At 68.3% G+C, this 57,549-nt stretch carries 44 protein-coding genes, 1 tRNA gene and 1 pseudogene (2 of these 46 cut by a window edge); 18 read left to right on the top strand and 28 right to left on the bottom strand.

The window, feature by feature from the left end; genetic code table 11:
• Positions 1-90 carry the 3' portion of a M20/M25/M40 family metallo-hydrolase gene (locus tag ABDW31_RS10595; protein WP_343698681.1) on the top strand. 840 nt of this gene lie to the left of the window's left edge, so the window shows 90 of its 930 coding nt (coding positions 841-930); the start codon falls outside the window, past its left edge; the stop codon is at positions 88-90.
• A gap of 131 nt (positions 91-221) precedes the next feature.
• Positions 222-2,042: an ATP-binding protein gene (locus ABDW31_RS10590; RefSeq protein ID WP_343698817.1), complete on the top strand. Its 1,821-nt coding sequence runs from the start codon at positions 222-224 to the stop codon at positions 2,040-2,042.
• Positions 2,043-2,106: 64 nt separating this feature from the next.
• On the opposite strand, the gene ABDW31_RS10585 is transcribed toward ABDW31_RS10590, so the two are convergent.
• The 3 genes and pseudogenes from ABDW31_RS10585 to ABDW31_RS10575 form a co-directional block, all read right to left on the bottom strand.
• Positions 2,107-2,463 (bottom strand): hypothetical protein, encoded by a 357-nt coding sequence (locus ABDW31_RS10585; protein ID WP_343698680.1) that lies wholly within the window; start codon positions 2,461-2,463, stop codon positions 2,107-2,109.
• 9 nt (positions 2,464-2,472) lie between these two features.
• Positions 2,473-4,680, bottom strand: coding sequence for a phosphoribosylformylglycinamidine synthase subunit PurL (gene purL / locus ABDW31_RS10580; RefSeq protein ID WP_343698679.1), 2,208 nt, complete (start codon positions 4,678-4,680; stop codon positions 2,473-2,475).
• A 125-nt stretch (positions 4,681-4,805) separates the two neighbouring features.
• Positions 4,806-5,006: pseudogene (locus ABDW31_RS10575) on the bottom strand (hypothetical protein); the annotation flags it as partial.
• A 282-nt stretch (positions 5,007-5,288) separates the two neighbouring features.
• On the opposite strand from ABDW31_RS10575, the gene ABDW31_RS10570 reads away from it, so the two are divergent.
• Entirely contained in the window at positions 5,289-5,462 is a 174-nt protein-coding gene (locus tag ABDW31_RS10570) for a hypothetical protein (protein WP_184721353.1), read from the top strand.
• A gap of 62 nt (positions 5,463-5,524) precedes the next feature.
• Here ABDW31_RS10570 and ABDW31_RS10565 read toward each other — a convergent pair whose 3' ends face one another.
• From ABDW31_RS10565 to ABDW31_RS10545, 5 genes are all read right to left on the bottom strand, one after another.
• The gene (locus ABDW31_RS10565; protein WP_343698678.1) at positions 5,525-7,456 is read right to left on the bottom strand and encodes a CocE/NonD family hydrolase; all 1,932 of its coding nucleotides are present in this window, start codon (positions 7,454-7,456) and stop codon (positions 5,525-5,527) included.
• Between the two features lie 104 nt (positions 7,457-7,560).
• Positions 7,561-8,223 (bottom strand): phosphoribosylformylglycinamidine synthase subunit PurQ, encoded by a 663-nt coding sequence (gene purQ / locus ABDW31_RS10560; protein WP_343698677.1) that lies wholly within the window; start codon positions 8,221-8,223, stop codon positions 7,561-7,563.
• A gap of 53 nt (positions 8,224-8,276) precedes the next feature.
• Positions 8,277-8,762, bottom strand: coding sequence for a DUF3291 domain-containing protein (locus tag ABDW31_RS10555; RefSeq protein WP_343698676.1), 486 nt, complete (start codon positions 8,760-8,762; stop codon positions 8,277-8,279).
• 55 nt (positions 8,763-8,817) lie between these two features.
• Entirely contained in the window at positions 8,818-8,994 is a 177-nt protein-coding gene (locus ABDW31_RS10550; protein WP_343698675.1) for a rubredoxin, read from the bottom strand.
• A 7-nt stretch (positions 8,995-9,001) separates the two neighbouring features.
• Entirely contained in the window at positions 9,002-10,276 is a 1,275-nt protein-coding gene (locus ABDW31_RS10545) for a cytochrome P450 (RefSeq protein WP_343698674.1), read from the bottom strand.
• 81 nt (positions 10,277-10,357) lie between these two features.
• Here ABDW31_RS10545 and ABDW31_RS10540 point away from each other — a divergent pair, with 81 nt between their 5' ends.
• On the top strand, positions 10,358-10,993 hold the full coding sequence (locus ABDW31_RS10540) for a helix-turn-helix domain-containing protein (protein ID WP_343698673.1): 636 nt from the start codon (positions 10,358-10,360) through the stop codon (positions 10,991-10,993).
• Positions 10,994-11,047: 54 nt separating this feature from the next.
• Here the strand turns inward: ABDW31_RS10540 and purS are convergent, their stop codons facing one another.
• The gene (purS, locus tag ABDW31_RS10535) at positions 11,048-11,287 is read right to left on the bottom strand and encodes a phosphoribosylformylglycinamidine synthase subunit PurS (protein ID WP_172263101.1); all 240 of its coding nucleotides are present in this window, start codon (positions 11,285-11,287) and stop codon (positions 11,048-11,050) included.
• Positions 11,288-11,341: 54 nt separating this feature from the next.
• On the bottom strand, positions 11,342-12,100 hold the full coding sequence (purC, locus tag ABDW31_RS10530; RefSeq protein WP_184721339.1) for a phosphoribosylaminoimidazolesuccinocarboxamide synthase: 759 nt from the start codon (positions 12,098-12,100) through the stop codon (positions 11,342-11,344).
• 282 nt (positions 12,101-12,382) lie between these two features.
• On the opposite strand from purC, the gene ABDW31_RS10525 reads away from it, so the two are divergent.
• The gene (locus ABDW31_RS10525; protein WP_184721337.1) at positions 12,383-12,700 is read left to right on the top strand and encodes a DUF1476 domain-containing protein; all 318 of its coding nucleotides are present in this window, start codon (positions 12,383-12,385) and stop codon (positions 12,698-12,700) included.
• Positions 12,701-12,766: 66 nt separating this feature from the next.
• On the opposite strand, the gene ABDW31_RS10520 is transcribed toward ABDW31_RS10525, so the two are convergent.
• The 5 genes from ABDW31_RS10520 to ABDW31_RS10500 all read right to left on the bottom strand — a co-directional run bounded on the left by ABDW31_RS10520 (position 12,767) and on the right by ABDW31_RS10500 (position 18,486).
• A complete protein-coding gene (locus tag ABDW31_RS10520; protein ID WP_343698672.1) occupies positions 12,767-13,255 on the bottom strand; it encodes a DNA-deoxyinosine glycosylase in 489 nt (162 codons plus the stop codon).
• Positions 13,256-13,260: 5 nt separating this feature from the next.
• The gene (purB, locus tag ABDW31_RS10515; RefSeq protein ID WP_343698671.1) at positions 13,261-14,571 is read right to left on the bottom strand and encodes an adenylosuccinate lyase; all 1,311 of its coding nucleotides are present in this window, start codon (positions 14,569-14,571) and stop codon (positions 13,261-13,263) included.
• A 52-nt stretch (positions 14,572-14,623) separates the two neighbouring features.
• Entirely contained in the window at positions 14,624-15,370 is a 747-nt protein-coding gene (locus ABDW31_RS10510; RefSeq protein ID WP_343698670.1) for a DUF6683 family protein, read from the bottom strand.
• 53 nt (positions 15,371-15,423) lie between these two features.
• Positions 15,424-16,938 (bottom strand): MFS transporter, encoded by a 1,515-nt coding sequence (locus ABDW31_RS10505; RefSeq protein ID WP_343698669.1) that lies wholly within the window; start codon positions 16,936-16,938, stop codon positions 15,424-15,426.
• A 213-nt stretch (positions 16,939-17,151) separates the two neighbouring features.
• On the bottom strand, positions 17,152-18,486 hold the full coding sequence (locus ABDW31_RS10500; protein WP_343698668.1) for an MFS transporter: 1,335 nt from the start codon (positions 18,484-18,486) through the stop codon (positions 17,152-17,154).
• A 155-nt stretch (positions 18,487-18,641) separates the two neighbouring features.
• Between ABDW31_RS10500 and ABDW31_RS10495 the strand changes: the two genes are divergently transcribed.
• Positions 18,642-19,265, top strand: coding sequence for a glutathione S-transferase family protein (locus ABDW31_RS10495; protein WP_343698667.1), 624 nt, complete (start codon positions 18,642-18,644; stop codon positions 19,263-19,265).
• Here ABDW31_RS10495 and ABDW31_RS10490 read toward each other — a convergent pair.
• Positions 19,262-19,723, bottom strand: a complete 462-nt coding sequence (locus tag ABDW31_RS10490; protein WP_343698666.1) for a hypothetical protein — start codon at positions 19,721-19,723, stop codon at positions 19,262-19,264. The two genes, ABDW31_RS10495 and ABDW31_RS10490, sit on opposite strands and share 4 nt — an antisense overlap.
• A 28-nt stretch (positions 19,724-19,751) precedes the next feature.
• Positions 19,752-20,231 carry a hypothetical protein gene (locus ABDW31_RS10485; protein WP_343698665.1) on the bottom strand — a complete coding sequence of 160 codons (480 nt, stop codon included), beginning with the start codon at positions 20,229-20,231 and terminating at the stop codon, positions 19,752-19,754.
• A 301-nt stretch (positions 20,232-20,532) separates the two neighbouring features.
• Here ABDW31_RS10485 and ABDW31_RS10480 point away from each other — a divergent pair, with 301 nt between their 5' ends.
• Positions 20,533-21,843: an FAD-dependent oxidoreductase gene (locus tag ABDW31_RS10480; RefSeq protein ID WP_343698664.1), complete on the top strand. Its 1,311-nt coding sequence runs from the start codon at positions 20,533-20,535 to the stop codon at positions 21,841-21,843.
• Position 21,844: 1 nt separating this feature from the next.
• Here ABDW31_RS10480 and ABDW31_RS10475 read toward each other — a convergent pair whose 3' ends face one another.
• Positions 21,845-22,012 carry a hypothetical protein gene (locus tag ABDW31_RS10475; protein ID WP_343698663.1) on the bottom strand — a complete coding sequence of 56 codons (168 nt, stop codon included), beginning with the start codon at positions 22,010-22,012 and terminating at the stop codon, positions 21,845-21,847.
• 232 nt (positions 22,013-22,244) lie between these two features.
• Between ABDW31_RS10475 and ABDW31_RS10470 the strand changes: the two genes are divergently transcribed.
• The 6 genes from ABDW31_RS10470 to ABDW31_RS10445 all read left to right on the top strand — a co-directional run bounded on the left by ABDW31_RS10470 (position 22,245) and on the right by ABDW31_RS10445 (position 39,848).
• Positions 22,245-23,612, top strand: coding sequence for a sugar MFS transporter (locus tag ABDW31_RS10470; RefSeq protein WP_343698662.1), 1,368 nt, complete (start codon positions 22,245-22,247; stop codon positions 23,610-23,612).
• 183 nt (positions 23,613-23,795) lie between these two features.
• The gene (locus tag ABDW31_RS10465; protein WP_343698661.1) at positions 23,796-25,133 is read left to right on the top strand and encodes a dicarboxylate/amino acid:cation symporter; all 1,338 of its coding nucleotides are present in this window, start codon (positions 23,796-23,798) and stop codon (positions 25,131-25,133) included.
• Between the two features lie 69 nt (positions 25,134-25,202).
• Positions 25,203-27,524, top strand: a complete 2,322-nt coding sequence (gene bglX, locus ABDW31_RS10460) for a beta-glucosidase BglX (RefSeq protein ID WP_343698660.1) — start codon at positions 25,203-25,205, stop codon at positions 27,522-27,524.
• A gap of 366 nt (positions 27,525-27,890) precedes the next feature.
• The gene (locus ABDW31_RS10455) at positions 27,891-35,294 is read left to right on the top strand and encodes an ice nucleation protein (protein ID WP_343698659.1); all 7,404 of its coding nucleotides are present in this window, start codon (positions 27,891-27,893) and stop codon (positions 35,292-35,294) included.
• 148 nt (positions 35,295-35,442) lie between these two features.
• On the top strand, positions 35,443-37,458 hold the full coding sequence (locus tag ABDW31_RS10450; protein ID WP_343698658.1) for an N-acetylglucosamine transferase: 2,016 nt from the start codon (positions 35,443-35,445) through the stop codon (positions 37,456-37,458).
• A 50-nt stretch (positions 37,459-37,508) separates the two neighbouring features.
• Entirely contained in the window at positions 37,509-39,848 is a 2,340-nt protein-coding gene (locus ABDW31_RS10445; RefSeq protein ID WP_343698816.1) for an FkbM family methyltransferase, read from the top strand.
• On the opposite strand, the gene ABDW31_RS10440 is transcribed toward ABDW31_RS10445, so the two are convergent.
• The 8 genes from ABDW31_RS10440 to ABDW31_RS10405 all read right to left on the bottom strand — a co-directional run bounded on the left by ABDW31_RS10440 (position 39,845) and on the right by ABDW31_RS10405 (position 52,360).
• Positions 39,845-40,585, bottom strand: a complete 741-nt coding sequence (locus ABDW31_RS10440) for a hypothetical protein (protein ID WP_343698657.1) — start codon at positions 40,583-40,585, stop codon at positions 39,845-39,847. The two genes, ABDW31_RS10445 and ABDW31_RS10440, sit on opposite strands and share 4 nt — an antisense overlap.
• Positions 40,585-41,748 carry an acyl-CoA dehydrogenase family protein gene (locus ABDW31_RS10435; RefSeq protein ID WP_343698815.1) on the bottom strand — a complete coding sequence of 388 codons (1,164 nt, stop codon included), beginning with the start codon at positions 41,746-41,748 and terminating at the stop codon, positions 40,585-40,587. Before ABDW31_RS10435 ends, ABDW31_RS10440 begins: the two co-directional genes overlap by 1 nt.
• The gene (gene pcaF, locus ABDW31_RS10430; RefSeq protein ID WP_343698656.1) at positions 41,745-42,944 is read right to left on the bottom strand and encodes a 3-oxoadipyl-CoA thiolase; all 1,200 of its coding nucleotides are present in this window, start codon (positions 42,942-42,944) and stop codon (positions 41,745-41,747) included. Before pcaF ends, ABDW31_RS10435 begins: the two co-directional genes overlap by 4 nt.
• A gap of 66 nt (positions 42,945-43,010) precedes the next feature.
• Positions 43,011-44,432, bottom strand: coding sequence for an efflux transporter outer membrane subunit (locus tag ABDW31_RS10425; RefSeq protein ID WP_343698655.1), 1,422 nt, complete (start codon positions 44,430-44,432; stop codon positions 43,011-43,013).
• On the bottom strand, positions 44,432-47,635 hold the full coding sequence (locus tag ABDW31_RS10420; RefSeq protein ID WP_343698654.1) for an efflux RND transporter permease subunit: 3,204 nt from the start codon (positions 47,633-47,635) through the stop codon (positions 44,432-44,434). The genes ABDW31_RS10425 and ABDW31_RS10420 overlap by 1 nt, the downstream gene beginning before the upstream one ends.
• Positions 47,632-50,757, bottom strand: a complete 3,126-nt coding sequence (locus tag ABDW31_RS10415) for a multidrug efflux RND transporter permease subunit (protein WP_343698653.1) — start codon at positions 50,755-50,757, stop codon at positions 47,632-47,634. Before ABDW31_RS10415 ends, ABDW31_RS10420 begins: the two co-directional genes overlap by 4 nt.
• 12 nt (positions 50,758-50,769) lie before the next feature.
• A complete protein-coding gene (locus ABDW31_RS10410) occupies positions 50,770-52,023 on the bottom strand; it encodes an efflux RND transporter periplasmic adaptor subunit (RefSeq protein WP_343698652.1) in 1,254 nt (417 codons plus the stop codon).
• 261 nt (positions 52,024-52,284) lie between these two features.
• Positions 52,285-52,360 (bottom strand) — tRNA-Lys (locus ABDW31_RS10405).
• Positions 52,361-52,444: 84 nt separating this feature from the next.
• On the opposite strand from ABDW31_RS10405, the gene ABDW31_RS10400 reads away from it, so the two are divergent.
• Both ABDW31_RS10400 and ABDW31_RS10395 read left to right on the top strand, forming a co-directional pair.
• Entirely contained in the window at positions 52,445-52,783 is a 339-nt protein-coding gene (locus ABDW31_RS10400; protein ID WP_184721291.1) for an Hpt domain-containing protein, read from the top strand.
• Between the two features lie 71 nt (positions 52,784-52,854).
• Complete coding sequence (locus ABDW31_RS10395; RefSeq protein ID WP_343698651.1) at positions 52,855-53,682, top strand: TIGR00266 family protein; 828 nt, start codon at positions 52,855-52,857, stop codon at positions 53,680-53,682.
• A 121-nt stretch (positions 53,683-53,803) separates the two neighbouring features.
• Here ABDW31_RS10395 and ABDW31_RS10390 read toward each other — a convergent pair whose 3' ends face one another.
• Complete coding sequence (locus ABDW31_RS10390) at positions 53,804-54,133, bottom strand: chorismate mutase (RefSeq protein ID WP_184721287.1); 330 nt, start codon at positions 54,131-54,133, stop codon at positions 53,804-53,806.
• Between the two features lie 50 nt (positions 54,134-54,183).
• A complete protein-coding gene (gene gcvA, locus ABDW31_RS10385; protein ID WP_184721285.1) occupies positions 54,184-55,140 on the bottom strand; it encodes a transcriptional regulator GcvA in 957 nt (318 codons plus the stop codon).
• A 186-nt stretch (positions 55,141-55,326) separates the two neighbouring features.
• Between gcvA and cobA the strand changes: the two genes are divergently transcribed.
• The 3 genes in view from cobA to ABDW31_RS10370 are tightly spaced (at most 6 nt apart) and all read left to right on the top strand, a layout consistent with a single transcriptional unit that may run on beyond the window.
• Complete coding sequence (gene cobA / locus ABDW31_RS10380; protein WP_343698650.1) at positions 55,327-56,229, top strand: uroporphyrinogen-III C-methyltransferase; 903 nt, start codon at positions 55,327-55,329, stop codon at positions 56,227-56,229.
• Positions 56,226-56,591 (top strand): DUF2849 domain-containing protein, encoded by a 366-nt coding sequence (locus ABDW31_RS10375; protein WP_184721281.1) that lies wholly within the window; start codon positions 56,226-56,228, stop codon positions 56,589-56,591. Before cobA ends, ABDW31_RS10375 begins: the two co-directional genes overlap by 4 nt.
• A gap of 6 nt (positions 56,592-56,597) precedes the next feature.
• Positions 56,598-57,549 carry the 5' portion of a nitrite/sulfite reductase gene (locus ABDW31_RS10370; protein ID WP_343698649.1) on the top strand. Its footprint extends 707 nt past the window's final position, so only the first 952 of its 1,659 coding nucleotides appear in the window; it begins with the start codon at positions 56,598-56,600; its stop codon lies off the right edge, out of view.

Below are 57,549 nucleotides of genomic sequence, written 5' to 3'. Positions count from 1 at the left end.
CCGCAGGACTTCTTCAAGCGCTCGGTCGCCACCGTGGTGCAGGCCAGCCTGGCCCTGGAACGCGATTTGGGTACAGCGACGGGGCGATAAGCTTCACGGCCTAAACCCGTGGTTTTGTTACAATTCATACCGCGACGAAATGTCGCCTAGTCGTCGCGGTACGGTTATCACTCCTTAAGCGTGGCCAGGCAACGTGACTCGGCCCACGCGAGGAGTTCGAGATCATTTCCGCCCGACTGCGAGACCGGCTTCCCAGGGCCGCGCCGGCCGTGGTGCTCATCGTGGCGGCGGCCGTGGCGATGGACTTCACCGTCAACGTGCTGATCCTGCGCGCGCCGGCGAACTTCACCCCGTACATGACGATGCTGATCTCGACGATCATCGCGGTGCCGCTGGCGCTGTGGGTCGTGGGTCAGACCCTGAGCCTGGAGCGCATGCGCGACCAGCTCTCGGCCAGCGTCGCGGACAAGGACGCCCGCCAGGCCGAGGCCGAGGCGGCGCTCGAACGGCTCGGCGAGACCAAGCGCCTGTACCGGCTATTGGCCGACAACCTGACCGACCACGTGGCCCTGTGGTCGCCCACGGGCGAGCGCCTCTACAGCTCGCCCAGCATCGAGCGCATCACCGGCTTCACGGTGGAAGAATTCATGGCCCTGCCGCCGACGGCGATCGTCAGCGAGGCCGATTTCGACCGGGTGGCCGCGCTGATCCGGACGCTCCAGCCGGGCGGCCCGCCGGCGGTGGCCACCTATGAGAGCTTCCGCAAGGACGGCGCCTCGATCTGGATCGAGAGCACCTATTCGCGCCTGGGCGACGGCTCCAACATCCTGATCGTGGCGTCGCGCGACATCACCGAGCGCAAGCAGCTGGAGCTGAAGCTGGTCAAGGCGCTGGAGCTGGCCGAGGGCGCTTCGGCCGCCAAGTCCGACTTCCTGGCCAACATGACCCACGAGCTGCGTACGCCGCTGACGGCGATCATCGGCTTTGCCGAGGTGCTGCGCCGCTCGCGCGACCTGTCCAAGACCGCCGACCGCCAGGTGGGCCATATTCTGGACGCCAGCCACACCCTGCTCAGCGTCGTCAACGACGTGCTGGACTTCTCGCGCCTAGAGGCGGGCGGGCTGGAGCTGGATCCGGCCCCGTTCGATCCGTCGGCCATGGCCTCGTCCTGCGCCGCCCTGGTTGAGGAGCGGGCGGTGGCCAAGGGCCTGGCCGTGCGGGTCAAGGCGCCCAAGAGCCTCAAGCCCATGAACCTGGACGGGCCGCGCCTGTCGCAGGTGCTGCTGAACTTCCTGTCCAACGCCGTGAAGTTCACCGCCCACGGCTCGATCACGGTGGCCTTGAGCCAGACCGTCGACGGCGACACGGCGGTGCTGCGCGGCGAGGTGGTCGACACCGGCATCGGCATCGCGCCCGAGCACCGCGACAACATCTTCGACCGCTTCTCGCAGGCCGACGCGGCCGTCTCGCGACGCTTCGGGGGCACGGGCCTGGGTCTGGCCATCTCGCGCCGGATCATCGAGCGCATGGACGGCAAAATCGGCGTCGACAGCGCCAAGGGGCGGGGCTCGACCTTCTGGTTCGAGGTGCGCGGTCCGCTGGCCGAACTGCACCCGCCGGAAGAGACACATGCGGTCGAGGGGCTAGACGCCGACGCCGGCGTGCGCCTGCTGCTGGTCGAGGACAACGCCGTCAATCGCGAGCTGATCCGCACCATGCTGGAGCCGTTCGGCGTCGAGCTGGAGACCGCCAACGACGGCGTCGCCGGCGTCGAGGCCATGCGCCAAGGCCACTACGATCTGGTGCTGATGGACGTGCAGATGCCGGTGATGGACGGTCTGACCGCCACCCGCGAGATCCGCGCCATGGAAGGCGCCCGCGGCGCCTCGACGCCGATCGTGGCCATGACCGCCAACGTCCTGCCCGAGCAGATCGCCAACTGCCTGGCCGCCGGTATGGACGACCATCTGGGCAAGCCGATCAGCCCGACCAAGCTGCTGGAGACGGTGGCGCGGTGGTCGGGACGGACGCACGCGGCCTAGGCCGAGCTCGCCCCCTCCGGCCCTCTGGGCCACCTCCCCCGCATCGCGGGGGAGGAGACTAGGGTCAGTCGACGCAGAGCGTGCCGGTCGACTTGCCGTTCTCGATGCGGGCGAAGCAGCCGAACTGGCGGTTCGTCTTCTGGCACTTGCCCGAGGTCGCGCTCTGGCTTTCCGCATTGCCCTCAGCGATGCAGGCGCCTTCGCACTGGCTCTTGTCGGTGCAGGCCTTGCCGGCGTCGGCATAGGGGATGACGCAGGTCGGGATCTGGGCGCGACCGACCGGCTGCATCGACCCGCCCTTGGCCGCGCAGGCGCTGGCCTGGGCTGCCGCCGACGGGGGATTGCCCGCCTCCGGCGCGCCCGTGGGCGCGCAGGCGGACAGGATCAGGGCGGCGGCGGTAGCCAGGAAAGCGAGGCGCATGGTCGTCCTTTAGGCCTTGGGGGCGTTCATGTAGCCCGGCAGCCAGGCCTCGTGGGCCGTGCGCAGGGTTTCCAGGTCGACGCTAAACAGATCTTGCGACGCAAAATTGTCCCCGCCCGCGACGCCGGCCAGGTTGGCGTGGACGCCGGCGGCCTTGGCCGCTTCCAGCACCGCGTCGGGATCCGGCGTGGCGATCAGGTAGCGGGCCTGGTCTTCGCCCAGCAGGTAGGGGTGAGCGTGGGCGGCGCTGGTGGCGTTCAGGGTGACGCCGACCTTGCTGGCCAGGGCGATGTCGGCCGCGGCGACCAGCAGGCCGCCGTCCGACAGGTCGTGGACGCCCGCGACCAGGCCCGAGGCGATCAGGCCGCGCACGAAGTCGCCGTTCTTGCGCTCCAGGGCCAGGTCGACCGGCGGCGGGGCGCCGTCTTCGCGACCCAGGATCTCGCGCAGATAGATCGAGGCGCCCAGTTCGCCATGGGTCTCGCCGATCAGCACCAGCGTGTCGCCCTCGGCCACGTTGCCAAAGCCCGTGCGCAGGTCGAAGTCTTCCAGCAGGCCCACGGCGCCGACAGTCGGGGTCGGCGGAATGGCGACGCCGTTTGTCTCGTTGTAGAGGCTGACATTGCCGCTCACGACCGGGAAGTCCAGCACGCGACAGGCCTCGGCCATGCCGTCGGTGGCGCGCACGATCTGGCCCATGGTCTCGGGCTTTTCGGGGCTGCCGAAGTTCAGGTTGTCGGTGATGGCGATCGGCAGGGCGCCGGCGGCCGTCAGGTTGCGCCAGGCTTCCGCGACAGCCTGCTTGCCGCCCTCATAGGGATCTGCCTGGACGTAACGCGGGGTGCAGTCGCTGGTGACCGCGATGGCCTTGCCAGTGCCGTGGATGCGCACGATGCCGGCGTCGCAGCCGGTGGCGCTGTCTTCAAGGGTGTCGGCCATCACGTGGCGGTCGTACTGCTCCCACAGCCAGCGCTTGGAGGCCATGTCGGGGCAGCCGACGATCTTCAGGACGGCTTCGTTCCAGTCGATCGGGGCGGGGATGGCGGCCGGGTCGAGGCGCGCGTCCAGCTTGGGTTGGACCCACGGACGGTCATACAGCGGGGCGTCGTCGAACAGCGGGGCCAGCGGCACGTCGCAGACGGTCTCGCCGTGATGCTTCAGCACCAGGCGGCCAGTGTCAGTAGTGTAGCCGATGACGGCGGCGTCCAGGCCCCATTTCTCAAAGATGGCGTGGCCGTCCTGTTCGCGGCCTGGCTTGAGGACCGCCAGCATGCGCTCCTGGCTTTCCGACAGCATCATCTCATAGGCCGACATGCCGGTCTCGCGCTGCGGGACCGCGTCCATGTTCAGCTCGATGCCGACGCCGCCTTTGCCGGCCATCTCGACCGACGACGAGGTCAGGCCCGCAGCCCCCATGTCCTGGATGGCGGCGACCGCGCCGGTGGCCATCAGCTCCAGCGTGGCCTCGATCAGCAGCTTTTCGGCGAAGGGGTCGCCGACCTGCACGGTGGGGCGCTTCTCCTCGGAGTCCTCGGTGAACTCGGTCGAGGACATCGTCGCGCCGTGGATGCCGTCGCGGCCGGTCTTGGAGCCGAAATAGACGACCGCCAGGCCCGGGCCGGGGGCGGCCGAGTAGAAGATGCTATCGGCCTTGGCCAGGCCCACGCACATGGCGTTGACCAGGATGTTGCCGTTGTAGCCCTTGTGGAAATTGGTCTCGCCGGCGACCGTGGGCACGCCCACGCAGTTGCCGTAGCCGGCGATGCCGGCGACCACGCCGTCCACCAGGCGCTTGGTCTTGGGGTGCTCGGGATCGCCGAAGCGCAGGGCGTTCAGGAGAGCGATCGGCCGCGCGCCCATCGTGAAGACGTCGCGCATGATGCCGCCCACGCCCGTCGCCGCGCCCTGATAGGGCTCGATGTAGGACGGGTGGTTGTGGCTCTCCATCTTGAAGATGATCGCGTCGCCGTCGCCGATGTCGATGACGCCGGCGTTCTCGCCCGGACCGCAGATGACGCGCGGCCCGTCGATCGGGAACTTCTTCAGCTGGTTCTTCGAGGACTTGTACGAGCAGTGCTCGGACCACATCACCGAGAACACGCCCAGCTCCACGAGGTTGGGCTCGCGGCCCAGCCGCTGCAGGACGACGTCATATTCGGCGGGTTTCAGGCCGAACTCGGCGGCCAATTCGGCCATGGGCTTTTGGGGCGTGCTCATGGGCGCGCCTTCTACCTTGGTCGTCCAGATTCCGCTACTGGCCTGAGAGGGTTTAAGGTCGCCTATGGCCCGGGCGGCGCCGTCGGCGCGCCGGCGGCCTCGTTCCACTTGGCGCGGCCCATCTCGATCCACTGGTCGATCACCGCGCCGCCCTTCTCGACCGAGCCCATGCGCAGCGAAACGCCGGCCACGACGCCGCCGAACAGGGCCAGCAGCACGATCAGGGTGTTGAGCAGCGGGTTCACGCCCGAGCGCTTGCGGCGTCTGGCCCAGACGGGTACGCCGCTGACATAGGTGTCTGGAAACCGAACTTCGGGGTCGGCCATGTTGGTCTTAGCTCTGCGTGTCTCGCGAAGGCTCCACCGACGCCTTCTGGTTCGTTCCCTTGAGCGAACAATGGTCGATCGAGCTTGGCTGTTCCACAACGCTCGCCCGCGGCGGCGCCCCTTAACCATGGTTCTCTAGCGACAGGCGAAGCGTCGCTGGAAAATCCTGCAAATTCCGAAGCTTGGCGGGAATTAAGGCGACTCCGCCGTAGGAACGGCGCGAGTCCGAGGTCGTTCTATAGGCGTGCTTGATGAGAGCGCTGTGAACCAAGGAGAAGCCCGATGGCTGACAACAACCGTAATCCACAGCAACAGCAGAACGACCAGCAACGGCGAGCGCCCGACCAGCAGCAACAGCAAGGGCAGCCCAGGCCGAACGAGCGGGAAGAGCAGGGCCGCAACCCGGGCGGGCAGGCCAACCAGCAGGATGAAAACGTCAGGCGCGGCGACCGCTGACCTGACGACACCTCTCCGTAGAGGGAAGGGCCGGCGCTGACCCGCCGGCCCTTTCTTTATGCCTACTTCCCGTCCACCACCGGCAGCTCGATGAAGCTGGCCGTATCCCCCGCGTGGAACACCCGCTGCGTCGCCTTCACATAGTCCTCGGGCTTGGCGAAGAAGATGTTCGGCACGAAGGTCTGCGGGTTGCGGTCGTAGAGCGGGAACCAGCTGGACTGTACCTGGACCATGATCCGGTGGCCCGGCTGGAAGGTGTGGTTCGCGGTTGGCAGGATGAACTGGTACTTCAGCGGCTTGTTGGGCGTCAGGGCCTTGGGCGTGCTGAAGCTTTCGCGATAGCGGCCGCGGAAGATGGTCATGCCGACCGGCAGCTGGTAGCCGCCCAGTTCGGGCTGGCTGGTGACTTCGTCGGGGTAGACGTCGATCAGCTTGACCACCCAGTCGCTGTCGCTGCCGCTGGTCGAGGCGGTCAGGTTGACCTTGGGCACGCCGGCGATCTTCAGCGGCGCCGTCAGCGGCTCGGTGACATAGGTCAGGACGTCGGGACGGCTATCGACGCCGCGCTGGTCGCTGACCAGCCACTCGATCCAGCGCGTGCGATCGGAGAACTGCAGCGGGCGCGGGATATAGGGCACGGGCTTGGCCGGATCAGAGACGTATTCGTCATAGGCAGCGGCCCCCTTGGCCGCGGCCGGCGAGGTGAAGTCCAGGCCGCCCTTGGCTTCCAGATAGAGGTTCTGGGTCTTGCCCTGCGGCCAGTTGGCGTAGCGATTCCACTTGTTCTGGCCGGCGTCGTAGATCAGCACCGGCGGGGTGTCGGCCTTGGGCGCGCCGTCCTTCAGGTGCTGGTCGAAGAAGGGCTTCAGCGTGTCGCGGCGGAACTGCAGGGCCGTATCGCCGTCCCACTTGAACGGACCTAGGTTATAGCCGTCATAGTTCACCTGGCTGTGCCGCCACGGGCCCAGCACCAGGTAGTTCATGTCGTTGTTCGTGTCCTTGGATTCCAGCGCCGGATACGAGTGCACCGCGCCCCAAATGTCCTCCTGGTCCCACAGGCCCTGGATCCACATGGTCGGCACCTTGAGCGGCGTCTTCTCCATGGTCTTGTCCAGCGCCTGCTCGCTCCAGAAGCTGTCATAGGCCGGGTGGGCGAACATCTTCTGGACCCAGGGCAGCTTGTCCAGGCCGTGGTTCCTGGCGTAGTCGCCAGCCGAGCCTTCGCGCAGGAAGCCGGCATAGTCGTCATAACCCTGACGCTGCACGCCTTCGCCAGAGCCCCGGACCGATGTCTGAGCGGCGTAGTAGTCGAACATCTTCTGGCGGAAAGCGCCGTACTGGAACCAGTCGTCGCCCATCCAGCCGTCAATCATCGGGCTCATTGGGGCGGCGGCCTTCAGCGCCGGATGCGGATTGACCAGGGCCATCACTACGGTGAAGCCCTCGTACGAGCTGCCCAACATGCCGACCTTGCCGTTGGTCTCGGGCACGTTCTTCACCAGCCAGTCGATGGTGTCGTAGGCGTCGGTCGAGTGGTCGACCTCGGACGAATTCAATGGCCCCTTCAGCGGCCGGGTCATCACGTATTCGCCTTCCGAGCCGTACTTGCCGCGGATGTCCTGGAAGACGCGGATGTAGCCCTTGTCCTCGACGAACACCTCGTCGCCCTGGGGCAGAATGCCCAGCATCTTGGGACTGTCGGCGCGGGCCGCGCGCTTGGCGGCGTTGTAGGGCGTGCGGGTCAGCAGGATCGGCAGGTTCTTGCCGCCCTTGGGCGTCACGATGACGGTGTAGAGCTTGGTCCCGTCGCGCATGGGCACCATGACCACGCGCTTTTCGTAGTCGTGATTGACCTTGGTCGCGACGTACTGGCCGTCGATGTCCGGCGTCATGGCCGTGATCGGGGCCGCGGCTTGGGCGTGCGCAACGCCGGCGAAAACGACCGTTGCCGCAGCGGCCAGCAATCCGGCGCGCAGCGTAGAAACGAGACTCATGGGTGGCCCTCCTGCAATGGCGGGCATCTTAGAAGCCGTTTTCAGTGAGTGCTACAGTGTAACGCTAAAGTTCCGGTTCGCGGTCAACGGCAGACGGAAAGGCGTCAGGCGCTCTCGAAGATGCTGCGGAACAGCACCGCGCCGTCTTCCGAGCCGAGATCGGCGTCGAAGGCGCGGTCGGGGTGGGGCATCAGGCCCAGGACGTTGCCGCCGGCGTTGACGATGCCGGCGATGGCGCGGGCCGAGCCATTGGGGTTTTCCTTGTAGCGGAACACCACCTGGCCTTCGCCCTCCAGACGGTCCAGCGTCTGTTCGTCGGCGAAGTAGTTGCCTTCGCCGTTGCCCACGGTCATGACCGCGTCGCGCTGCTCGCCATAGCCGGCGGTGAAGCGGGTCTGGCCGTTGACGATGTCCAGCTCGACCGGCTTGCATACATACTTCAGGCCGGCGTTGCGCAGCAGGGCGCCAGGCAGCAGGCCCACTTCGGTCAGGACCTGGAAGCCGTTGCAGATGCCGACGACGGCGACGCCCTTTTCGGCGGCCGAGACGACTTCCTTCATCACCGGGCTCTGGGCGGCCATGGCGCCGCAGCGCAGGTAGTCGCCGTACGAGAAGCCGCCGGGCAGGACGATCAGGTCCAGGTCATCGGGCAGGGCCGTTTCCTGGTGCCAGACCATCTCGACGCGGGCGCCCGCGGAGCGCTCGATGGCGACCTTGCAATCACGATCGCAGTTGGAACCGGGGAAGACAACGACGGCGGCTTTCATGGCGCGGGCCTGTAGCACCGTTCGAAGCGAATGTCAGTCACGTCTGAAGGTTATTACGCACACTCATCCAGCTCGGGCGCGACCGGCTCGCCGGTCGGGGCGGGGAAGGGGGTCCTGAAGGTAAAGGCCGCCGGCGTCGGGCCGTGGGACTTCAGGAGGGCCAGCTTCTCCAGCGCCTCCTCGACGGTGGGTTCGTGGCCGCCTGGGACCCACCATAGCGCCATGTAGAGGTCCATGTGCTCGAACCACTCGCGGCGGCGGCGCATGATGCCGACGTGGTCGCTGCGATAGACGAAGGCCCCCAGCGACGGATTGTCGGTCCAGACCGACATGTTGGGGATGAACAGCGGATCGGTCCCGATCGCCAGGTCCGTGGCGTTGTTGCCGCCGCCCGTCAGCCGCCAGACGAAGCCTGGCGAGGCTTCGGCCACGGCGTTGATGCGGTCCAGGTTGTCGGTGAAGTCCTGGATCGACGGATGGTCGATCGGCGCCTTCAGGCGGCCGACATTGACCTGGGCCAGGTGAAACGGCGGACTCATAGCGCTCTCCTACGTCCGGAGAACATTGTGTGGCGAAGTCCGTAGCGGAAGGGGTTCAGAGTTCGACCATGTCGAAATCCGACTTCGGCGTGCCGCACAGCGGGCAGATCCAGCTGGCGGGGATGTCGGCCCAGCGCGTGCCGGGCGCCAGGCCTTCGCCGGGGTCGCCCTCGGCCTCATCGTAGAGATAGCCGCAGGTGCGGCACTGCCAGACCTTGTAGGGCGCGCTCATCGCCGCCTCAGTGCATCTTGAAACGGATCGGCACCGACTTGGGGCCGCAGACGAAATTGGCGGTCATCCGTGTGGGCGAGCCGTCCAGCTCGACGCTGTCCAGCCGCGCCAGCAACTCCTCCCACAGCACCCGCATCTCCATCCGCGCCAGGTGCTGGCCCAGGCAGACGTGGGCGCCGTAGCCGAAGGCCACGTGCTTGTTGGGCGTGCGGTCGACCTTGAACGCGAACGGATCGTCGAACACCGCCTCGTCGCGGTTGCCTGACGGATAGGACAGGAACAGCCAGTCGCCCTTGGCGATCTTGCGGCCGGCCAGTTCGGTGTCGGCGGTGGCGGTGCGCATGAAGTGCTTCACCGGTGTGACCCAGCGGATCGATTCCTCGATCAGCCCGGGGATCAGCGACGGATCGGCCTTCACCTTGGCGAACTGCTCGGGGTTCTCGGCCAGGGCCCACAGCGCGCCGGCGGTGGTCGAGGAGGTGGTGTCGTGGCCGGCCGTGGCGGCGATGATGTAGTAGCTCATCGCCTCCAGGTGACCCATCGGCTCGCCGTTGATCTTGCCGTTGGCGATGATGCTGGCCAGGTCCTCGCGCGGCGCCGCGCGGCGGTCCTCGGTGATGGCGTTGAAGTACAGCATGAAGTCCATGACCACGGACTGGATGCTGTCGACGCCTTCCTTGACGTCGGTGATCGACTTGCCGGTGCGGTTCAGGTCGGGGTCGGCGTTGCCGAACAGCTCCTGGGTCAGCTTCAGCATCCGCGGCTCGTCGGCCTCGGGCACGCCCAGCACCTCCATGATCACGTGCAGCGGATAGAGGAACGCCACGTCGCGGGCGAAGTCGCAGCGGTCGCCGTGCTGGGCCATGCGGTCGATGAAGCCGCGGGCGATCTCGCGGATGCGCGCCTCCAGCGCCCGCAGGTTCTGCGGCATCAGGGACGGCTGGGTCACCCGGCGGTAGGCGAAGTGGTCGGGGTTGTCCATCTGCACCAGCGAGCGGACCAGGTGCGGCGAGCCGCCCATCATCTCGCGCACCTTCTGGTCGGCCTCGATGGTGGTCAGGACGGTGGCGCGGTCGCCGTTGTGGAAGAGCTCGTTCTGGCGCTCGACCTCCAGGATGTCGGCATGGCGGGTGACGACCCAGAACGGATCGAAGCCCTCGGGCTGGGCCACGTCCAGCGGCGCCTCGCGACGCAGCCAGGTGAAGGCCCGGTCGACGCGGTCGCCGTCGGCATAGGCGGCGGGGTCGACGATATCGCGCGCGATCTCGGCCGGAATCGGCATGTCCTGGGCTCCCTGACAGAGCGACATTGGGGTCGCTTCTCTTATTTGCTTGTTGTTCAACAAATAACTAGGTTCTGCAAGATGACGTCCGCCCTTAAGGCCTCGCCCGCGCGCCGCACCCAGTCCGATCGGCGCCAGCAGTCCGAGAGCGAACTGCTGCGGGCGGCCGCAGAACTGATCGCAGAGCAGGGGACGGCGGCGGCGACCTTCGAGGCGATCGGGGCGCGGGCCGGCTACAGCCGCGGCCTGGCGACCCAGCGGTTCGGCTCCAAGCAGGGGCTGATCGAGGCGCTGATCGCCCGCCTGCAGGTGAGGATCGAGGGCCTGCTGGACGCGCGGCCGCTGGACGAACTGGACGGGCTGGAGGCGATCCTGGCCTTCGTCGACGTCTTCCTGCGCAACCTCTCGCAAGACCAGGAGATGCGGGCCTATTTCGTGCTGATGGCCGGGGCGGTGGCCGAGGTCTCGGAATTGCGCGGCCCGTTCGCCCAGGCGCACAAGACCGTCGAACTGCGGCTGGAGGCCCTGGTGCTGCGCGGCCAGGCCGAGGGCGTGGTGCGGGCGGGCCTGAACGCCGATGCGGCCGCGTTGATGGTCGGCTCGCTGCTCCTGGGCCTGTCGACCCAGCTGTTGATCGATCCCGGCATGGACCTGGAGCCGATCCGCGAGACCAGCCTGACGACCCTGCGGGCCAGCTTTGGGGCATCCCCTAAATGAAAAACCCCCAAGCGTGGCTTGGGGGCTTTCATCAGCTTGGTCTTGGAGGGGGGCTTACGCCACCTCGATGCGGTAGCTTTCGATGACCGTGTTGGCCAGCAGCTTCTCACACATCGACTTGACCTCGGCCTTGGCGGCTTCAGCGTCCGTGCCGTCGAGGTCGAACTCGATGACGCGGCCCACGCGGGCGTCCTTGACCGACGGCCAGCCCAGGCCGTGCAGGGCGTTTTCGACGGCCTTGCCCTGGACGTCGAGAACGCCGGGCTTCAGGAACACGTGGACGGTGGCTTTCACTGACAGACTCTCCCCTCGCGACACGGCCGGTCGCGGTGATCGTGAACCGAAGGCTTAGTGCACGCCGCCTTGGATGACGGTCGGCATTTCCTTCATGATCCCCAGGCGGCGGGCCACCTCGGTATAGCTTTCGATGACATTGCCCAGGTCGCGCCGGAAGCGGTCCTTGTCCAGCTTCTCGTTGGTGACGCTGTCCCACAGGCGGCAGCTGTCGGGGCTGATCTCGTCGGCCAGGATGATCCGCGAGAAGTCGCCCTCATAGACGCGGCCGAACTCGATCTTGAAGTCCACCAGCGTGATGCCGACGCCGCTGAACAGGCCCGACAGATAGTCGTTCACCCGCAGGGCCATGGCCATCATGTCGTCGATCTCCTGGGTCGCGGCCCAGTTGAACGCGGTGATGTGCTCCTCGGAGACCATCGGGTCACCGAGCTTGTCGTCCTTGTAGTAGAACTCGATGATCGAGCGGGGCAGGGGCTGACCTTCTGTCAGGCCCAGGCGCGTGGCGATCGAGCCGGCGGCGATGTTGCGCACCACGACCTCGAGCGGGACGATCTCGACTTCCTTGATCAGCTGCTCGCGCAGGTTCAGGCGGCGGATGAAGTGGTTCTGGACGCCGATCCCGTTCAGGCGAGTCATGATGTACTCGCTGATGCGGTTGTTGATGACGCCCTTGCCTTCCAGAACCGCCTTCTTCTGTGCGTTGAAGGCCGTCGCGTCGTCCTTGAAGTACTGGATCAGCGTACCGGGCTCGGGGCCCTCGTACAGGATCTTGGCCTTGCCTTCGTAGACTTTCTTGCGGCGGGTGGTCATGGCTCTCGACGAGGCCCTTCTGGAAGCGCGCGTGCGGCCAAGGCCCGGAAAATCTCCGGAGAAACGAAAAGCGCGCGCGGCGGATAGCTGCGCGCGGCGTTCGACTCAAGGCCGCTCACTGAAAATGTCCGATGGAACCTACCTGAAGGGGCGTTATGGCGCAAACCTGGGTGGGTCTTTTTGGTCTATCGCGCCACCGAAACGTCGCCTGCGGCTTCAGGGCCGATTGCGGTGGAGACCGGCAAAGGATATGCAGCCGCCTCAGACGACTTTGGGGCCTTCATGACCACCTTCGACGACCGCGAACAGGCTTTCGAACGCAAGTTCGCGCTGGACAACGAACTGGAGTTCAAGGCGACCGCGCGCCGCAACCGCCTGCTGGGCGAATGGGCCGCTGGCCTGATGGGCCTGGCGACGGTCGAGGAATACGCGCGCGCCGTGGTGAAGTCCGACTTCGAACAGCCGGGCGACGAAGACGTGTTCCGCAAGGTCTCGGAAGACCTGAAGGGCTCGGGCGTGGCGGTGTCGGACAGCGAAGTCCGCATGAAGATGGCCGAACTGCTGGCTCAGGCCCGCGAGCAGCTCAAGGCCGGCGAATAAGCTTCGCCACAAGCCGAAACGAACAAGGCCGCTCCCTCGGGGGCGGCCTTTTTGTTTGACTGGACGTCAGCTGCGAAGGGAATCGCGCAGGGCGCTCCAGGCCTCCGCCTTCTGCGCGAAGGTGCGCGCAGCGTGGGCGGGGCTGGAGGAGGGCAGGGCCAGGGTGGCGATGCGGTCGCCGATCCGCCGGCCGCCCAGCTTGGCCGCCGTGCCGCCGTTGAACGCCACGAGGCGCAAGGCGGGCAGGGTGTCGATCAAGGCCAGGAGATCGTTGGCGGCGGGATCGCGGATGGCCGCGTCCAGGCTGCCGGGGCGCTCGGCCTCGGCGATGACGTCCCACAGGCCGACGTGGCAGGCCTTCAGGGTCGCCAGGCGTTCGTCATAGGTCAGCGGGACCAGGGGCGCGTCGATCACGCCCTCCATCAGCCGCCAAAAGGCGTTTCTCGGATTGCCGTAGTACTGTGCGAGCGCCAGCGAGGCCTCGCCCGGCAGGCTGCCCAGGATCAGGACGCGGGTGTCCGCATCGACGACCGCCGGGAAGCCTGCCTTGCGCAAGGCGCTTAGGCTTGCTCGCCGAAGACGCGCTTGAAGATCACGTCGACGTTCTTGGTGTGGTAGCCGAGGTCGAACAGGCTCTCCAGTTCGGCGTCCGACAGGGCCTTGGAGACGGTCTCGTCGGCCTTCAGGAAGTCGAGGAAGCGGCCTTCGCCGCGCCAGACCTTCATGGCGTTGCCCTGGACGGCGGCGTAGGCGTCTTCACGCGACACGCCTTCCTGGGTCAGGGCCAGCATGACGCGCTGCGAGAAGACAAGGCCCCCCAGCTTGTCCAGGTTCTTGGCCATGTTGTCGGGATAGATGTTGAAGCGCTCGATGACGCCGGCCAGGCGGCGCAGGGCGAAGTCGAGGTGGATGGTGGCGTCGGGGCCGATGCCGCGCTCGACCGACGAGTGGCTGATGTCGCGCTCGTGCCAGAGGGCGACGTTCTCCATCGCCGGGACCACGGCCGAGCGGACCAGGCGGGCCAGGCCCGTCAGGTTCTCGGTCAGGATCGGGTTGCGCTTATGCGGCATGGCCGAGGAACCCTTCTGGCCGACCTCGAAGGGTTCCTCGGCTTCCAGGACCTCGGTGCGCTGCAGGTGGCGGATCTCGGTTGCCAGGCGCTCGACCGACGAGGCGACGACGCCCAGGGCCGCGAAATAGGCGGCGTGACGGTCGCGCGGGATGACCTGGGTCGAAACCGGCTCGACGGCCAGGCCCATCTTGTCGGCCACGTGCTGTTCGACGCGCGGGTCGACATTGGCGAAGGTGCCGACGGCGCCCGAGATCGCGCAGGTGGCGACTTCGAACTTGGCCATCGCCAGGCGTTCCTTGGCGCGCTGGAACTCGGCGTAGTAGCCGGCCAGCTTCAGGCCGAAGGTGATCGGTTCGGCGTGGATGCCGTGGCTGCGGCCAACGCAGACGGTCATCTTGTGCTCGAGGGCGCGGCGCTTCAGGGCGGCCAGCACCAGGTCGACGTCTTCCAGCAGCAGGTCGGTGGCGCGCGACAGCTGCACGGCGAAGCAGGTGTCCAGCACGTCCGAGCTGGTCATGCCCTGGTGCAGGAAGCGGGCTTCCGGACCGACGATCTCCGACACGTGGGTCAGGAAGGCGATGACGTCATGCTTGGTGACGCGCTCGATCTCGTCGATGCGATCGCTGTCCCAGACCGCGTCGCGGCCCTTTTCCCAGATCGTCTCGGCGGCGAGCTTCGGGATGGTCCCGATCTCGGCCATGGCGTCGGCGGCGTGGGCCTCGATCTCGAACCAGATCTTGTACTTGGTCTGGCTGGACCAGATGGCGGCGGCTTCGGGGCGGGCGTAGCGGCTGATCATGGGCGGCGTTTCGGCCGCTCGGCCCCGGGAGTCAAGGGAAGAGGTCTATTACTTAGAGCGGAACGAACCCGGCCGCGGTGAGGTCGACCTTACGCATGTCCAGGCCTGCCTGGGTCATCTGGCGGTGAGCGGCGTCGGCCAGAACGCGCTGATGGGCGGCGTTCTTCTGCTGCTGGGCTTGCTCAACGGCCATGTCCATCAGGATGACCTGGTAGAGCAGGCCTTCGGCATAGCGCTGGCGAGCGGCGGGGGTGTTCAGGCCCATGCCGGCGAAGTTCACCGCCCGGGCGACATGAGCACGGGCGCCGCGGGCCTGGTCTGGGCTCATCTGGTTCTGGACGTTGTTGGCCGCGCCCCACATGCCCATGAAGTAGATCGCGGTGGCGTCCACGACATTGCCGGTGTCCAGGCCAAACCGGCGGAAGATCGGCGTGGCGACGGTCAGCGGATCACGGCGAACCAGCTCCTGCGACAGCACGCGGCCGGCGTTGGCGTCCTTGCCCGAGACCCGCTTCACCAAATCAGCGTGGACCCCGCGGGTCACAGCCGGGTCGCGGCGGAAGGTCAGCTGGTTGGCCGGCAGGGACGGCGGCGGGGCGGCGGGACGCGCGGCGGGGCGCCGGCCAGCGGCCCTGTCACGACGTTCCTGGGCGGCTTCGTTCGTACGGTTCAGCAGGTTGTGGTGCAGGGTGTTCATGGCGTCGGCCGCTGCGAACCCCTGCCACGCATAGTCCTGCGCCAGGGCGGGCGAGGCCATCAGAAGCGTCAGGCAGATGAGGGAAGTCGAGAGGCGGGGCATGACGTCTCCAGGCTGGACCGCCGGTCCAACGGCTCAGCCTGGAGTTTAGTTGCCTAGGTTCCGGCGCGTTCCTGCATGTGCTTGACCATGCCGATGCTGGCCAGGGCGTAGTGGACGCCGGCCCAGGCGTAGAAGCACAGCGAGATGATGATGCCCTGCTGGCTGGACAGGGCCAGGGTCGAGCGGCACTGCGTCGCCAGTTCGGCCGGCGAGCCGGCGGGGGCCACGCCGCCGGGACAGGCCGCCGCGAAGCTCTGCGCGCCCGCTTGACCGAAGGAGGCGAACAGGCTGTGGACCACGCCGCCGGCGTCCGGGACGTTGAAGTGGTACTGCGCCAGATGGTCGATCAGCCAGCCGGTGAAGACCGGTCCGCCGCCCAGGGCGATCAGGTTCAGGAAGAAGAACAGCAGGGCCGTGGCGGTGGCCCGCCGGTGCGGCTCCACCGAGTTCTGGACCACGCCGAAGGTCGGGGCCAGGTAAACGTAGTGGAAGACGCCCGGGATCAGGAGAATTGTAGCCGTCGCCTTCCAGTCGGTCTGCAGGTAGGCCAGGATGTAGATCGGCGTGCAGACGATCAGACCGATGGCCGGGGTCCAGGCGTACCACTTGACGCTGCGCTTGGCGGCCCAGTCGCTCAGGAAGCCGCCGACCAGGGTGCCGACGCCGGCCGAGAAGCCGCCGATCAGGCCGACGATCAGACCGACCTCGGCCAGGTTCAGCCCGAAGGCGCGCACGAAGTACGACGGCACGAAGGCGCCCGAGCCGTACGAGCCGAACGAGGCGATGGTCACGCCCAGCACCATGTGCAGCACCGGCCACTTGCCGAACAGCACCTTGGAGACGGCCCAAAGCTCCTTGAACTCGTTGGTCAGGGAGAAGGCGGGCTTGGCCGGTTCGACCACGACGTCCTCGGCCTCCAGCGGCGCCTCGACGATCTCGGAATGGCCGCGCGGCGGCTCCTTGATCACCAGCTTGACGATCAGGGCCAGGAGGATGCCGGGCAGGCCGACGATGACGAAGGCCACGCGCCAGCTGAACTCGGTGGCCAGCCAACCGCCGGCCACGGCGCCGAACATGGTGCCCAGCGGGATGCCGAACGAGTAGATCGACAGGGCCGAGGCGCGCTTCTTGGGCTCGTAATAGTCGCTGATCAGCGAGTGGCTGGGCGGCGAGCAGCCGGCCTCGCCGACGCCGACGCCGAAGCGGAACAGGGCCAGTTGGGCGAAGCTGCTGGCGGCGCCGCACAGGGCGGTGAAGCCCGACCAGATGACCAGCGACACCGAAATGATCGTCACCCGATTGCAGCGCTCGGCCAGGCGGGCGATCGGGATGCCCAGCAGGGTGTAGAGGAGGGCGAAGTAGAGGCCGCCCAGGAGGCCCAGCTGGGTGTCGGTCAGCTTGAGGTCGACCTTGATGGCCTGACCGATGGTGGCGATGATCGTGCGGTCGATGAAGTTGAAGGTGTAGGTGGCCAGCAGCAGCCCCAGCACCGCGGCCTTGTAGCCATTTGTATAAACGGGGGGCGTATAGACGGGCGAACGCCCGCCGGACGCACGCGCGTCGGCCATCCTGACTCTCCCTTCAAACATTTGTTCTAATTCTTGAAGGGACTGTAGACGCAGCGGAAGCCAAAGCGCCAGAGGCTATTTCGGCAGTTCCTCCCCCGCGATGCGGGGGAGGCGGCCCAGAGGGCCGGAGGGGGCTAACTCGGCCTAAGTCCAGCTCGCCCCCCTCAGTCGCCTTCGCGACAGCTCCCCCGCATCGCGGGGGGGCATCTAGTCTTACGCCACCATGTCGTCGGCGATGGTCTTGCGGGCCCGCCAGAACAGCCAGAACGACACCACGCCGAAGGCCGCCGAGATCATCAGCGCCCAGCGCACGCCCTCGGCCGAGCCCAGGCCCATCGGACCGGCCAGGGCGTCGCTGAGCAGGCCCACGCCGACGGGGCCCAGGCCCAGGCCGATCAGGTTGATGATGAACAGCAGCACCGCCGAGGCCGTGGCGCGCATGGTCGGATCGACGATGCTCTGGGCGGTGGCGTAGACCGGGCCGTACCACAGGGTGCCCAGCAGCACGGGCACGGTCAGCAGGGCCATGGCCGGCACCGCCTCGGGCAGGTTGATGGCGGCGATGTAGAATGGGATGGCCAGCAGCGAGGCGATGGCCGGCACCACGACATAGGCGCGGATGTCCTTGGAGCCGTAGCGGTCCGCGATGACCCCGCCCAGCCAGGCGCCGATGACGCCGGCCGTGCCGCCCATCAGGCCCAGGGCCAGGCCCAGGAAGCCGGCCGACTTCAGCCCGAACATCGCCGCCAGCTCCGCCAGTTCGGCGGTGTGGTTGCGGAAGAAGAACGAGGCGGTGAAGGGCGCGTGGCCATAGCCGATGAAGGCCTTGATCGCGGCGGCGAAGGCCACCAGCCAGAAGGTCTTCTTGGCCATCAGCACGGCCAGGGCGGCGGCGAAGCTGATCTGCGGCGCAGCGCGGGCGGCCAGGTCGGCGGCCAGTTTCTTGCGCGGCTCGACCAGGGTGAAGGCGGCGATCAGGGCGAAGATCACGCCCGGCGCGCCGGCGACCATAAAGGCCACCCGCCAGCCGTAGGCGTCAGCCACCAGGCCGCCCATGGCCATGCCCAGCAGCGAGCCCAGCGGGGTGCCGATCGAGTAGAAGGCGATTGCGCTGGCCCGCTTCTCCTTGGGTACGTAGTCGGTGATCAGCGAGTGGGCCGGCGGGGTGCAGCCGGCCTCGCCGACGCCCACGCCGATACGGGCCAGGATCAGGTGCCAGAAGTTTTGGGCGAAGCCGCAGGCGACGGTGAACACGCTCCAGGCCGCCACCGACACGCCGATGATCATCGGCCGGTTCTTGCGCTCGGCCATCCGCGCGATCGGAATGCCCAGCACGGTGTAGAAGATGGCGAAGGCCAGGCCGGTCATCATGCCCAGCTGCCAGTCGGCCAGGCCCAGCTCCTGCTTGATCGGCTCGGCCAGGATGTTGACCACCTGCCGATCCAGGAAGTTCAGCGTGTAGATGATCAGCAGCACCCAGAGGGCGTATCGTCGGTAGGCGGTGGAGACCGGGGCGATCAGGGGGGAGGGGACCGCTGTGGCGGCCAATGGGGCGGGCGGCTCCGCGGCTGATACTGGAGGCGCAGTCGCGGCGTCTTTCGCCATGGTCTCACTCCCTCGAACAGTTGTTCTAATTGTTGAGGCCACCCTAGGCTTACGCTAGGGCCGATGACAAACCCGAAACTGGAAAAAGGCGCGAGGGCATGGAAATCGTGATCGGCACCAAGCGGTGGTCCACCTGGTCCCTGCGCCCCTGGCTGGCGCTGAAGCGCGCGGGGATTCCGTTCACGGAGATCCTGGTGACGCTGCGCCAGGGCGAGGCAACGAGCGCCGAAATCGGCAAGATCTCGCCCAGCAAGCTGGCCCCGGCCCTGAAGGACGGCGACCTGGTGGTCTGGGACTCGCTGGCGATCTGCGAATACCTGGCCGAGAAGTATCCTGAGGCCAAGTTGTGGCCGGCGGATCCGGCCTTGCGGGCCCTGGCGCGCTCGGCGGCGGCCGAGATGCATTCGGGCTTTCAGGCGCTGCGGGGCGAATGCCCGATGGCGCTGGACGAGGCCCCGCGCAAGCTGGAGCTCTCGGAGGGTACCCAGAAGGACGTGCGCAAGATCGTCGAGCGCTGGGAACAACTGCTGGCGCGCTCGGGCGGTCCGTTCCTGCTGGGCGAATGGTCGATTACCGACGCGTTCTTCACGCCGGTGGCGTCGCGCTTCCGGACCTATGGCGTCGACCTGTCGGGCGACGCCAAGGCCTATGCCGAGCGTCTTTTGACGACGCCGGAATTCCTGGAATGGGAGCGCGACGCAATCGCCGAAGCGAAGGCCTAGAGCCCCGTCGGCACGCCGTTCTCTGCCGGCGGCGGCTTGCAGCGGCCGGCGCGGGCCTGGACCACGTAGAGCAGGGCGCGGCCCGAGGCGAAGGCGCTGTGCTCGGCCAGTGGATTGGTCGGCTGGCCGGTGCGCAGGCTCAGGGCCTGGTCACCGCTGGCGCCGGGCGCCTGGCCCAGCGAGGCCTGGTTCCAGCGGCTGAGCGCCGGGGCGCAGGCGGCCACGACCGCTTCGGCCACGACCTCGGCGCTGTCCTTGGAGCCGGCCAGGCTGTAGGCCCAGCGGCGCGTACATTCGTCGACCGGCGTGGCCGGATCGGCGGCGGCCGTCACGCTAGGCGCGGCGGTCTTGAAGTCGGTACAGATTTTGGCGTTGGCCATGGTGGCGTCATGCTCTCCGCACGCGGCCAGCCCGAGGGCGGTCAGCGCGAGGACAGCGATCACGGGCGTGCGGATCATCGTGGGGCGTTTCCTCTTGGAGTTTTGATTAGCGGGCGCAGACCTGGACAGGGCTTTGGGTCAGGCGACCGCGCTCGTCGTAATAGGACCGGGTCTCAGTGCGACAGGCGGCGGCCGTGTTGGTCGACACCGTCTGGAAGCTGCCGTTGCGGACCTCGCCGCGCGCGACCGGATTGCCCATGTGGTCGTAATAGACCGTCTGGACCGGGGCGGGCTGGGCCGCGCGGGCGGCGCGCGGACCGGCGTCGTAGTAAGTGGTGGTGACGCGCTTGCGGCAGCCGCTCTTGCCGATCTGACGGCCGATCAGGGCGCCGCCGACGCCGCCGACGATCAGGCCGCCGCCGCCATCCGAGATGGCGTTGCCGACCAGAGCGCCGCCCAGGCCGCCCAGGATGGTGCCGGTGGCCTTGCGGCTGGAGCACGACGCCGCGTTCGCCTCGACGGGCGCCAGTGCGGCGGGAAGAGCCAGGGCCCCGACGACCAGGCTGATGACGACGACACGAGCCATGTTTGCGATTCCTCGCCAGTGAAGGTCCCTCGACCTCCAAACGTCGCGCTTGTCAGAAGGATGCGTTGGAAGTGTCGTCTAGGCGACGCGCGTGGCGCCCCGGACACGGCGGGCAGGGCGATGAGGACGGGCCAGAGGCGTCCCTAACGCCATGGCCGCAATGGTTCAGGGGACCCCAAGCGGCGCTGGTGCGGCCAAACGTCCCGGACGGCGGATTAACCGGGATTCACCACGCCCGTGGATCGCCGCGTTAACCATCTCGGCTCCATCGTGCAGGGGTAACGAACCTGCGGAGGGGCGGATGGCCCAGCATGTGGAAACCCTGGTGATTGGCGGCGGCCCGGCGGGCCTCGCGAGCGCCTATGTGCTGGCCAAGGCCGGGCGCACGGTGACCGTGCTGGAGATGCGCGCCGACCGCGTCGGTGGGCTGACGCAGGACAGCTTTAACTTCGCCTCGAAGAGCGCCGAGGTCGCCGCCTTCTGGAACGAGATCCTGCCGGACGGCTTCGAAGAGCGGTTCGCCGCCTCGCGCCTCTATGACGGCCGCAAGTTCTACGCCTATCCGCTGAAGGCGCTGGAGACCCTGGCCAAGCTGGGCGCCTGGACCGCCGCTAAGGGCGTCGCCTCGCTGGGCTGGGCCCGCCTGAACCCGATCGCTGCGCCGGCCACGATGCGCGAGCACGGCCGCAACCGGTTTGGCGAGGCGCTGTTCGCGCGCTTCTTCCAGACCCATGCCGAGAAGGTGTGGGGGATGCCGTGCGACGCCATGCCGGCCGACGGCGTCGACCGTCCGACCGCCGAAAACGAAATCCAGCGCTGCGCCCGCGACGGCGTGAAGCCCTGGGACGCCTGCGCCCAGACGATCGTCGCCCTGGGCGGCGAGGTCCGCCTGGGTCGCAAGGTCGACGGCCTGCACTATGACAAGCTGGCCCGCATCTGGACCGTCTCGGTCGCCTGCGCGAACGGCCGCAAGGAAATCTACACGGCCGACAATGTCGTCTCGTCGGCGCCGCTGCGCGAGCTGATGCAGGCGATCTGCCCGACCCCGATCAGCCTGTTCCACGCCTGGGAGCTGATGTACCGCGACCTGGTCACCGTGACCCTGTCCGGCGCTCAGACCTCGGACGACGGCGTGATCCACATCCACGACCCGGCGGTGAAGGCCGCCCGCGTCCAGACCCGCGGCGCTTCGACCAGCCTGGACTACTACTGCTTCGAAGGCGACGGCGTGTGGGTGGCGTCCGACGAGGCGCTGATCGCCCAGGCCCGGCGTGACCTAGCGGCCATGGGTCTGTCGGTCGAGGCGGGCGACGTCGACGTCAAGCGCCAGCGCAAGGCCGCGCCGATCCACGACGAGGACAGCGCCGAGCACCTGAAGATGATCCGCCTGGACCTGAGGATGAGCTTCCCAGGCCTGCACCCGGTCGGCCGCAACGGCCTGCACCGAGCGGGCCAGCAGGCCCATGCGACGATGACGGGCATCCTGGCGGCCGAAAACATCCTGGCCGGCGAGATCGTGCACGACGTGTGGGCCGTGGAAGCCGACGCGACCTATGCCGGTCCGCGCGCGCTGATGCGCGAGGCCAATGTGATCGCGCTGAAGGCGGCCTGATCTAGGCGGTGATGCCGCGGACCGGGGCCTGAGCCGGCTCGATCGCTTCCTCGCGCGTGGTCGCCTTGCTGGCCAGCCAGCAGACGAAGTGCACGAAGGCGTCCGCCAGGCCGACGATGGCCGCGATCACGAAGACGCTGGAGATCAGAAGGATCGCGACGACGGACATGCTGGTCTCCCGTTTGCTGATCAAGCGGCGGAAAACGCGTTCGGTTCCCCAATCAGGCGATGACGTGACTAAAAAGTCTGAGTAATAGATAGAGTAAGTCAGTATAGCGCTTGACAACGTTGTCACGCTTCCGGTGAATGATGGGGTCCGCGCCAAGACGGACTCGAAAACATCGTCACTTAGGGAGTGGTGCAGTGATTGGTTTGAACTTCGAACGCCAGGGCGTCGCCGGATGACCGACCCCGCGATCACCAAGCCCTCCGCAAACGGATCCGCCAAGGGCAGTGGCCTCAAGCTGGCCGTCGTCTATGTGACGTGCCTGTTCTTCATCTGGGCCCTGGTCACCAACCTGCTGGACCCGCTGCTGAAGACCATGAAGACGGTCTTCACTCTCAGCCCCGTTGAAGCCAACCTGACTGGTTTCGCCTTCTTCATCGCCTATGGCGTCATGTCGATGCCGTCGGCCGGCTTCCTGTCCAAGGCCGGCTACGCCAAGTCGGTGATGGTCGGGCTGGGCGGCATCGTGCTGGGCTGCTTCATCGCCATCGCCGCGGCCAAGCTGCACACCTTCGCCCTGGTGCTGACGGCGCTGTTTGTCATGGCCTCGGGCATCACGTTGCTGCAGGTCGCCGCCAATCCGCTGATCGCCTCGATGGGCAAGCCCGAGGACAGCTCGTTCCGGTTGAACCTGTCGCAGGCCTTCAACTCGCTGGGCGCGGCGTGCGGCCTGTGGTTCGGCGCCAACTTCCTGCTGAAGGGCGAGATCTTCGAGAAGGGGATCACGATCACCCAGCCGATGCGCGAGCAGGCCCTGGGCTTCGTCTCGAACGTCTATTTCGCCATCGGCGTCGGCCTGGCCTTGTTCATCCTGGCCATCTTCTTCGTGCGCCACCGCATCACCGAGGCCGCGCCGAAGACCGGCCAGTTCGTCAATCCGCTGAGCGCCCTGTCGTCCAAGTGGGCTAATCTCGGCGCGATCGGCATCTTCCTCTATGTGGGCGCGGAGGTGGCGGTGTCGCTGAACCTGCTGCTGTTCATCGAGCAGGCCCACGTGCTGAACATCGCCGCCGAGCAGGCCGGCAAGATGACCACCTTCTTCATGCTGTTCGCCATGATCGGCCGCTTTGCGGGCTCGGCCCTGCTGAAGTCGATCAAGGACTACGTTCTGCTGACCATCGTGGCCGTCGGCGCCATCGCCCTGTGCCTGGTGGTGATCCTGACCAAGGACATGACGCCCAGCGCCCACAGCGGCACGCTGAACCTGATCCTGGCCACCGCGCCGGTGACGACGGGCCTGATCCCGGCCTTCGCGGCGCTGCTGATCGGCCTGTTCAACTCGATCATGTTCCCGACCATCTTCACCCTGACCCTGCAGCGCTCTTCGGCCCCGGCCTCGGCGACCTCGGGTCTGCTGTGCATGGCCATCGCCGGCGGCGCCTTCCTGCCGCTGGTGTTCGGCAAGATCGAGGAAATGACCGGCTCCAAGGCCCTGGCCTTCGCCGCGCCTCTGGCCTGCTATGTCTACGTCCTGTGGTTCGCGCTGGTCGCCAAGAAGGCCCCGACCCACGTCATCGAAGAGGGCGTGGCCGCCGGCCACTGACCGCTCGAAAGTCTCACCTGAAGCGCCCTCGGGAAGCTGGTCTTCCCGGGGTTCTTTTTTGCCGAAGCTGCCGCGTCTTTAGGCAGAATAGTTTTCCTGAAGGGGCCTTCCAAAAAACCTCGGTCGTAAATCCCACTGCGCGGCACGACATTAATGGCGCAGGTACTGAAAAGGGGATCGTGCATGGCCGCGCAGAAGAGCAGCCGTTTCATCAGCGGGTTCGGGATCCAGGTCCTGGCCGCCATGATCGTGGGCCTGGCCCTGGGCCTGGTCGCCCGCAACCTCGGCCCGGCCGAGGGACAGGCGGGTTATGCCCTGGCCGAAACCCTGCACCAGATCGGCGTGATCTTCATCCAGCTGCTGCGCGTCCTGGTGCCGCCGCTGGTGTTCACGGCCATCGTCGCCAGCATCGCCAACATCGCCCAGCTGCAGAACGCCGCCCGTCTAGTCTGGCGCACCCTGTTTTGGTTCGCCTTCACCGCCCTGGTGGCGGTGGTCATCGGCATCGCCCTGGGCCTGATCCTGCAGCCGGGCCTGCACACCACGGTCGAGGCCGCCGCCGCTGTGGCCCCGAAGACCCGCGGGTCTTGGCTGGACTTCCTGACCAGCCTGGTGCCGCTGAACATCCTGGGCATCGCGGCCTCGACCAAGGTGGTCGACGGCGCCGCCACCACCTCGCTGTCGTTCAATGTGCTGCAGATCGTGGTGATCTCGCTGGTCACCGGCGTCGCGGCCCTGAAGGTCGGTGAAGCCGGCGAGGCCTTCCTGAAGTTCAACGCCTCGGCCCTGGCGATCGTGCGCAAGGTGCTGTGGTGGGTGATCCGCCTGACCCCGATCGGCACCATCGGCCTGTTTGGCAACGCCGTGGCCCAGTACGGCTGGACCACGCTTGGCCAGCTGGGCGCGTTCACTGGCGCGATCTACATCGGCCTGGCCCTGGTGCTGCTGGTCGTCTACCCGACGATCCTGGCTCTGAACGGCCTGAACCCCGTCCGCTTCTTCCAGGGGGCCTGGCCCGCGATCCAGCTGGCCTTTGTCTCGCGTTCGTCGATCGGCACCCTGCCGGTGACCGAGGCCGTGACCGAGGGCAGCCTGGGCGTGCCGCGCGCCTATGCCGCCTTCGCTGTCCCGCTGGGCGCGACCACCAAGATGGACGGCTGCGCGGCCGTCTATCCGGCCATCGCGGCGATCTTCGTGGCCCAGTTCTTCGGCGTGCACCTGGCCTGGTCGGACTATTTCCTGATCGTCTTCGTGTCGGTGATCGGCTCGGCGGCGACGGCGGGCCTGACCGGGGCGGTGGTCATGCTGACCCTGACCCTGTCGACCCTGGGCCTGCCGCTGGAAGGCGTCGGCCTGCTGCTGGCCATCGACCCGATCCTGGATATGGGCCGCACGGCTGTGAACGTCGCAGGCCAGGCCCTGGTCCCGACCATTGTGGCCAAGCGCGAGGGCATCCTGGACCTGGACGTCTACAACGCCGGCCGGGTCCCGGTTGAAGCTGCGCTGCACGCCGCGGAATAGGCGAGTGCGGTTGCTTCCGGGCGCTTTAGCGGCGAGTTTGCGCGCCTCGTAAGCGTCCGGGGGATTTCCATGGGTCTGAAGACGTCGAACGGCGCTCCGTCCGGAGCGAGCCGTCGGGCCTTCCTGTCTGGCGCTTCAGCCCTGGTGGGCTTGACCGTGACGACCCCGCGCGCCTTCGCCGCCAATTACGCTCCGGGCCGCGCTTCCGATCGCGTCGAGGCTCTGCTGGCGCAGATGACCCTGGAAGAGAAGGCCGGCCAGCTGTCGTGCTTCGCCGACATGGTCCGGCCGCCGATCGCCGACATGAACCCGGTGGTCAATGTCCGCAACGCCGCCACCGTGATCGCCGAGGTCAAGGCCGGCCGGGTCGGCATCTTGTTCAACGGCGTCGGGGCCCAGGCCGCCTACGAGACCCAGAAGGCCGCGGTCGAGGGCTCGCGCCTGAAGATCCCGCTGCTGTTCGCCGCCGACGTGGTCCACGGCTTCCGCACCGTGTTCCCGATCCCGCTGGGCGAATCCGCCAGCTTCGATCCGCACCTGGCCGAGCGCACCGCCCGCGCCGCCGCCAGCGAGGCCACGGCCTCTGGCCTGCACTGGACCTTCGCGCCGATGGTCGACGTCGCCCGCGACCAGCGCTGGGGGCGCGTCGCCGAAGGGGCAGGGGAGGACACCTTCCTGGGCGAGGTCATGGCCGCGGCGCGCGTGCGCGGTTTCCAGGGCAAGGACCTGACGGCCGACGACAGCATGCTGGCCACGCCCAAGCACTTCGCCGCCTACGGCGCGGTGGCGGCGGGCATGGAGTACAATTCGGTCGAGTTGTCCGAGGCGACCCTGCGCGAGGTCCACTTGCCACCGTTCCAGGCCTCGTTCGACGCCGGGGCGCTGACGGTGATGACCGCCTTCAACGACATCAACGGCGTGCCGGCCACGGCCAACAAGCCGCTGCTGACCGGCATCCTGCGCGAGGAGTGGGGCTTCAAGGGCGTGGTCATCTCCGACTACACCTCGGATCAGGAGCTGGTGGCCCACGGCGTCGCTGCTGACGATCGTGACGCCGCGCGCCTGGCGATCCTGGCGGGCCTGGACGTCTCGATGCAGAGCGGCCTCTACATCCGCTACCTGCCGGAGCTGGTGACCTCGGGCGCGGTGCCGATGGCGGTGGTCGACGCCTCGGTGCGCCGGGTGCTGGCCCTGAAGGAGGCGATCGGCCTCTTCGATGATCCCTACCGCTCGCTGGACCCCAAGGCCGAGGCGACCCGCACCGCCACGCCAGCCCTGCGCGCCCTGAGCCGCGAGTCCGGTGCGCGTTCGATCGTGCTGCTGAAGAACGAGCGCAATCTGCTGCCTCTGCCCAAGGCCGGCAAACGTCTGGCGCTGATCGGCCCGTTCGCCGACGACCGCGACAACGTGCTGGGCGCCTGGGGCGGGTTCTTCGCCGACCGCAACCTCAACGTCGACCTGGCCACGGGCATCCGCGCCCAGCTGACCGATCCCGCCGGCCTGATCGTGGAGCGGGGCTGCGAGGTCGAGACCACCATCGCCGGCGGCTTCGAGCGCGCGGTCGCCGCGGCGCAAGCCGCCGACATCGTCCTGCTGGCCGTGGGCGAGAGCCAGGACATGACCGGCGAGGCCAAGTCGCGCACCGATATCCGCATCCCGCCGGTGCAGCAGCGCCTGGCCGAGGCGATCGCCGCGACCGGCAAGCCCGTCGTCGTGCTGCTGCGCCACGGCCGCGCCATCGCCCTGGAGGGCGTGGTCCGCGATGCTCCAGCGATCCTGGCGACCTGGTTCCTGGGCAGCGAGATGGGCAACGCCGTGGCCGACGTGTTGTTCGGCGTCGTCAATCCGTCGGGTCGCCTGCCGGTCAGCTTCCCGCTCGACAGCGGCCAGCAGCCGTTCTTCTACAACGGCCGCACCACCGGCCGCCCGGCGTCGACCGATCCCAACGCCCAGGAATACAAGGCCCGCTGGCGCTCGATCCGCAACGAGGCGCTGTATCCGTTCGGCTTCGGCCTCAGCTACACGCGCTTTTCGGTGTCGGACGTGCGGCTATCGACCGACAAGCTCGCCTGGAACGAGACGCTCCGCATCACCGCCAAGGTCCGCAACGACGGGCCGGTGCACGGCGACCACGTCGTGCAGCTCTATGTCCGCGATCGCGTGGCCAGCCGCACCCGGCCGGTGCGCGAGCTGAAGGGCTTCCACCGTGTCTCGCTGGCCCCTGGCGCCGAGCGGGAAGTCCGCTTCGAGCTGAAGCGCGAGAACCTGATGTTCGTGGGCGACGGCGACCGCTGGCTGGCCGAGCCGGGGGTGTTCGACCTGTGGGTCGCCAACTCGGCCGTCGACGGCCTGAGCGCCAGTTTCGAGCTTATGGCGAGTAGCCGACCCTGAACCCGAATCGGGTGTGTTGACACCGAGGGCGCGCGGCCTGTGGATAAGGCTGTGCGCAGGGCGCCGCTATTAGGCTTTGGGTAAGTCATCAGACCATTCGAGGTCGGCCGCGACGTGCCGTCGCGCGGGCCTCAACGTCTTAGGGACAAAGGGTTTGAGGCTAGATCCCTAATTCGGGTTTCACCTTAAGGGTGTGTGTCCGTGCATGGTTTATCTGCGGCGGTATGACATGTTGAAAGGAGTTGGAAAGGAAATACGGTTACCGGAATCGGGCCGTAGTGTGGCGTGTTGGGGGAGCCTGCGTTTGGGGGGCGTCTCCATTGCTCGGGTGCGTGTAAGGGCGCGCCTATAAGCAGGATGGATGAAATGGCGATTTCGAGTCTCTCGCCCGCTCAGATTTCGGCTCTGACGGTCACGGCCATCCAGGGCCTCAGCACGACCGACATCCAGTCGCTCAGCGGCGCGCAGGTCGCTGCCCTAAGCGCAACGGGGATTGGTGCGCTCGCCAACACCCAGGTTGAGGCGCTCAGCACAACTCAGGTCAAGGCGCTCACCACGACGCAGATCCCGAAGTTCGCCACTTCGGTGACCTTCAACGTCACGCAGCTCACCACCCTTTCCACCCAGCAGGTCTCGGCCCTTACCTCGACCCAGCTGGCCTCGCTCGACACCTCGCGCATGTCGGCTCTCGCGGCCACCCAGGTCGCCGTGCTGTCGTCCACTAACTTCTCCGGCCTGGCCGGCACTCAGGTCGCCGCGCTCAGCGCCTCGCAGATCAAGGGTGTGACCGCGTCCCAGCTGAAGGGCCTGACGGCCGCCGACATGGGCGAGTTCACGGCCACCCAGATCGGCGCGCTGGCCAGCGATCGCCTGGCCGCACTCAGCGCCACCAATTTCTCGGCTCTCGACGCCACCCAGATGGGCGGCCTGACCGACACCCAGATCAAGGGCCTCAGCGCCACCCAGGTGAAGGGCCTGTCGACCACGGACGTCGGCGAACTGTCGGCCGCCCAGCTGGGCGTGTTCTCGGCCGCCCAGATCGGCGCCCTGTCGCCGGAAGCCTTCTCGGCGCTGAGCCAGACCCAGACCGGCGCTCTGACCACGACCCAGATCAAGGGCGTGACGACCAGCCAGATCAAGGCCCTGACGTCGACGGACGTCGGCCAGCTCTCGACCACGCAGGTCGGGGCTCTCAGCGTCGCCCAGGTGGGCGCGATGGGGACGACCCAGGTCGCCGGCCTGGCCACGACCCAGATCTCGTCCATGGCGACGACGCAGCTCGCCGCCCTGGGCACGACCAACTTCACGGCCCTGAACAGCACCCAGGTGGGCGCGCTCACCGCCTCGCAGGTCAAGGGTCTGACCAACGCCCAGATCACCGCGATGTCGGCGTCCGACGTCGGTGAGCTGACCTCGACCCAGATCGGCGGCCTCAGCGCCAGCCAGCTGGGCGCTCTGACCACGACCGCCTTCGCGGCGATGGACACGACCCAGATGGGCGCGCTGAACGCGACCCAGATGAAGGGTGTCACCACCAGCCAGCTGAAGGCCCTGTCCGCGACGGACATGGGCGAGCTGACCACGACCCAGATCGCGGGTCTGGCCGCCAACCAGATGGGCGCCTTGGCCGGCACCCAGGTCTCGGCCCTGACCAGCACTCAGGTCGGCGCGCTGACCACCTCCCAGATCAAGGGTCTGACGAACGCCCAGCTGTCGGCGCTGTCGACAACGGACATGGGTGAGCTGACCACGACCCAGGTCAGCGCCCTGACGGCCGACCAGGTCAAGAACCTGTCGGTCACCAACCTGTCGGCGCTGAGCAGCACCCAGATGGGCGCGCTGTCGAACTCGCAGATGGCGGCCCTGACGGCGACCCAGATCAAGGGCCTGTCGACCACCGACATCGGTGAATTGACCGCCACCCAGATGGGCCGCCTGACCACGGCCCAGGTCGGCGCCCTGGCGACGACCCAGGTCCAGAACCTGTCGACCACCCAGATCGGCGGCCTGTCGTCCAGCCAGGTCGCGGCGATGTCGGCGACCAACCTGAACCAGCTGAGCTCGACCCAGGTCGGCGCGCTGACGACCACGCAGGTCAAGGGTCTGAGCACCGCTCAGCTGGCCGGCCTGAGCACCACCAGCGTCGGCAACCTGGCCACCACCCAGCTGGGCGCGCTGTCCGCCAGCCAGCTGGCCGGCATGGGCGCGACCAACTTCGCGGCCATGAGCAGCACCCAGGTGGGCGCGCTGTCGACCGACCAGATCAAGGGTCTGACCGCCAGCCAGCTGAAGGCCCTGACCGCGACGGACATGGGCGAACTGACCACGACCCAGGTCTCGGCGCTGACGCCGGCCCAGATGGGCGCCCTGGCGGCGACCCAGGTCTCGGCCCTGACCTCGACCCAGACCAGCGCCCTGACGGCCAGCCAGATCAAGGGCCTGACCGCCGACCAGATCAAGGGTCTCAGCACCACCGACATGGGTGAGCTGACCACCACCCAGGTGGGCGCCCTGACCGCCGACCAGATCAAGAACCTGTCGGTCACCAACATCTCGGCCCTGACCTCGACCCAGACCGGCGCCCTGACCTCGACCCAGCTGAAGGGTCTGAGCACCAGCCAGCTGGCGGGCCTGTCGGCCACCGACGTCCAGGAACTGACCGGCACGCAGCTGGGCGCTCTGTCGAACGCTCAGATCGGCGCCCTGACCCAGACGGGCCTCAAGGCTCTGAGCACCACGCAGCTGCAGGGCCTGAGCGCCTCGCAGGTGGGCGCGCTGTCGCCGACGAACTTCGCGGCCCTGGACAGCACCCAGGTCGGTTCGCTGACCACCACCCAGATCAAGGGTCTGACGCCCGGCCAACTGACCGCCATGTCGTCGACCGACGTGGGCGAGCTGACCGCCACCCAGATCGGCGCCCTGGCGACGACCCAGATCGCCGCCCTGACGCCGACGGCTCTGTCGGGCATGGACTCGACCCAGACCGCGGCCCTGACCACCTCGCAGATCAAGGGGCTGTCGGTCGCCCAGGTGAAGGGCCTTTCGGCCACCGACCTGAACGACCTGACCTCGACCCAGCTGGGCGCGCTGTCGAACGCGCAGCTGAACGCCCTGACGCCCACGGCCTTCTCGGGCATGAACAGCACCCAGATGGGCGCGCTGAGCACGAGCCAGATCAAGGGCCTGACCAACGCGCAACTGGGCAGCCTGAACGCCACCGACATGGGCGAGCTGACCACGACGCAGATCGGCGCCCTGAGCGGCGAGCAGCTGAAGAGCCTGTCGGTCACCAACCTGTCGGCCCTGAACGCCACCCAGGTCGGCGCTCTGAGCAACACCCAGGTCCAGGCCCTGACCACCAGCCAGCTGAGGGGTCTCGGCACCACCGACATCGGTGAGCTGACGGCCACCCAGGTCGGCGCCCTGTCGGCCGCCCAGATCGGCGCCCTGGCCACGACCCAGGTCCAGAACCTGTCGACCACGCAGATCGGCGGCCTCAGCGCCTCGCAGATCAGCGCGATCACCACCGGCAACATCTCGCAGCTGAACGGTACGCAGCTGGGCGCCCTGACCACGACGCAGCTGAAGGGTCTGACGGCCAACCAGCTGGGCGCGATGGCCACGACCCAGGCGTCGGCCCTGGCCACGACCCAGGTCAGCGCCCTGGCCAACACCCAGATCGCCGCCCTCGGCGCGTCGAACTTCTCGGCCCTGACCAGCACTCAGGTCGGCGCCCTGACCACCACCCAGATGGCGGGCGTTTCGGCCTCGCAGCTCAAGGGTCTAACCACCACCGACATGGGTGAGCTGACGGCGACGCAGCTGGGCGCCCTGACGACCGCCCAGCTGGGCGCGCTGTCGAGCACCAACTTCTCGGCCCTGAACAGCACCCAGGTCGGCGGCCTGACCACGACCCAGATCAAGGGTCTGACGAACGACGTGGTGAAGAACCTGTCGACCACCGACATCGGCGAGCTGACGGCCACCCAGGTCGGCGCCCTGTCGGCCGACCAGATCAAGAACCTGTCGGCGGCGAACATCTCGGCTCTGACCAGCACCCAGACGGCGGCGCTGAGCGCCACCCAGATCAAGGGTCTGACCAACACCCAGATCGCCGGCATGAGCACTACGGACGTGGGCGACCTGTCCGAGACCCAGATCGGCGCGCTGTCGGTCGCTCAGATCACCTCGCTGAACGTCGACGACCTGACGGCCACGCAGATGAAGGGCCTGACGTCCAGCCAGCTGGGCGCCCTGGGCACGACCAAGTTTGCGGCCTTCGACACCACCCAGGTCCAGGCGCTGACGGCCACCCAGCTGAAGGGCGTGACCACCCTTCAGATGGCCGCGCTGTCGGCCACCGACGCGGGCGAGTTCACCACCACCCAGATCGGGGCCCTGGCGGCGACCCAGCTGGGCGCGATGACGCCCACGGGCTTCTCGGGCCTGGACGGCACCCAGGTCGCGGCGCTGAGCACGACCCAGATCAAGGGCGTGACGATCGCCCAGCTGAAGGGCCTGACGTCGACCGACGTCACCGAGTTCACGACCACCCAGATCCAGGCTCTGGCGCCCAGCCAGCTGGCCGCCCTGACGGCGACCGGCTTCTCGGCCCTGGCCTCGACCCAGATGGCGGCTCTGACCACCACCCAGATCAAGGGCGTCACCACCACGCAGCTGGCGGGGCTGTCGACCACCGACATCGGTGAACTGGCCACGACCCAGATCTCGGCCCTGAGCGCTGAACAGCTGAAGAGCCTGTCGGCGACCGGCGTCTCGGCGATGACGACGACCCAGGTCAATGCGCTGAGCAACAGCCAGATCCAGTCGCTGACCGCCACCCAGCTGAAGGGTCTGACGGCCACCGACATCGGTGAGCTGACGGCCACCCAGGTCGGCGCGCTGTCGAACATCCAGATCGGCACGCTGGTGACCACCCAGGTCCAGGGCCTGACGACCACCCAGATCGGCGGCCTTACGGCTTCGCAGGTCGGCGTGCTGTCGACCACCAGCCTGAACCAGCTGAGCACCACCCAGGTCGGCGCGCTGAACGGCACCCAGATCAAGGCCCTGAAGGCCGATCAGCTGAAGGATCTGTCGACCACCAACATCGGCGCCCTGACCACCACCCAGGTCGGCGCTCTGGCCACGACCCAGGTCGGCGCGCTCGGCAGCGGCTTCTCGGCGCTGAACAGCACGCAGGTGGGGGCTCTGGCCACCACCCAGATCGCGGGCCTGACCGCCTCGCAGGTCAAGGGTCTGACGACCACCGACATCGGTGAGCTGACCTCGACCCAGGTCGCGGCGCTGACGACGCAGCAAGTGGGCGCCCTGACGACCACGGGCCTGTCGGCGATGAACTCGACCCAGATGGGCGCGCTGACCGCGACCCAGATCAAGGGTCTGACCTCCGACCACGTGAAGAACTTGAGCACCACCGACATCGGTGAGCTCACGACGACCCAGGTGGCGGCGCTGTCGGCCGACCAGGTGAAGAACCTGTCGGCGACGAACATCTCGGCGCTGAACAGCACCCAGAGCGCGTCCCTGACCGGGGCCCAGATCGCCGCCATGACGATCACCCAGGTCCAGGGCCTGTCGACGACCGACATCGGCGATCTGACCGTGACCCAGGTGGGCTCGCTGTCGGCCTCGCAGATCAAGGCCTTCGCCACGACCCAGGCCGGTCAGCTGTCGACCACCCAGATCGGTGGCCTCAGCGCCAGCCAGGTGGGCTCGCTGTCGACCACGGCCTTCGGCGCGCTGAACAGCACCCAGGTGGGCGCCCTGACCGGGACCCAGCTCAAGGGTCTGACGACCCAGCACATGAACGCCCTGTCGACCACCGACATCGGCGAACTGACCGCCACCCAGGTCGGCGCGCTGGCCGGCACGCAGCTGGCCGCCCTGACGCCCTCGGCGCTGTCGGCGATGAGCTCCACGCAGATGGGTTCGCTGACCGCGACCCAGGTGAAGAGCATCACGACCTCGCAGCTGGCGGGCCTGACCACCACCGGCGTCGGCCAGCTGGGCTCCACCCAGATCGGCGCGCTGTCGGCGCCGCAGATCGCCGCCCTGACCACCACGGGCCTGTCGGCGATGAGCTCGACCCAGGTCGGCGCGTTCACGGCCACCCAGATGAAGGCTCTGACCAGCCCGCAGCTGAAGGGCCTGTCGACCACCGACATCGGTGAGTTCGCGACGACCCAGATCGCGGCCCTGACCGCCGAACAGCTGAAGAGCCTGGCGGCCACGCAGGTCTCGGCCCTGACCAGCACGCAGGTGGGGGCTCTGACCAACACCCAGGTGCAGGCCCTGAGCACCAGCCAGCTGGCCGGTCTGTCGACCACCGACGTCGGCGAACTGACCTCGACCCAGGTCGGCGCCCTGTCGCTGGCCCAGGTCGGCGCCCTGGCCGGCACCCAGCTGCAGCAACTGACCACCACCCAGATCGGCGGCATGAGCGCCACCCAGCTGGGCGTGATCTCCTCGACCAACTTCTCGCAGCTGGACGCCACCCAGCTGGGCGCGCTGACGACGACCCAGATCAAGGGCCTGTCGAACAGCCAGATGACCGGCCTGACCACCACCAACGTCGCGGCCCTGGCCACGACCCAGGTGGGCGCGCTGTCCTCGACCCAGCTGGGCGCGATGAGCTCCACGGGCTTCTCCAGCCTGAACTCCACCCAGGTGGGCACGCTGAACGCCACGCAGCTGAAGGGTCTGACGGCCAACCAGCTGAAGGGTCTGTCGACCACCGACATCGGTGAGCTGACCACCACGCAGATCGGTTCGCTGTCGGTCGCCCAGATCGGGGCCCTGGCGACGACCCAGCTGTCGGCGCTGACCAGCACCCAGATGGGCGCCCTGAACGCCACCCAGATCAAGGGTCTGACCAACAGCCAGATGGCCGGCCTGTCGACCACCGACGTGGGTGAGTTCACCACCACCCAGATCGGCCAGCTCAGCACCGCGCAGCTGACTGCGCTGTCGACCCGGATCACGGGCTTCGACGCCACCCAGATGGCGTCGCTGACCACCAGCCAGGTCAAGGGCCTGACCGTCGACCAGGTGAAGGGCCTGTCGACCACCGACATCGGCGAGCTGACCAGCACGCAGGTGGGGGCGCTGACGACCGCGCAACTGCAGGCCCTGGCCACGACCCAGGCGGCCCAGCTGTCGACCACCCAGATCGGCGGCCTGGCCAGCACCCAGGTCAGCGCGCTGACGACGACGGCCTTCGGGGCGCTGAACGGCACCCAGGTCGGCGCTCTGACCGCCACCCAGGTCAAGGGTCTGACGACCAACCAGCTGACCTCGCTGAGCACCACCGACGTGGGCGAGCTGACCGCCACCCAGATCGGCGCTCTGGCCACCAGCCAGCTGGCGGCGTTCTCGGCGACCAACTTCTCGGCGCTGAACAGCACCCAGACGGCCGGCCTGACCGCCACCCAGGTCAAGGGCCTGACGGTCACCCAAGTGCGCGGTCTGTCCCAGACCGACCTTGGCGAGCTGACCAGTACCCAGGTCGGCGCCCTGACCACCAGCCAGCTGAGCCAGCTGTCGACCACGGTGATCGGCGCCCTGACGACGACCCAGATGGGTCAGCTGCAGGCCTCGCAGATCTCGGGCCTGACGACGACCCAGCTGGACCACCTGACGACGACCAACATCGGCGCCCTGACCAGCACCCAGGCCGCCGCCCTGACGACGGCCCAGGTCCAGAGCCTGGATCCGGACCAGGTCGCCGCCTACGTGTCGGTGATCTAAGAAAATCCCGCCGCCCGCGCACAGCGTGGGCGGCGGATTGTTCTCGGCCATTGGTCGAGGTTCGCCCGCCATGGCATGATCGCGATCGGCCGAGTCGCACGCAGGTTGCGTGTGCGAACGCCCACCGCTTTTCGTACCCGGGAAGACCATGGCCGACGTCGATACGCTGGATCTCATCAGCACCGTGACCGCGGACTCCTGTCCGCTGGGCGACCTGATCGCCCTGGCCATACGGTTGACAGAGGGCGGGCAGCCCGCCTTGGCTGACCAGGCCTACAAGGTCTGGATCCGCTTCCATTCCGAAAACCCGCAGCTGTGCGTGGCGCACTTCAACCGCGCGGTCCTGCAGTCCAACCTGGGCGACAACGCCGGGGCCGTGGCCTCGCTGGAGGCGGCGATCGCGCTGAACGCCGACTTCCTGCCGGCCTATGTCAATCTGGGCGGCCTGCAGGAGCGCCTGGGCCTGCACGAGCTGGCCATCGCCACCTGGGAGGCGGGCGCCAACCGGCCGGCGGTGATGAACGGCCTGAGCGTCAGCTATGCCTTCACCTGCCTAAAGCAGATCGCCCGTGTGCTGGGCGACCTCCAGCAGCCTTCGCGCGCCGAGCTGGCGTTGCAGCGCGCCGCCGATCTGGACCCGCACGCCATGGACGTGATCGGCCAGCTGGTCGCCACGCGCCTGGGGCAATGCAAGTGGCCCGCCGTCCAGCCCAGCGAGCGCCTCAGCCGCGAGACCCTGCTGTCGGGCGTCAATCCGCTGTCGGTGGCCGCCTACACCGATGATCCGCTGCTGCAGCTGGCCGCCGGCAACCGCTTCAGCGAGCGCGAGGCCAAGGTCACGCCCGAGCAGATCCGCGCCGACCGCCGCGATGCGCCCATCGACCTGACCGGCCGCCGTCCGCGCATCGGCTACATCTCGTCGGACCTGCGCGACCACGCCGTCGGCTATCTGATGGCCGAACTGTTCGAGGTCCACGACAAGTCCAAGGTCGAGGTCTTCGCCTACTACTGCGGGCAGGAGTCCAGCGACGGCCTGAACACCCGCATCCGCGCCGCGGCCGAGCACTTCACCGACATTCGCCCGATGACCGACGACGAGGCCGCCCAACGCATCGCCGACGACGGCATCGACATCCTCGTGGACGTCAACGGTCACACGCGCGACGCCCGCACCTCGGTCTTCGCCCGCCGTCCGGCCCCAATCCTGGTCAATTGGCTGGGCTATCCCGGCACCATGGGCAGCGATTACCACCACTATATCATCGGCGATCCGGCGGTCATTCCGCCCGAGATGGAGCACTACTACTCCGAGGCCGTGCGCCGCATTCCCTGCTACCAGCCCAACGACCGCCGCCGGAAGGTGGCCGACGAATGCCCGACCCGCGCCGAGGCCGGCCTGCCCGAGGACGGCTTCGTGTTCTGCTGCTTCAACGGCACGCAGAAGATCACGCCTCACGTCTTCGACCGCTGGATGGAGATCCTTAAGCGCACGCCCGGCAGCGTGCTCTGGCTGCTGGACAGCAATCCCGAGACCAATGCGCGCCTGCGCGATGCGGCCCAGGCGCGCGGCGTCGACCGGATGCGTCTGGTCTTTGCGCCGAAGATGCAGAACGCCTTCCACCTGGCGCGCTATCGCCTGGCGGACCTGTTCCTGGACACCACCCCTTACGGCGCCCACACCACGGCCTCGGACGCACTGTGGATGTCCGTGCCAGTCCTGACCTGGTCGGGCCGCTGCTTCGCCTCGCGCGTCTGCGGCAGCCTGGTCTCGGCCGCCGGCCTGCCCGAGCTGGTCGTCGACAGCGGCCAGGCCTATGTCGACAAGGCCGTCGAAATCGGCTCGGACCGCGCCAAGGCCGACGCGATGCGCGCGACCCTGGCGGCCAACCGCGACACCTGCGTGCTGTTCGACATGGACCTGCTCGCCAGCAAGCTGGAAGCCCTGTACGGCGAGATGATCGCCGAACACCAGGCCGGCCAGCGGCCCCGGCCGAACCTGACCAACCTGCCGGTCTATCTGGATATCGGCCTGGCCCTGGACGAGGACGCGCGCGAGATGCAGGCCGAGCCGGACCTGGACGGCCTCTATCGCCAGGAGCTGGCCCGCCGCCACGCGCTGAAGGCGCTGCCCGCCGATGGTCGCCTCTGGGACGGTGGCCAGTGAACCGCCAGCAGCTGGAAGCGCTGAAGTTCGACGGCTATGCGCCGCGCACGATGCTGGACGTCGGCGCCCACATCGGCAGCTTCTCGGCCGCCTTCGTCCAGGCCTTTCCGGACTGCGCCCCGACCCTGGTCGAGCCCAATCCCTACTGCGAAGAGGCGCTGGCCAAGCTGCCGTTCGAGCGGCACATGGCCGCCGCCTCAGACGAGAACGGCGAGGCCGAGCTGTTCCTGACCAAGGAGTGGCTGCAGTCGACGGGCACCTCGCTCTATCGCGAGAACACCGACTTCTTCCGCGACGAGGTGACGATCCGCCAGCCGGTGCGCAAGGCGCGGCTGGACGACCTGTTCCCCGGCCGCCGCTTCGACTTCGTGAAGATCGACACGCAGGGCTCGGAGCTGGACGTGCTGCGCGGCGGCGAGACCGTGCTGCGCCAGGCTGACTACATCCTGATCGAGGTGTCGCTGGTGAATTACAACGCCGGCGCGGCCCCGGCCGAGGCGGTGTTCGCCCAGCTGGCGGCCCTGGGCTTCGTCCCCGTCGACGTCACCGACTTCCACCGCCTGCGCGGCGTACAGGACGGCGGTCTGCTGCAGATGGACCTGCTGTTCCGCCGCCGTACGGCCAGGGCGGCGCAGTTCGGTCGGCTGACGGCGCTGAACGACCTCTCCGGCCTCATCGACCACCTCCGGACCCGCAAGGCCCAGAACCCGGACTTCCGCGTGCTGCTGGTGGACGGCGGTCCGCCCGGCTGGCCGGCGGACCTGCGCGACGCGGGCCTGGGCGGGGACCTGTCGGATCCGGACAGCTATCGCGCCATCCTGGCCCATGTCGCCCGCCACGGCCGCTTCGACTACTGCGTCGCGCCGCACGTGCTGCAGACCCTGGCCCGGCCGTCGGTGCTTCTGGAGCGCCTGCCGCTGATCGCCGAAGCCGGCTGGATGACGACGCCGTCGCGCTATCTGGAGGCGCTCAAGCCCGAGGCCGCGCATCGCGGCTACGCCCATCACCGCTGGGGCGCCGACCATGCCGGCGCGGTCCTCAGCCTGGCCCCCAAGACGCCGCTGATCGAGCACCTGACCTTCCCCGGCGAGGCCGTCTGGGCCCAGGCGCCCGAGCGGTTCGAGCTGCAGGTCGGCTGGCGCGGCGGGCTGGCCTTCGAGCTCGTGGGCGGGGAGGGGGCCTGGCCGCCCCGCGACCAGGCCCTGGCCATGCTGGGCCGGTTCTACGAAGGCGTGTCCGGCGACGCCGCCCCGCCCGCCGTCGAGGCGGCGGTCGATCTCGACATCGCCCTGGGCCAGGCGGTCGCCACCGCGCGCGACGCCGGCAGCGGCCTACATCCCCTGGGCCGGCTGAAATACTATCATGACGCGGCCAGCCTGATCCTGTGCCAGCCGCTGACGGCCCAGCGTCTGGCCCTGTTCGAGGCCCTGCTGGACGAGGCCCTGGCCCTGAAGGTCGAGGCCCCCGACGCCGACTGGACCGACTGGGTGATCCACTATCGCGTGGTGACCGAGGCCCTGGCCGGCGCCGCCATCGACGGCCCGACGCCGGCCGTCCGCGACGACGGTCCGCAGACCTTCATGACCGGCGACGGCCAGGTGCTCGACGCGGCCGGCCTCCAGGCCCATGCCGATGCGCAAGGCGCCCAGGTGGTGTTCTTCGCCGCCGCCGACCTGCGCTATGTCGAGCTCTATGCCCGTCTGCTGGCCCTGTCGGTGATCAAGCATTCGGACACGCCGTTCCTGGTGGTCATCCACGTGATCGGCGGCGCCGACCGTCTGGCTGACGCCGTGGCGGCGGTGGGGATCGACGATCCGCGGGTGGTCTTCACCGGCGACGACTTCGACGCGTCTTCAGTCACGACCCAGTGCTACGAGGCGCCGCCCAAGGGCCTGATCGAGATCCCGGTCGCCCACTATCAGTCGGTGCGCTTCCAGCGCCTGGGGGCGCTGCTGGACCTGCTGGGCCGGCCGGTGTTCGTGTCGGACATCGATCTCTTGCTACAGCGCGGCGTGGCCGATCTCCTGGATCAGTGGGCCGACGCCGACCTGGTGATCAACGAGAACGACCGCAACGTCCAGGCCGGCTCGCGCATCACCGCCAACCTGCTATTGGCCCGCCCGACGGCGGCGACGGCGATCCTGCTGCGCTGGCTGCGGGCCTATCTGGACGAGCGGCTGTCGCGCGAGACGGTGACCCGCTGGATCGACCAGGTCGCCCTCAACCTGGCCCGCCACCACCTGGCCCTGCACGCGCCGGACGCCAAGATCGGGACCTTCGACACCGCGAGCGACATCAACAACGTGATGTTCAACGAGTACGTCCCCGGTCACCCGTTCCGGTTCCTGTCGCTGTACCACGGCTTCGATATGTCGACGCTGGAGCCCTAGAAGGTCGCCTTAGCCTTCATCAGCACCGCGCCGTCGCAGGTCGCCCACAGCTCGGCGCCGCCATCGATCAGGCGGCCTTGGGCGGTGATGGTCTCGCCGGCGAAGGCGGGCTTGAGGGCGCGGAACGAGAACCGCGTCAGCGGTCGCTTTGGCATGGCCTCCAGCAGCAGCAGCGCGATCAGTGGCCCGTGGACGACGAGGCCCGGATAGCCCTCGACACCCGTCGCATAGGCCTGATCGTAGTGGATGCGGTGGGTGTTGCTGGTCGCCGCCGAGAAGGCCGCCAGCAGCACGGGATCGGTGGGGGTCTCGACGCTCCATTCGGCCGCTGCCGGGAGTTCGTCCGGCGTGCGCGGCGCGGGCGGGGCGGCGGTGTAGACGATGGTCTGGCGCTCGGTCACCCGCACCGCGCCGGCTTGGCTGAAGGTCCGCTCCAGGGTCACGAAGGTCAGCAGACCGCTGGCGCCGGCCTTCTGCTCGACGGCGGCGACGGTCTCGACCAGATCGGTGTCCTGGCCCGGCCGCAGCGGTCCCGCAAACCGCAGGTCGGACGCCGCGAACATCCGCCGGGGCGGCAGGGCCGGATCGCGCTTCGGGTGGCCGTCGGGACCGAGGTCCGAGCGTCGGACGGGCCTCGCCAGACACGCCCAATGCCAGGCCGGCGGAACCTCCGTCGGCGCCTCGGGCCGGTCGAGCACCGCCGCCAGCCGCGCCAGGTCGCTCGCCGCCAGGATCATCAGTACGACCGGGGCAGGCCGAGCACGTGCTCGGCGACGTAGGCCAGGATCAGGTTCGTCGAGATCGGGGCCACCTGGTAGAGGCGCGTCTCGCGGAACTTGCGCTCGATGTCGTACTCCTCGGCGAAGCCAAAGCCGCCGTGGGTCTGCAAGCACATGTCGGCGGCCGCCCACGAGGCCTCGGAGGCCAGCATCTTGCCGATATTGGCCTGCTCGCCGCACGGCTCCCCTGTGTCGTAGCGGGCGGCGGCGTCATAGACCGTCAGGCGGGCGGCGTGGGTCTGGGCATAGGCGCGGGCGATCGGGAACTGTACGCCCTGGTTCTGGCCGATCGGCCGGCCGAATACGACGCGGCTGTTGGCGTAGTCGCGGGCCTTGCCGATCAGCCAGGCGGCGTCGCCCAGGCACTCGGCCCCGATCAGGATCCGCTCGGCGTTCATGCCGTCCAGGATATAGCGGAAACCCTTGCCTTCCTCGCCGATCAGGCAATCGGCCGGGATCACCAGATTGTCGAAGAAGATTTCGGTGGTGGCGTGGTTCAGCATGGTGGCGATCGGCTTGATCGTCAGGCCGGCGCCCTTAGCCGTGCGCATGTCGACCAGGAACACCGACAGGCCGTCGGCCTTGCGCGCGACCTGATCCTTGGGCGTGGTGCGGGCCAGAAGCACCATCAGGTCGGAATGCTCGGCCCGGCTGGTCCACACCTTCTGGCCGTTGATGACGTAGCTGTCGCCGTCGCGCCGGGCGAAGGTCGAGATCGAGGTGGTGTCGGTGCCGGCGGTGGGCTCGGTGACGCCGAAGGCCTGCAAACGGATCGAGCCGTCGGCGATCTTCGGCAGCCATTGATCCTTCTGCGCCGCCGAGCCGTGCCGCAGGATTGTGCCCATGGTGTAGATCTGAGCATGCAGGGCCGCGGCGTTGCCGCCGCTGGCGTGGACCTCTTCCAGGATCGCCGCCGCCGCGGTCAGGCCCAGGCCGCCGCCGCCGTACGCTTCCGGGATCAGCACGCCCAGCAGGCCGGCCTTGGTCATCGCCGCCACGAAGCCGGTCGGATAGGCCTTCTCGCGATCCAGCCCGCGCCAGTAGGCGGGCGGGAAGTCGCGGCACAGGGCCCGCACCGTCTGGCGCAGGGCCTCGATCAGTTCGGCGTCAGCCTGCATCAGACCCGCTCGAAGGCCAGCGCTGCGCCTTGGCCGACGCCGATGCACAGGGTGGCCAGGCCCCGCTTGCCGTCGGTGGCTTCCAGCTGGCGCAATGCCGTCAGCACCAGGCGCGCGCCGGACGCGCCGAGTGGGTGGCCCAGGGCGATGGCGCCGCCGTTCGGGTTCACGTGGTCGCCGTCGTCGGGCAAGCCCAACTGGCGCAGCACCGCCAGCCCCTGGGCGGCGAAAGCCTCGTTGAGCTCGACGGTGTCGAAGTCGCTGATCGTGAGGCCGGTCCTGGCCAGCAGCTTCTGGACGGCGGGGACGGGGCCGATGCCCATGACGCGCGGCTCGACACCGGCGGTGGCGTAGCCGGTGATGCGGGCGCGCGGGGTCAGGCCGTGGCGCTTGACGGCGTCTTCGGAGGCGACGATCAGGGCCACCGCGCCGTCATTGACGCCCGAGGCGTTGCCGGCCGTCACCGTGCCGCCTTCGCGGACGATCGGCTTCAGCTTCGCCAGCGCTTCGAGGGTCGTCTCGCGCGGATGCTCGTCGCGGTCGAAGACGGTGGGACCGGCCTTGCCGGGGATCTCGACGGGGGTGATCTCGCCGGCCAGGAAACCCGAGGCTTGAGCGGCGGCCGCGCGTATCTGGCTGCGCAGGGCGAAGGCGTCCTGGTCCTCGCGGTTCACGCCATAGTCTGCGGCGACGTTCTCGGCCGTCTCGGGCATGGTGTCGACGCCATAGGCCTTGCGCATCGCCGGGTTGATGAACCGCCAGCCGATGGTGGTGTCGAAGATCTCGGCATTGCGCGAGAAGGCGCTGTCGGCCTTGCCCATCACGAACGGGGCGCGGGTCATGCTCTCGGCCCCGCCGGCGACCACCAGGTCGTTGTGGCCCGACAGGATGGCGCGGGCGGCGTAGCCGATGGCCTCCAGGCCCGAGGCGCACAGGCGGTTGACGGTGACGCCGGGCACGGAGACGGGCCAGCCGGCCAGCAGCAGGCCCATGCGGGCGACGTTGCGATTGTCCTCGCCGGCCTGGTTGGCGCCGCCTAGCACCACCTCGTCGATGGCGGCCAGGTCCAGGCCCGGGTTGCGCGCCGCCAGGGCCCTCAGCGGAATAGCAGCCAGGTCGTCGGCGCGGACATTGGCGAGGGACCCGCCATAGCGCCCGAACGGCGTGCGGATCCCGTCACAGAGATAGGCGGTCGTCATCCCAAGGCTCTCCCGTCATGCGCTCAAACAAGTGTTAGAGTCGCGACGGGAGGGCTTCAACGACTTTTAGCGCCAGCCGCCGCCCAGGGCCTGGACCAGGGCTACCGCCGTCGTCTGGCGCGAGACCGCCGTGGTCAGCAGGGTGCGTCGGGCCGACAGGGCCGAGGCCTGGGCGTTGACCACGTCGGTGAACACCACCTGGCCGGCGCGGTACTGGTTCAGCAGCATCTGCTCGGTCTGGTCGGCGGCTTGGGAGGCTTCCAGCTGCAGGGCGTACTGCCGCTCCAGGGTGCGGGCGGCCATCAGCTGGTTCTCGACGTCCTCGAAGGCGGTGAGGGCGGTCTGGCGGTAGTTGGCGGCGGCGGCGTCATAGGCCGCGCGGCTCTGGGCGACCTGGGCGCGGCGGGCGCCGGCGTCGAACAGGGTCTGGGCCACGCTCAGCCCCAGCGACCAGGTGTTGGCCGTCGTGGTCAGCAGATTGCCCAGCTCGCTGGAGGTCGAGCTGCCCCGAGCGGTCAGGCTGAAGGTCGGGAAGTAGGCGGCGCGGGCCACGCCGATGTCGGCATTGGCGGCGGCCACCCGGCGCTCGGCGGCGGCGACGTCGGGACGGCGCTCCAGCAGGGTCGAGGGCACGCCAACCGGGATCTCCAACGGGGCCGGCTTCCACGTGGTGTCGGCGGCCAGGCGGAAGGTGCTGGCCGGCTCGCCCACCAGGACAGCGATGGCGTTCTCGAAGGTGGTGCGGTCCTGGGTCAGGCCTTCCAGGGTCGAGCGGGCGGTGGCCAGGGTGCTCTGGGCCTGCAGCACGTCCGAGCGCGGGGCGATGCCGGCGTCGTAGCGGTTCTGGGTGATCTGGACCACGCGCTGGTAGCCCTCGACCGTGGCGGCGATCATGGCGATCTCGGCGTCGGCGCGGCGCAGGCCCAGATAGCTGGTGGCCAGCTCGCCCTGGGCCGACAGGCGGGCGGCGGCGAGGTCGGCCTCGCTGGCCTCCGCGCTGGCCTTGGCCCCGCTGATGCCCGCGCGGATGCGGCCCCAGACGTCCGGCTCCCAGCTGGCGCCGATGCCGACCTGATAGCGCTGGGTGTCGCCAGCCCGGGTGTTGCCGCCCGCGCCCGGCGCGCTGGTCGTGCCGCCGCCGCCCGAGCGGGTGCCCGAGCCGGAAAGGTCGATGGTCGGGAACAGGCCGGCGCGCTGCTGGCGCACCAGGGCGCGGGCCTGGCGGTAATTGGCCTCGGCGGCGGCGATGGTCTGGTTGTCCACCTTCACCCGCTCGGCCAAGGCGTTCAGCTGCGCGTCGCTCAGCAGGGTCCACCAGTCGCCGCGATCGATGTGGTCGGACGGCTCAGCGGCCTTCCAGCCCTCCATGGCCTTGAACTGGGCCGGGGCGGCGGTCTTCAGGGCGGGGGTCTCATAGGCCGGCGTCAGCGAGCAGGCGCTCAGCAGGGCGAGCATGGAGACGGCGCCGAGCAGTCGAAGAGAGGTCATCAGGCAGGCTCCGGCGCGTGGGTCGAGTGGGTCGTCAGATGTCGCTCGTCCTTGCGCTTCTTGCCGCGCAGGCGGTCGAGATAGACATAGACGACGGGGGTAGTGATCAGGGTCAGGACCTGGCTGGCGATCAGGCCGCCGATGATGGCCACGCCCAGCGGACGGCGCAGCTCGGCGCCTTCGCCAAAGCCGATGGCCAGGGGCAGGGCCCCCAGGGCGGCGGCCAGGGTGGTCATCAGGATGGGGCGGAAGCGCAGCAGGCTGGCTTCGCGCACGGCGTCCTGGGCCGACAGCCCTCGGCTGCGCTGGGCGTCCAGGGCGAAGTCGATGATCAGGATGGCGTTCTTCTTGACGATGCCCAGCAGCAGGAAGACCCCGATCAGGGCGATGACCGAGAACTCCATCTTGAAGATCAGCAGGGCGATCACGGCCCCGACGCCGGCGGCGGGCAGGGTGGACAGCACCGTGATCGGGTGGACGTAGCTCTCGTAGAGAATGCCCAGCACGATGTAGATCGCCACGATCGCGGCCAGGATCAGGATCGGCTGCTGCTTCATCTGGTCGTCGGCGGCGCGGGCGCTGCCCTGGAAGCTGCCGCGCACGCTGGTCGGCATGCCGATCGACGCCTCGGCCTCCTGGATGGCCAGGCGGGCGTCGGTCAGGGCCTTGCCCTCGGCTAGGTTGAACGAGACCGTCGTGGCCAGCTCTCCGTTCTGGTGGTTGACCGAGGTCGGGGTGGCGTTCTGCGAGACGCTGGCGATGGCCGGCAGCGGGGTCATGGCCGTGGCGGCGGTGTTCAGGGCCGAGCCGGTGGAGGGATCGCGCAGAGCCGGATTGACGCTGGTCTGCGTGGTCTCGGTGGCGGATGTCTCGGTCGTCGCGGCGGGCTTGGTCGGCACGCGCACGTCGTTCAGCGCCTCGGGGCCTTGGGCGAACTTCTGGTTCCACTCCAGGATCACCGCGTACTGGTTGACGTCCTCATAGATGGTCGCGACCTGACGCTGGCCGAAGGCGTTGTAGAGCGCGTTGTCGACGTCGCGCGGCGTGATGCCCATGCGCGAGGCGCTGTCGCGGTCGATGGTCACCAGGGTCTCGACGCCGTTCTCCTGCTGATCGGAATCGACGTCGGTCATCACGTCGCCGCGCGCCTTCATGGCCTCGGCCAGCTTGGCGGCCCATTCCTTGAGGTCGGCGCTGCTGTCGCTGGTCAGGGTGTACTGATAGGTCGAATTGCTCTGCCGCCCGCCCATGCGCAGGTCCTGGGTTGGGTTGAGGAAGACGTTCAGGCCGGTGACCTTCTGCAGCTGCGGCCGCAGGCGGGCGATGACGGCCGAGCCCTTTTCCTTGCGTTCCTTGATCGGCTTCAGGTTCACGAACATGAAGCCGCCGCCCGCGCGGCCGCCGCCGGTGAAGCCGACCACGGTGTCGACGGCCTTGTCCTTGCGGATGATCTCGACCACCTGGCGCAGCTTCTGCTGCATGGCCTGGGACGAGACCGACTGGTCGGCGCGGATGCCGGCCATCAGCTGGCCGCTGTCCTGCTGCGGGAAGAAGCCCTTGGGCACGGCGATATAGAGCCAGGCGGTCATGCCGATCACCGCGATCAGGATGGCGATGACCAGCGGCTTGGCGTGCAGCGCCCAGTCCAGGCAGCCCTCGTAGAAGCGGTGGATGCGGTCGAACGCGGCCTCGAAGAAGCGGCCGATACGGCCCTCCTTCTTCTGGTGCGGGCGCAGCAGATAGGCGCACATCATCGGCGTGGTGGTCAGCGAGATGACCAGCGAGATCAGCACCGCCGCCGACAGGGTGACGGCGAACTCGCGGAAGAGGCGCCCGACCTGGCCGCCCATGAACAGCAGGGGGATGAACACGGCGACCAGCGAGACGCTGATCGACAGCACCGTGAACCCGACCTCGCGCGCGCCCAAGAGGGCGGCGGCGAAGCGGTCCATGCCCCGCTCCATGTGGCGGGCGGTGTTCTCCAGCACCACGATGGCGTCGTCGACCACGAAGCCGGTGGCCACCGTGATGGCCATCAGGGACAGGTTGTTGAGGCTGAAGCCCAGGAAATACATCACTCCGAACGTGCCCAGCAGCGAGACGATGGTCGCCGCTGCCGGGATGAAGGTCGCCCGGGCGCTGCGCAGGAAGGCGCTGACCACCAGGATGACCAGCACAAGGGTGATCAGCAGGGTGAATTCGATCTCGTGCAGCGAGGCGCGGATCGAGTTGGTGCGGTCGCTGGCCACGGCCACCTGGATGTCGCTGGGCAGCTGGGCGCGCAGCTCGGGCAGGACGGCGCGGACGCTATCGACGGTCTGGATGATGTTGGCGCCCGGCTGGGCGGTCAGCAGCACGATGATGGCCGGCTGCCCGTTGAACAGGCCCAGCGTGCGGGTGTCGGCGACGCTGTCGGTGACGTCGGCGACGTCCGACAGCCTGACCCCGACATCGCCGCGCCAGGCCACGACCAGGCCGGCATAGTCGGCGGCCTTGCGACCCGCGCCCGAGGTGTAGATCTGGTAGCGCTGGCCGCTGCCCTCCAGCGCACCCTTGGGGCGGTTGGCGTTGGCCGACTGGATCGCGGCGCGGACGTCCTCCATCGACACGCCGTACTGGTTCAGCAGGAACGGATTGGCTGAGATGCGCACGGCCGGCAGCGAACCGCCGCCGATCTCGACCTCGCCGACGCCGGTCACTTGGGCCAGGCGCTGGGCGACGATGTTGGACACCGCGTCGTAGATCTGGCCGGGGGTCTTGGTGTCCGAGGTCAGGGCCAGGATGATCACTGGCGAGTCGGACGGGTTGGCCTTGCGATAGGTCGGGTTGCTGCGCAGCGTGGCGGGAAGGTCGGCGCGCGCGGCGTTGATGGCGGCCTGCACCTCGCGCGCGGCGCCGTCGATCTTGCGGTTCAGGTCGAACTGCAGGGTCACCCGGGTCGAGCCCGTCGAGCTCTGCGAGGTCATCTCGTTGACGCCGGCGATCGTGCCCAGCCGCCGTTCCAGCGGCGTGGCGACGCTGGAGGCCATGGTCTGGGGGCTGGCCCCCGACAGGCTGGCCGAGACCGAGACCGTCGGATAGTCCACCTGCGGCAGGGGCGAGACCGGCAGCACCAGGAAGGCGGCGATGCCGGCCAGGGCGATGCCGATGGTCAGCAGAACCGTGGCGACCGGCCGCTTGATGAAGGGCCCCGACAGGTTCACGACGGCGCCCCCGGCAGGGCCTCGGGCTCACCCGGGATCGTGTCGTCGTCCTTGCGCTCGCGGCGGACGCTGGGCGCCAGGCGGTCGAAGGCCAGATAGACGACAGGCGTCGTGAAGATGGTCAGCAGCTGGCTCAGCAGCAGCCCGCCGAAGATGGCGATGCCCAGCGGCCGGCGCAGCTCGGCGCCCTCGCCGAAGCCCAGCATCAGCGGCACGGCGGCGAACAGGGCCGCCAGGGTGGTCATCAGGATGGGGCGGAAACGCAGCACGGCGGCCTGGAAGATGGCGTCGTGGGGGCTGAGCCCCTCGTTGCGTTCGGCGTCGATGGCGAAGTCGATCATCATGATCGCGTTCTTCTTGACGATGCCGATCAGCAGGATGATGCCGATGATGCCGATGACGCCCAGGTCGTTGCCGGTGATCCACAGGGCCAGCAGCGCCCCGACCCCGGCCGAGGGCAGGGTCGACAGGATGGTCATCGGGTGGATGTAGCTCTCATAGAGCACGCCCAGCACGATATAGACGCAGACCACGGCCGCCAGGATCAGCCACAGCTGGTTCGACAGCGAGCTTTCATAGGCCCCCGCCGCGCCGAGGAAGGTGTGGGTGACGGCGACCGGCATGTCGATGGCCTTCATCGCCTTGCGGATCTCGCCGACCGCGTGGCCCAGCGACACGCCCGGCGCGGTGTCGAAGCCGATGGTGGTGGCCGGGAACTGGGCGACGTGGGTCACCTGCAGCGGGGCTTGCTGGGTCTTGATGGTCGAGAACGCCGTCAGCGGGGCGGGCGAGCCGCCACCCGTCTTCAGGTTCAGCGCGCCCAGGCTGGCGGGATCGGTCAGCAGGCCGGGCTTGGCCTCCAGGATCACCCGGTACTGGTTGGTCTCGGTGAAGATGGTCGAGACGATCCGCTGGCCGAAGGCGCTGTAGAGGGCGTCGTCGACGTCCGAGGCGGTGATCGACAGGCGCGCGGCGGTGTCGCGGTCGATGTCCACGAACGCCGCCTGGCCGGTGGCCGAGGCGTCGGAATAGACGTTGCGAACAGACTTGAGATTGGCCAGCTCGGCGGTCAGCTTGCCGGCCCATTCCTTGATGGTGGCGGTGTCGGCGCCTTCCAGCGACAGGCGGTATTGGGTCGGGCCGCTTTCGGCGTCGATGGTCAGGTCCTGGGTCGGTTGCAGGTACAGCGTCACGCCGGGCACTTCGGCCACGCGCTCGCGCAGCCGCTGCATGATCTTTTCCTGCGAGCCGGAGCGGTCGGCCTTCAGGTTGATCTGCATCTGGCCGGTATGCAGCATGGCGTTGTTGGCGCCGTCGACGCCGATGAACGAGGCCACGTTCTCGACCGCCGGATCGTCCAGGATCGCCTCGGCCGCCTGCTGCTGCAGGGCCGCCATGCGGGTGTAGGACACCGATTGGGACATCTCGGTGCGGGCCTGCAGCTGGCCGGTGTCCTGGGTCGGGAACAGGCCCTTGGGGATGACCAGATAGAGCAGGGCGGTCAGCACCAGGGTCAGCACGGCGACGACCAGGGTGGCCTTTTGGCGCTGCAGCACCCATTCCAGCGCTTTCTCGTAGCGGGCCTCGACCCGCTCGAAAGCGTCCTGGACCTTCTTGCTGAAGCCCTTGGTCTGTTGTTCCGGATGGGCGGTCAGCCAGCGGGCGGCCATCATCGGGGTCAGGGTCAGGGAGACCACGGCCGAGATCAGGATGGTGATCGAAAGGCTGATGGCGAACTCGCGGAACAGCCGCCCCACCACGTCGCCCATGAACAGCAGCGGGATCAGCACGGCGATCAGCGAGATGGTCAGCGAGATGATCGTGAAGCCGATCTCTTTCGCGCCCTTCAGCGCCGCCTCCATGGGCTTTACGCCCTTCTCCAGGTGGCGGCTGATGTTCTCGATCATGACGATGGCGTCGTCGACGACGAAGCCGGTCGCGATGGTCAGGGCCATCAGGCTGAGGTTGTTGAGCGAGAAGCCCAGCAGGTACATCACCCCGCACGAGCCGATCAGCGAGATCGGCACGGCCAGGCTGGCGATCACCGTGGCGCGCAGGCTGTGCAGGAAGAAGAAGATCACCAGCACGACCATGGCCACGGCCAGCAGCAGCTCCAGCTCCACATGGTGGACCGAGGCGCGGATGCCGGCGGTGCGGTCGGCCAGCACCTGGACGTCCAGGGTGGCGGGCAGGCCGGCTTGCAGCTCGGGCAGCTTGGCCTTGATGGCGTCGACGGTCTTGATGACGTTGGCGCCGGGCTGGCGCTGGACGTTGACGATGATCGCCGGGGTCTTGCCGGCCCAGGCGCCCAGGCGGGTGTTCTCGGCGCTCTCGACCACCTGGGCGATGTCGCTGAGGCGGACCGGGGCGTTGTTCTTCCAGGTGACGACCAGGTTCCTGTAGTCGTCGACGGTCAGCAGCTGGTCGTTGGCGTTGATGGTGTAGCTGCGGCTGGGGCCGTCGAAGCTGCCCTTGGCGCTGTTGGCGTTGCTGGCGCTGATGGCGCTCTGCACGTCGGCCAGGGTCAGGCCGTAGCTGGCCATGGCTTGCGTGTCGGCCTGGATGCGCATGGCCGGACGCTGGCCGCCCGAGAGGCTGACGAGGCCGACGCCCGAGACCTGGCTGATCTTCTGGGCCAGGCGGGTGTTGACCAGGTTCTGCACCTCGGTCAGCGGCAGGGTGTCGGAGGTGATGGCCAGGGTCAGGACCGGCGCGTCGGCCGGATTGACCTTGGCATAGACCGGCGGGGCGGGCAGGTCGGCCGGCAGCAGGGCGTTGCCGGCGTTGATGGCGGCCTGCACCTCCTGCTCGGCGACGTCCAGCGTCTCGCCCAGATTGAACTGCAGGGTGATGACCGAGGCGCCGGCGGTGCTGACCGAGCTCATCCGGGCCAGGCCCGACATCTCGCCCAATTGCCGCTCGAGAGGGGCGGTGACGGTCTGGCTCATCACCTCCGGACTGGCCCCGGGGTACAGAGTCTGGACCTGGATGGTGGGGTAGTCGACCTGCGGCAGGGCCGACAGCGGCAGCAGCCGGAAGCCGACCAGGCCGGCCAGCACGATGGCCGCCATGAACAGGGCCGTGGCGACCGGCCGCAGGATGAAGGGACGCGAGGGGTTCATCGGTATGGCCGACTATTCCGGACGCTGGCGACGGCGCTCGCCGCCTTGGCCGGGACCCTTGCCTTGCCCCTGCGGTCGGGCGCCCGGCAGTTGCACCTTGCCACCGTCGCGCAGGCGGTCGCCACCTTCGGTGATGACCTTGTCGCCGGCCTTCAGGCCCTCGGTGATCTGCACCTGGACGCCGGTGGACTGGCCGGTCTTCACGGCGCGGCGCGAGACGGTCTGGTCCTGGTTCAAGAGCCAGACGAAAGAGCCCTGGCTGCTCTGGCGCACGGCGGTGGCGGGCACGACGACTGCGCCCTTCACGCTGTCCAACTCCATGCGGACATTGACGAACTGGCTGGGGAACAAGGCCCCCGAAGCATTCGGGAAGCGGGCCTTGGCGCGGACGGTGCCGGTGCCGGTGTCGACCAGGTTGTCCAGGGTCGAGAAGGTCCCGCGGTCGAGGGTGTTGGTCCGGGTGCGGTCCAGGGCGACGACCGGCAGGGCGGCGCGGCCCTGGCGGGCGGCGACGCGCGGCACGTCGTCCTGGGGCACGGTGAACTCGACGTCGATCGGCGAGACGGTGGTGATCACCGCCACGCCATTGGCCTCGCCGGCCCCGACATAGTTGCCGACGTCCACGACCCGCAGGCCGACGCGGCCCGAGACCGGGGCGATGATGCGGGCAAAGCCGACGTTCAGGCGAGCCGTGCCGACGGCGGCGCGGTCGGCCATCACGGTGCCTTCCAGCTGCTTGACGGTGGCGGCCTGGGTGTCGACCTCCTGGCGGGCGATCGAGTCCTGGGCCAGCAGGGTCTGGTAGCGGGTCAGGATCAGCCTGGCGGCCGACAGTTGGGCCTCGTCGCGGGTCAGGTTCCCCTGCGCCTGCATCAGCGCCATTTGATAGGGGCGGGGATCGATCTGGATCAGCGGCTGGCCGCGCTGGACGGTCTGGCCTTCACGGAACAGCACCTGCGTGATCACGCCCGACACCTGGGGGCGGACGGTCACGGTCGCGGCGGGGGTCACGGTGCCCAGGGCCTCGATGATGATCGGCAGGTCGGTGGCGCTGGCTGTGGCCACCGCGACCGTACTGGCCGGACCGCCGCGCCGTCCGCCGCCGAAGCCGCCGCCCGGACCGCCAGCCTCGTCGCCGCCGCCCTTCAGGAGGCTCCAGCCCAGCCAGCCCACCCCGGCCAGGGCCGCCACGGCGATCAGGCCGCCGAGGATCAGCGTCCGGCGGCGCGGGGGCGTGCGCGGGGCGGTGGTCTGGAAGTCGGTCATCGTCAGCCTTCGAGCGGCCGCATGCTGCGGCGAGAGCGGGAGGCGGCGGGTCGCCCTGAAGAGCGCCGTTCGCACGTCCGCGCACCTCTAAGCGGCCAACGTGTTCGCCAGTTTGCAGGGCTGAAATGTTCGAACGCCGATATGGCTCCGCTTGGGTGTCGGAAACCCGAAACACCGTCCTCGATCCGAGGAGGAAGCGCGCGGCAAGGAGGCTCCGGGCCGCTTGCGCGGCCCGTTCAACCTACTGAACTTTAAGGAGAATGGTGGGTGTAGTAGGATTCGAACCTACGACCCGCTGATTAAGAGTCAGCTGCTCTACCAACTGAGCTATACACCCATTCGACGGTCCGAAGCACTTGCGAGCCCCGGCGGCGAGGCGCGGAACATACTCAATGAATTTGGGAGCGCAAGCGCTTTTTTCATGGCCAGACGAGATATCAGCGGAGCCGTGGATTTCGGCTATCTGGAAGGGTTCGCGGCGGGGGATTCCGGCGTGGTCGATGAGGTGCTTGCCCTGTTCCGCGAACAGGCCGCCCTGTGGACCCCGATGCTGGATCCGACCCACCCCGGCTGGCGCGACGCGGTCCATACGGTGAAGGGCGCCGCGCGTGGTGTGGGAGCCTTCCAGCTGGGCGAGGTCTGCGAGCGCTGCGAGGCGGGGCAGGAGAGCCTGGAGGCCGTGCGCACGGCCCTGGACGTCGCCCTGATGGACATCGCCGCCTATGCCCACGAACAGGCCCTGCGTTCGCTGAAGGGCTAGTCTGACGCAGGCTTAATTGGCGGAGGCATCGCTGGTTGAGTAGAACGGCGGGAGATCAACAGGAGACCGCCATGCCCACCAGCCCTTGGAGCCACCAGCGCAGCGCCGGTGTCGCCGACGACATCGACTTCGAGATCAAGGGCGAGGAGCTTCAGTTCGTCGAGATCGAGCTGGACCCGGGCGAGAGCGCCGTGGCCGAGGCCGGCGCCTTCGTCTGGAAGGACGCCAGCGTCCAGATGACCACCGTGTTTGGCGACGGCTCGGCCGACCAGGGCGGCGGGGTGATGGGCAAGCTGCTGGGCGCGGGCAAGCGCCTGGTCACTGGCGAGAGCCTGTTCACGACCGTCTTCACCCATCACGGCCAGGGCAAGGCGCGCGTGGCCTTCGCCTCGCCGACGCCGGGCTCGATCCTGCCGCTGAACCTGGGTCAGCTGGGCGGCACGCTGATCTGCCAGAAGGACAGCTTCCTGGCCGCCGCGCGCGGCGTGTCGATCGGCATCCACTTCCAGAAGCGGGTGATGACGGGTCTGTTCGGCGGCGAAGGCTTCATCATGCAGCGCCTGGAGGGCGATGGCTGGGTGTTCGTCCAGATGGGCGGCGCCCTGGTCGAGCGCGAGCTGAAGCCGGGCGAGGAGCTTCACATCGATACGGGCTGCGTGGCGGCCTATACGCCCGGCATCGACTTCGACCTGGTGATGGCCGGCGGCGTCAAGAACGTGCTGTTTGGCGGCGAGGGCATGTTCTTCGCCCGCCTGCGCGGTCCGGGGAAGGTCTGGATCCAGTCCCTGCCGTTCGCGCGTCTGGCCGGCCGCATGTTGCAGGCCGCCAATGGCCAGGGCGGCAACCGCGGCGAAGGCTCGGTGCTGGGCGGCATCGGCCGGATGATCGACGGGAACTAAGTCGTAAAACCTGTCATCCCGGCCAAGCGCGCAGCGCGCCGAGCCGGGACCGCCGGAAGCTCTGAGCCTGTTGCGGTCCCGGCTCTCCGCTACGCTGCGGCCGGGATGACAGTTAGGGCGCTTACCCCTTCGTCTTGTCCCAGCTGTCGTATTCGTAGGCGATGCAGCGGTCGATCAGCGTGCGCCAGACCGGTTCGGCGATGGCTTCCGACAGGCCGGTCTCGCGGGCGGCGGCCTTGACCTTGTCGACCACGTCCTCGATCCGCGCGCGGTCGAACACCTTGGAGCGGTCGGCCTTGATGCGGGCCGCGGCGTCCATGAAGCCCTGACGCTCGGTCAGGAGCTGGACCAGGGCCCGGTCCAGGGCGTCCACGCCCTGGCGCACATCGGCCATGGTCTGACAGTCGGCGGGCGCGAGGTGCTCGTCGACGTTGAGAGTCGTGATTTTCATGGGCTCCTTAAAGCCGGTTCTGCTGACAGAAACCAGAGCCGTAGCGACCCTTAAATCCCCGAACCGTTGTCCATGGTCTGCAGCGCCGCCTCGTGGGCCTCGGACTCGGTCTTCAGCCAGTTCACGAAGGCCTTCACCTGCGGCAGGCGGCCCTTGGCCTTGGGGTGGACGACGTAATAGGCGAAGTCGACCGCCGTGGAGGCCTCGAACGGGATGACCAGGCGGCCGCTGTCGAGGTCGGCCTGGGCCAGGGTGCGCTTGGCCAGGGCGACGCCGCGGCCGTTGGCGGCGGCCTCGATGACCATGCTGGACTGGTTGAAGCGCGGGCCCCGCGCGCCGTCGACGCCCTTGATGCCGCGCGCCGCCAGCCACATCGCCCAGTCGGGGCAGCTGTCGTCGGCGTCGGGCGAGCCGTCGTGCAGCAGGATGTGGTGGGCCAGGTCCTCGGGACGCTCCAGGGCGTTCTGTTCGAGGAGTTCGGGGCTGGCGACCGGCACGACGGTCTCGTGCATCAGGCGGATGACCTCCAGGCCCGGATAGCGGCCCGAGCCGTAGCGGATGGCCATGTCGACCTCGCCGGTGGCGAAGTCCACGACCTCCATGCCGGCCGACAGCCAGACATCGACCTGCGGATGGGCCTGCTCGAACTTGCCCAGGCGCGGCACCAGCCACTTGGCGGCGAACGAGGGAGCGGCGGTCAGGGTCAGGCGGCGGCCGTCGACAGCGGCGGTGAGCAAGCTGGCGGCCTCGGCCAGGCGGTCGAAGGCCTCGCGCAGGGCGGGCAGGGCGGTCTGGGCCGCGTCGGTCAGCAGCAGGCCCTTGGGCGTGCGCTTGAACAGGGCCGCGCCGACATAGTCTTCCAGGTTCTGGATCTGTTGGCTGACGGCGCCGGGCGTCACCGACAGTTCGTCGGCGGCGCGGCTGAAGTTCAGGTGGCGAGCCGCAGCCTCGAACGCGCGAAGGGCGTTCAGCGGCGGCAGGCGGCGGCGCTCATTGGGTCTTTCCATAGTTTTACTGAACGCCCCGGCAGAAGTCCTTGTTTGCGAATTGGCCCCTTCAGGCCGAGTTTGCAAGCGTTCGCTGACGGATAGGCCCTTTTCGTCGGCGCGCGTGCGCGGGGTCGTCTTTAGGGGCGACCCCGCCTTGCGTTCTACCGTTTTATTCCGACCGCGTTGATAGAGGTTCTAAAGCCGATGGCCCGCCAGCCGGTCCGCAACACTCTAGGCAGAAAGTCTGGGCCCGGCCTCGTCGTCCTGGACGGTAGCGCTGCGCCGCGTGCGCCCGGCGCCGTCTGGCTGGTCGGCGCCGGCCCCGGCGATCCCGAGCTGCTGACCATCAAGGCGGTCAAGGCCCTGGCGGCTGCGCAGGTGGTCGTGCACGACGGCCTGGTCTCCGAAGACATTCTCGACCTGTCGCCGCCTTACGCGCGGCGGATCGATGTGGCCAAGCGCAAGTCGCGCCACACCCTACCGCAGGACGACATCAACCAGCTGATCGTGGCCCTGGCCTTGGAAGGCCTGAACGTCGTGCGGCTGAAGGGCGGCGATCCGTTCCTGTTCGGCCGTGGTGGCGAGGAGCTGGCCGCCTGCCGCGCGGCGGGCGTCGACTGTCATGTCGTGCCCGGCGTCACCGCCGCCCTGGCCGCCAGCGCCGGCGCCGGCGCACCCCTGACCCATCGCGGCGCGGCCCAGGCCGTCACCTTCGTTACCGGTCATGCGGCTCCCCAAAATGGAGAAATGGGCGAGCCCGATCTGGACTGGGCTTCGCTGGCCCGTCCGAACCAGACCGTCGTCGTCTATATGGGCGTCTCGACCGCGGGCCTGATCGCCCAGCGCCTGACCGATGCCGGCCGCGCCGCCGCGACCCCGGCCCTGATCGTCGAGAACGCCAGCCGCGCCGACGAGCGCCGGGTGCTGACGACGCTGGCGGGTCTGGCGCAGGCTGCCCAAGGCCTGACCGGTCCGGCCCTGCTGATGGTCGGCGAGGCCATGGCGATGGCGCAACAACAACCCGCTCATCCCCGCGAAAGCGGGGATCCAAGCGGCGATTCAGCATGGGTCCCCGCTTTCGCGGGGATGAGCGGGAATTTCGAATGAAAGCTGTCGTCGCCAATCGCCTGCTCGACGGCGATGTCGTGTTCTGGAAGGCCGGCCAGTGGGTCGAGCGCTTCGGGGACGCGCAGCTGTTCGGGGAAGGCTCCGACGCCGAACTCGAGGCCGCTGTCGCCACGGGCAAGGCCCAGCCGACCGTGGTCGTCGACGTCTATCCGATCGATCTGGCCCCCTCCGAGGGCCACTGGGCCCCGGTCAGCTATCGCGAGCGCATCCGAGCGCTGGGCCCCACCAACGAACTCACCCACGGCAAGCAGGCCGAAGGCGGCGACGTCATCGAAGCCCTGCGCCAGGCTTCGGGCGCGGCGCGCTCGACCGGCCGTGTCGACCTGATCCGCAGGAAGTAGAGCGGCATGTACCAGTACGACGTCATCGACAAAGAATTCCTGGTCGACCGCTCGAACGAGTTTCGCGGCCAGGTCACCCGCCGCCTGGCCGGCGAGCTGACCGAGGACCAGTTCAAGCCGCTGCGCCTGATGAACGGCCTTTATCTACAGCTGCACGCCTACATGCTGCGGGTGGCCATTCCGTACGGCTCGCTGAACCCGGTGCAGGCCCGCCGCCTCGCCGAGATCGCCCGCGACTACGACAAGGGCTACGGCCACTTCACCACGCGCCAGAACATCCAGTTCAACTGGATCAAGCTGAAGGACGCGCCGGATATCCTGGACAAGCTGGCCGAGGTGGATCTGCACGCCATCCAGACCAGCGGCAATTGCATCCGCAACACCACGTCCGACCCCTATGCCGGCGCGACGGCGGAAGAGGTCGATGATCCGCGCGTGTGGTCCGAGGTGATCCGCCAGTGGTCGACCCTGCACCCGGAATTCTCGTACCTGCCGCGCAAGTTCAAGATCGCCATCACGGCCTCGGCCAAGGACCGCACGGCGGCCAAGGTGCACGACATCGGCTTGCTGATGCGCCTGGGCCGTGACGGCCAGCTGGGCTTCGAGGTGATCGTCGGCGGCGGCCAGGGGCGCACGCCCTATGTCGGCCCGACCATCAAGGAGTTCCTGCCGACCGACCGTCTGCTGAGCTATCTGGAAGCCGTCCTGCGCGTCTACAATCGCCACGGCCGCCGCGACAACATCTACAAGGCCCGCATCAAGATCCTGGTCGCCGCTCTCGGCGCCGAGGAATTCGCGCGCCAGGTCGAAGAAGAGTGGGAGAAGATCGACGCCAATCGCGCCGACCTGCCCGCCGGCGAGCTGGCCCGCATCCGCGCCGCGTTCGCCCAGACCCCGTTCGAGACCCTGCCGGCCCGTTCGGACGCGTTCGAGATCGCCAAGACCAACGAGCCGGCCT

The organism is Caulobacter sp. (assembly GCF_039596335.1).
Taxonomy (GTDB): Bacteria; Pseudomonadota; Alphaproteobacteria; order Caulobacterales; family Caulobacteraceae; genus Caulobacter.
This window is presented reverse-complemented; position numbering and strand designations above follow the sequence as displayed.

What these genes read in the sequence shown, in the direction of transcription:
- gcvA (WP_184721285.1), bottom strand. Translation starts at nt 55,140, where the DNA reads ATGGAAAGACCCAATGAGCGCCGCCGCCTGCCGCCGCTGAACGCCCTT.
- ABDW31_RS10440 (WP_343698657.1), bottom strand. Translation starts at nt 40,585, where the DNA reads ATGATCCTGGCGGCGAGCGACCTGGCGCGGCTGGCGGCGGTGCTCGAC.
- ABDW31_RS10400 (WP_184721291.1), top strand. Translation starts at nt 52,445, where the DNA reads ATGGCCAGACGAGATATCAGCGGAGCCGTGGATTTCGGCTATCTGGAA.
- ABDW31_RS10375 (WP_184721281.1), top strand. Translation starts at nt 56,226, where the DNA reads ATGAAAGCTGTCGTCGCCAATCGCCTGCTCGACGGCGATGTCGTGTTC.
- ABDW31_RS10390 (WP_184721287.1), bottom strand. Translation starts at nt 54,133, where the DNA reads ATGAAAATCACGACTCTCAACGTCGACGAGCACCTCGCGCCCGCCGAC.
- ABDW31_RS10550 (WP_343698675.1), bottom strand. Translation starts at nt 8,994, where the DNA reads ATGAGCGCGCCCTACAAGGTCTGGCAGTGCCGCACCTGCGGCTATCTC.
- ABDW31_RS10555 (WP_343698676.1), bottom strand. Translation starts at nt 8,762, where the DNA reads ATGAGTCCGCCGTTTCACCTGGCCCAGGTCAATGTCGGCCGCCTGAAG.
- purL (WP_343698679.1), bottom strand. Translation starts at nt 4,680, where the DNA reads ATGAGCACGCCCCAAAAGCCCATGGCCGAATTGGCCGCCGAGTTCGGC.
- purC (WP_184721339.1), bottom strand. Translation starts at nt 12,100, where the DNA reads ATGACCACCCGCCGCAAGAAAGTCTACGAAGGCAAGGCCAAGATCCTG.
- ABDW31_RS10455 (WP_343698659.1), top strand. Translation starts at nt 27,891, where the DNA reads ATGGCGATTTCGAGTCTCTCGCCCGCTCAGATTTCGGCTCTGACGGTC.
- ABDW31_RS10545 (WP_343698674.1), bottom strand. Translation starts at nt 10,276, where the DNA reads ATGCCGATTCCGGCCGAGATCGCGCGCGATATCGTCGACCCCGCCGCC.
- ABDW31_RS10480 (WP_343698664.1), top strand. Translation starts at nt 20,533, where the DNA reads ATGGCCCAGCATGTGGAAACCCTGGTGATTGGCGGCGGCCCGGCGGGC.
- ABDW31_RS10445 (WP_343698816.1), top strand. Translation starts at nt 37,509, where the DNA reads ATGCTGGACGTCGGCGCCCACATCGGCAGCTTCTCGGCCGCCTTCGTC.
- ABDW31_RS10585 (WP_343698680.1), bottom strand. Translation starts at nt 2,463, where the DNA reads ATGCGCCTCGCTTTCCTGGCTACCGCCGCCGCCCTGATCCTGTCCGCC.
- ABDW31_RS10540 (WP_343698673.1), top strand. Translation starts at nt 10,358, where the DNA reads ATGACGTCCGCCCTTAAGGCCTCGCCCGCGCGCCGCACCCAGTCCGAT.
- ABDW31_RS10450 (WP_343698658.1), top strand. Translation starts at nt 35,443, where the DNA reads ATGGCCGACGTCGATACGCTGGATCTCATCAGCACCGTGACCGCGGAC.
- bglX (WP_343698660.1), top strand. Translation starts at nt 25,203, where the DNA reads ATGGGTCTGAAGACGTCGAACGGCGCTCCGTCCGGAGCGAGCCGTCGG.
- ABDW31_RS10510 (WP_343698670.1), bottom strand. Translation starts at nt 15,370, where the DNA reads ATGCCCCGCCTCTCGACTTCCCTCATCTGCCTGACGCTTCTGATGGCC.
- ABDW31_RS10525 (WP_184721337.1), top strand. Translation starts at nt 12,383, where the DNA reads ATGACCACCTTCGACGACCGCGAACAGGCTTTCGAACGCAAGTTCGCG.
- cobA (WP_343698650.1), top strand. Translation starts at nt 55,327, where the DNA reads ATGGCCCGCCAGCCGGTCCGCAACACTCTAGGCAGAAAGTCTGGGCCC.
- ABDW31_RS10415 (WP_343698653.1), bottom strand. Translation starts at nt 50,757, where the DNA reads ATGAACCCCTCGCGTCCCTTCATCCTGCGGCCGGTCGCCACGGCCCTG.
- ABDW31_RS10475 (WP_343698663.1), bottom strand. Translation starts at nt 22,012, where the DNA reads ATGTCCGTCGTCGCGATCCTTCTGATCTCCAGCGTCTTCGTGATCGCG.
- pcaF (WP_343698656.1), bottom strand. Translation starts at nt 42,944, where the DNA reads ATGACGACCGCCTATCTCTGTGACGGGATCCGCACGCCGTTCGGGCGC.
- ABDW31_RS10565 (WP_343698678.1), bottom strand. Translation starts at nt 7,456, where the DNA reads ATGAGTCTCGTTTCTACGCTGCGCGCCGGATTGCTGGCCGCTGCGGCA.
- ABDW31_RS10425 (WP_343698655.1), bottom strand. Translation starts at nt 44,432, where the DNA reads ATGACCTCTCTTCGACTGCTCGGCGCCGTCTCCATGCTCGCCCTGCTG.
- ABDW31_RS10490 (WP_343698666.1), bottom strand. Translation starts at nt 19,723, where the DNA reads ATGATCCGCACGCCCGTGATCGCTGTCCTCGCGCTGACCGCCCTCGGG.
- ABDW31_RS10505 (WP_343698669.1), bottom strand. Translation starts at nt 16,938, where the DNA reads ATGGCCGACGCGCGTGCGTCCGGCGGGCGTTCGCCCGTCTATACGCCC.
- ABDW31_RS10465 (WP_343698661.1), top strand. Translation starts at nt 23,796, where the DNA reads ATGGCCGCGCAGAAGAGCAGCCGTTTCATCAGCGGGTTCGGGATCCAG.
- ABDW31_RS10495 (WP_343698667.1), top strand. Translation starts at nt 18,642, where the DNA reads ATGGAAATCGTGATCGGCACCAAGCGGTGGTCCACCTGGTCCCTGCGC.
- purQ (WP_343698677.1), bottom strand. Translation starts at nt 8,223, where the DNA reads ATGAAAGCCGCCGTCGTTGTCTTCCCCGGTTCCAACTGCGATCGTGAT.
- ABDW31_RS10485 (WP_343698665.1), bottom strand. Translation starts at nt 20,231, where the DNA reads ATGGCTCGTGTCGTCGTCATCAGCCTGGTCGTCGGGGCCCTGGCTCTT.
- ABDW31_RS10470 (WP_343698662.1), top strand. Translation starts at nt 22,245, where the DNA reads ATGACCGACCCCGCGATCACCAAGCCCTCCGCAAACGGATCCGCCAAG.
- ABDW31_RS10395 (WP_343698651.1), top strand. Translation starts at nt 52,855, where the DNA reads ATGCCCACCAGCCCTTGGAGCCACCAGCGCAGCGCCGGTGTCGCCGAC.
- purB (WP_343698671.1), bottom strand. Translation starts at nt 14,571, where the DNA reads ATGATCAGCCGCTACGCCCGCCCCGAAGCCGCCGCCATCTGGTCCAGC.
- ABDW31_RS10410 (WP_343698652.1), bottom strand. Translation starts at nt 52,023, where the DNA reads ATGACCGACTTCCAGACCACCGCCCCGCGCACGCCCCCGCGCCGCCGG.
- ABDW31_RS10570 (WP_184721353.1), top strand. Translation starts at nt 5,289, where the DNA reads ATGGCTGACAACAACCGTAATCCACAGCAACAGCAGAACGACCAGCAA.